The following is a 57671-nucleotide window of genomic DNA, read 5'->3' as shown; positions in this document are numbered from 1 at the left end:
CTGCAGGACAACGTCAACCGGCTGCTGAGCACGGTGGAGCCGATCCACCAGGTGCTGGAGCTCATCGAGGACATCTCGGGGCAGACCAACCTGCTGGCGCTGAACGCCGCCATCGAGGCCGCGCGGGCCGGCGACCAGGGCAGGGGCTTCGCCGTGGTCGCCCAGGAGGTGCGCCGCCTGGCCGAGCGCTCGCACAGCGCGATCCGGGACGTGCAGGAGCAGATCTCCACGCTCCGGCAGGGCGCCAACGCCGTGTACGAGGCCACCGACCAGCTGGCCCGGCAGATCGCCGACAACATCGGCCTGGCCAGGCAGGGCCAGGAGGCCCTGGAGACCATCCGCAAGTCGGTGGCGGAGAGCACCGCCCCCATGGCCGACATCGCGAAGGCGGCCGAGGAGGAGTCCAAGGCGGTGCAGCAGGCGGCCACGAGCGTGAACCAGATCGCCGGCGCCATGAACAAGGTGCAGTCGGCCACGGCGGAGCTGGCCGTGATGGTCTCGGACCTGCAGGCGGCTCTGCGCAACACCCGGTCGCTCACTGAGCAGTTCAGGATCAACCTGTCGGACATCGAGCTGCTGACCGCCGCCCGGGGTGACCACGTCCTCTGGGTCCAGCGCCTGCACGAGATGCTGCTGGAGCGCGAGGAGATCTCCGTCGAGGACCTCGGCGACCACCACAGCTGCCGCCTCGGCCGGTGGTACGACGCCAACCGCGCCAAGGGCGGCTCGATCCAGGCCTTCGTCGCCCTGGAGCGGCCGCACTCGGAACTGCACGCCGTCGCCCGGCGCGCCGTCGAGCTGTGGAACCGCGGGAAGCGCGAGGAGGCGGCCGGCGAGGTCAAGCGGGTGATCACGCTGTCGCAGGAGATCCTGGCGCTGCTCGCCGAGTGCCGGCAGGCGTGGCCGGCCGAATAGCCCGGCCCCCGCACGGGAACGAAGGCCTGCCCAGGAACGTCTTACCAGGAGCAAGAGGTCGCACGAGGAAGAGGGGATCTCCATGCGCTCACCCCGGCCGCGCCGCGCGGTTCTCCTGGCACTGGCCCTCCTGCTCCTGACCGGCTGCAGCTCGGCCGCCCCGGGCGGGTTCGCCGCTATCCCGCAGCCGGTGCCCGGGGCCACGCCTTCCGCAGGTCCGCAGCCGCTGCCCGGGGCCACGCCCCCCGGTGGCTCGCCGGTCGCGACGGAGGCACCCCCGCCCGGCACAACCCAGCCCGACCCCGGGACGCCGGTGAGGGCCCGGCTCCTGGCAGTGGGCGACCTCCTCATGCACCTGCCGCTGGTCCACTCGTCCGCCCTGCCCGACGGCGGCTGGGACTTCACGCCGCTGTTTCAGCCTGTGCGCCCCTGGATCGACGCCGCTGACATGGCCATCGCCAACCTGGAGACGACCCTCACCGGACCCGACTACCCGTGGGCAGGCTATCCCAGCTTCAACACGCCGCCGGAGCTGGCCCGCGACCTCAGGGCGGTCGGCTTCGACGTGCTGACGAACGCCAACAACCACACGCTGGACTACGTCCAGTTCGGCATCAACCAGACCAACGACGCCCTCGACCGGTACGGCGTCGCCCACACCGGTGCCTCCCGCACCCCGGAGGAGCGGGAGCAGATCCTGGTCGTCGAGCCCGTCCCGGGCCTCCGGGTCGCGGTGCTGGCCTACACGGCCACGACCAACTGGATCCCCCTGCCCGAGCCCTGGTCGGTCAACCTGGTCGACGACGAGCGGATGCCGGCAGACATCCGGCGGGCCCGGTCCCTTGAGGGCGTCGACCTCGTGGTCGTCGCGCTGCACTTCGGCGAGGAGTACGAACGGGAGCCCAACGACCAGCAGCGCTACTACGTGGACGTGGCCCTGCGGGCCGGCGCGGACATCGTGCTGGGCAGCCATCCCCACGTGATTCAGCCCATCGAGGTGCGCCAGGTCCGCGACGACTTCGGCCGGGACCTCCCCAGGGCGGTCATCTACAGCGAGGGGAACTTCATCTCCAACCAGACGGGCCTCCACCGGGAGGCCGGGCTGATGCTGCTGGTCGACGTGGTCAAGGAGGGCGGGGTCACCCGCGTCGAGCGGGTCTCCTTCATCCCCACCTGGGTTCACGGCTACACCGTTGGCGGGCAGAAACGGTACAGGGTCGTGGCGGTGGAGAAGGCCATGCGGGACTACGAGGCCGGGGCGGACCCGCTGATTGCGCCGGCCGACTACGCCCGCCTGCGGGAGGTCTGGGCGGACACCACCGTGCAGGCGGTGGGCAGCCCGGAGGTCGCGGTCTGGTCGGTGGAGCAGCCGATGGCATATGCCGAACGGCTGGGCGGCGCGCCACATACCATGGGTGCAGGCGCTGACGGTGAAGGAGGCCACCCAGTTGGTGGAGCCCAGACAGCTGTGGACGATGGCTGATGTGGAAGCGGTCCTGGCGGAGTCGCTGCGGCGTCCCGTGCTGATCTTCAAGCACTCCACCCGCTGCCCCATCTCTGCCGCCGCCTTCCGGGAATGGCAGGCATATCTCGCCAGCCCGGAGGCGCGGCAGGTGGCCAACGCATGGGTGCGGGTGATCGAGGAGCGGCCGGTGTCGCTCGCGCTGGCCAGCCGCGCGGGGGTGGCGCACCAGTCGCCCCAGGCGCTGCTGATCAGTGGCGGTCGTGCCGTCTGGCACGCCTCCCACGGTGCGATCACGGCCAGGACGCTGAGGGCGGTTGTATCGTGAACGGTAAGGGCCGGGCGGGACTCCGCGGAGTCCCGCCCGGCCCTTCGTCTGAACAACGCATTACTCCGAGGCGGGCAGCGCCTGCTCCTGGTCACCCGGCCGGGCCCGGAAGACCATCTTCAGCAGGGGAGGGGTGAGCAGGGTGGTGCCCAGGCTCACGAACACCATGCCTGTGTAGAGCTCCGGCGGCAGGAGCCCGGCGTCGAGACCGATGGTGGCCACGATCAGGCCCACCTCGCCCCGGGCCATCATCCCCACGCCCACTCCGGTGGCCTCACGCAGCGGGAAGCGGGCCAGAAGCGCGCCGGCGCCGCAGCCCACGATCTTCGTCGCGACCGCGACCAGCACCAGCACGATCACAAAGACCAGGAAGGAGCCGGCCATCCCGGCGAAGGTGGCCGAGAGCCCGACGTTGGCGAAGAAGAAGGGCACGAAGAAGGCGTAGGCGATGTGCTCCACCTCGTGCATGATCTTCTCACGCAGTTCGGTGAGGCTCAGCATCAGCCCGACCAGATAGGAGCCGATGATACCCGCAAGTCCGGTGAACTCAGCCGCCCAGGCGAAGGCCAGCGCGACGCTGATGGCGACGGTGAGCAGGGGCAGCCCACTCTCCATCCGGGCGACGCGCCGCATGACCGCAGGCAGGAGCGTGTAGCCCACGACGATCGCAACGGCGAAGAAGCCCGCCATCTTGCCGAGCAACAGCGGCAGCGGCTCGGCGCCGTGTCCGCCTCCGCCGGAAGCCCCCAGGCTGCCCAGCACCACGGAGAGGACGATGATCCCCAGCACGTCGTCCAGCACGGCCGCAGCCAGGATCGTCACGCCGGGGCGGGACCGGAGGTAGCCCAGCTCCTTCAGCGTCTGCGCGGAGATGGAGACGCTGGTGGCCACCAACAGCACGCCCGTGAAGATTGCCGTCGGGGAGTCGAAGCCCCACCCGCTCGACAGGAGCCACCCGCCGACGAAGGGGAGTGCCACCCCCAGCACGGCCACCAGGGTGGCGGCCAGGGCGTTGCGCTTGATGTCCTCGAACTGCGTCTCCAGGCCGGCGATGAACATGAGGAGCACCACACCGATCTCGGCGACCTCGCTGATGAGGGGTCCCGGATGCAGCCAGCCCAGCACCGCCGGACCGAACAGCACGCCCACGAGGAGCTGGCCCAGCACGGCCGGCTGGCCCAGCCGCTGGCTCAGCCGACCGGCGACAAGGACTGCGAGCAGAATGATGCAAGTCTCCAACAGGAAGCTCAACTGCATACCTCCTCCGATGTCCTGGTGCACAGCAAGCCCCCAAGCCCTCGCCCCGCGAGGGTCTGGGGGCTGATGCACAACCGTCAGACAGCCTGGCTCCCTGCACGCAGGGTAACGCCCGGTGCAGTACGCCCCATCCCGAATATGGTGGATAGTGTAGCAAGCCATGCTCCCCTGCGTCAACTGGTGATCGCGCTCGTGTGAGCGGAAGGCCTACTTTTTCAGGATACAGACCACGGCCTTCATGAAGAACTCGGGAGCCAGCGCCGCCAGGGGCCGCAGGAAGGAGCGCAGCGGCACCAGGCGCCAGTGGGCGACCTGGAAGGGCGACTCCGCCACGATCCGGCGGAACCGCCTGATGGTCATGTGGTTGATGTAGGTCAGCCGGTCGGAGTTGGTACGCGGGTCGCCGAGCCGCAGGCTCAGCCGCATCTCCGCGTCGGGCAGGTCCCTGACCAGCTCGCGGTAGGCCTCGATGAGCACGGGCTCGCTGAAGAAGGCGTGTACCCAGGGGATGCCGATGACGTCGGAGAGGTGGGCGCCGTAGGGGTGGTAGTAAGGAGGGAAGTTGGTGAAGAACAGGCCCCCGGGCTTCAGCACCCGGTGCGCCTCCCGCAGCACCGCCTCGGGCTCGGCCACGTGCTCCATCACGTCGTTGGCGATGATCACGTCGAAGAAGTCGCCGGGGAAGGGCAGCCGTGTGGCGTCGGCGGTGAGGAACTCGGCCCTGTCGGACAGCCCCTTCTCCTCCGCCATCGCCCGGGCCTCTTCCTCGTAGTGGGGGACGATGTCGACCCCGTAGATTTTCTTCACGCCCAGGGTGGCGTAATAGAGCGTCTTGCCGCCCGCTCCGGAGCCGATGTCCAGGACGGTCTTGCCTTTCATGATCTCCTCTGGAGACAGGAAGGGGCGGTAGTGCTCCAGCGTGAGGTGTCCGCGCTCGAACTGCCAGTCGGCATACCGCATCGTGCCCTGGTTCGCCAGGTTGAACGGGTGCACGGGCGGGCGGAAGAACCGGTTCAGGGAAAGCAGAATCCGTGTGGCCAGTCGCAAGTCTTTCGTCACTCCTCGTACGCCCTGCCGGGCAGCCTTTGTCCGAGCGGCGTCAGCGGCGTGCACCGGCACCATCCGGTGCCACGTTCGGCACTCCCTGCACCGGTATCATCTACCCTTCCGGGACTTTCTGCTCGCTCATCCGTAGTAGACCAGTCCCCGGGGCGTCGGCTCGAAGCCCAGGGCCCGCAGCGGTTCGGCCGCGGGGCTCTGCTGGACGGGCGCGTCCTCCCACTGGCGCACCTCGATCCGGCGCACGGCACGGGCGTGGGCGGGCGCCCTGAGGAGGTCCGGCAGCGCGGCCAGCGCCTCCCTCAGTGCGTCCCCCTCCAGCGGGGCCAGCGGGAGCAGCCGCCTGCCGTGCCCTTCGACGCCCAGGACCGGCCTTCCGGCGGCCACCACTACATAATTGGACGACAGACGGGCCAGGCGCGTCTCGCCGGGCCAGGGCAGAACGGATCCGTAGGGATTGGCCGGGTCTGCGGCCGGAAGGAGCAGGGGCGAGGCGGACGCCTGCTCCCTGGCCTGGCGGAGGCGCTCGACCGCGTCCGCCCGGGCGAACTGGACCCCGGACAGCCCGGCGACGAAGTAGCCCTGCCGCACCTGCCCGCGCCACTCCATGCGCCTCAGCTGCGCCAGCACCTCGCCCCACGGCACCGAGCCCTCGTCGGCCGCCACGGCCTCGCGGGTGACGACACCGTACCGTTCCAGGAGCAGTTCGGCGTACGCCGCTGCCCGCCCGGCCGGCATCCCTGCCGCGGCGGGGCCGTCCGGTCCTGCGACCATGCGCTCCGCCAGGGAGGACGTCAGCCACCAGCGGCCCGTGCCTCCCCGAAGCACGGGTGCGGAACGCCCGCGGCTGGCTGCCGTCCGCGCCGAGCGCAGCACCTCCCGCACCGGCGCGAAGGTGTCGTTGGTGACGAGGCCCATCCAGACCAGGTCCCACAGCGCCTCCAGCGCGGCGGAAGGACTCAGGCCCGCCCGGCGCGCGATGCCGCCCAGGAACTCCGCACCGGCGGACCGGCAGGCGGCGAGCACCTGCGCCTGCTCGGGGGTGAGGGCGTCGGGAGCGGGGGCGGCGAGCTGGCCGGCGAGGAGCCCTGCCTGCTCGGGGAGGTAGAAGGCCAGCCGGCCCCCGGGCGCGCCGACCCAGTGCAGCTCGCCCGAGGCCAGGAGCTGGTCCAGCCAGAGCGGCTGGTAGCCGGGAACCCGGCGGGGGAGCACCTCCCGCTCCCAGAGCTCGGCCGGCAGCGGGTAGCCCTGGAGTCGGCGCAGCACCTCCATCAGGGTCCGCAGCGGGGCGGCGTGAGGCGACGCGCCGTGCCGCGCCCGCGGGGCGAGCCCGTGCCAGGCCAGCAGGAACCGGGCGTAAGCGGCGGCGTCCACCGGCTCCACCTGGGCGCGCAGCAAGGTCAGCGTCTGCCGGCGGATCTGGCGCAGGACGCTGCGGTCGCAGTACTCCCGGCCCGCGACGCCGCGGGTGAACTCGCCGGCGGCCAGTTCGCCGCGGGCGGCCAGCACCTCGGCCGCCTCCGTGACCGCCTGGACGGAGAGCCCGTACCGCCCGGCGACCTCCTCCGGCCGGAACGGGCCGTGGGACCGGGCGTAGCGCCGGACCACCGCCGCGACGTCCGCCTCCGGCCGCAGGTAGAGCGCGGCGTCATCGGCGGCTGCCCAGCGCGCCGCGGATGGGATCGGAGGGGAGCCGGAGTCCTCCCCGGATGGAGGCAGGCGCACGGCCCGACCCTCGGCGGCGAGGCGGTCCAGCCAGGCCGGCTCCACGCCGCAGGCCGCCAGCTCCGGCCCGGTCATGTCGCCGGCGCGGCGGAGCAGGTCTTCCACGTCGTCCGGGTGGCGGGGGCGCCACCCCTCAGCCTGCCCCCGCAGGCGGGCCGTGACCACGGCGATTGCCTCGGGGTCCAGCAGGTCCCGCAGGGCGCCCGTGCCCAGGATCTCGTCCAGCAGCTCCCGGTTCAGCGTCAGCAGGGCCCCCTGGCGCTCGGCCCGGGGCGCCTCGCCCTCGTAGAAGTTCTCGGCGACGAACTGCAGCAGGATCTGGCTGGCCATCGGGGAGGGGGAGTCCGTCTCCGCCACCGCCAGCGCGATCTCGCCTGACGCCAGCTCCTCCAGCACCTGGCGGAGCCCGTCCAGGTCCAGGACGTCCCGCAGCACCTCGCGGTAGGTCTCCAGCACCAGAGGGAAGTCGGGATAGCGACGGGCGACCTGCAGCAGATCCGCCGCCTTCATCCGCTGCAGCCAGAAGGGGCGGCGCCGCCCCGGCCGGGGGCGGGGAAGCACCAGCGCCCGGCCGGCGTTCATGCGGAAGTGCGCGCCGAAGAGCGGGGTGGCGCTCACCTCGTCCAGCAGCAGCTCGACGGCCTCGTCCGGGTCGAGGCGGAGCAGGGCATCCGGGTCCACCTGTCGGTCGGCGGCGGGCAGCCGGATGTGGATGACGTCGTCGCTGGTGGTCACCTCCGCCTCCAGGCGGAGCAGCTGCCGGATGCGGGCCCTGAGCACCATGCCCCAGGCCGTGTTGACCCGCCCGCCGAAGGGGGAGAGGAGGACCAGCCGCTGGTCCCCCAGCTCGTCGGGGAAGCGCTCCAGCACCACCCGTCGGTCGGTGGGCACCGCGCCGGTATGGGCGACCTGGTCCCTGAGGTACTGGATCAGGTTCTGCGCCGCCGGCTGATCCAGGCAGCACTCCCCCTGCAGCCAGGCCGGCAGGGAGGGGTCGTCCAGCCGGGCGGCCACCTCGCCGGCGAAGGCGCCCAGCCTCCGGCCCAGCGCCAGGGGGCGCCCGGTCCCCTCGCCCTTCCAGAAGGGCATCCGGGGCATCCGCCCCGGTGCGGGGGCGGCCACTACCCGGTCGTGCTCGATGGCCCGGATCTGCCAGGTGGAGGTGCCCAGGAGGAAAACGTCGCCCACCCGGGACTCGTAGACGAACTCCTCGTCCATCTCACCCAGCTTCACGTCGCTGCCTTCCAGGTAGACGGCGTAGTAGCCACGGTCGGGGATGGTGCCGCCCGAGAGCGCCGCCAGGGCGCGGGCGCCCTCGCGCGCCCGGATGACCCCGGCCTCCCGGTCCCAGACGATGCGGGGCCTGAGCTCCCGGAACTCCTCGGACGGGTACCGGCCGGACAGCATCTCGAGCACGCCGTGCAGCTGCCGCTCCGTCAGGTCCCGGTAGCCGTAGGCGCGGCGCACCAGGGCGAGGAGGTCGTCCACCCGCCACTCGTCCACCGCCGCCATGGCCACGACCTGCTGCGCGAGCACGTCCAGGGCGCCGGTGGGCACCCGGATCTCCTCGACCTCGCCCCGCCGCATCTCCCTGACGATCCCGGCCATCTCCAGCAGGTCGCCCCGGTACTTGGGCAGCAGCCGTCCCTTCGACACCGCCCCCGGGGCGTGGCCGGCCCGGCCCACCCGCTGCAGCCCGCGGCTCACCGTGTGGGGCGACTCGATCTGGATCACCAGGTCCACGGTTCCCACGTCGATGCCCAGCTCCAGCGAGGAGGTGGCCACGAGGCAGGGCAGACGGCCGGCCTTCAGCTCCGCCTCCACCTGCTCCCGGGCCTCCCGGCTCAGCGACCCGTGGTGGACCCGCGCCACCTCCCGCCCGGCCCGCGCGTTGAGCTGGCCGGTGAGCCGCTCGGCCAGCCCCCGGCTGCCCACGAAGACGATCGTGGCCCGGTGTTCCGCCACCAGGTCGAGCACGCGCTGGTGGATGGCCGGCCAGAGCGAGCTCTCCGGCAGGACCCGCATGTCGGCTACCGGCACCTCCACCCTGAGGTCCAGGTCCCGTCGTACCCCGGCGTCCACGATGGTGACCGGCCGCCCGGTCCCGCCCAGGTAGCGGGCCACCTCGTCCAGGGGCCGCTGGGTGGCGGAGAGGCCGATGCGCACCGGCGGCCGCGGCAGCAGGGCCTCCAGCCGCTCAAGCGACAGCGAGAGGTGCGCCCCCCGCTTGTTGGTGCAGAGGGCGTGGATCTCGTCGACGATCACGTAGCGCACCGTGCGCAGCATGTCGCGGGACCGGGAGGTGAGCAGCAGGTAGAGCGACTCGGGCGTGGTGATGAGGATGTCGGGCGGGTGCCGGCGCATCTCCTCCCGCTCCCGCTGCGGCGTGTCGCCGGTGCGCACGGCGTGGGTGAGGTGCGGCAGGTGCATGCCGAGTTCCGCCGCCTTGGCCTCGATCTCCGCCAGCGGCACCTCGAGGTTGCGGTAGATGTCGTTGTTCAGGGCCTTCAGGGGGGAGATGTAGAGCACCTGGACCCCCCGCTCCCGCCGGTCGCCCTGCTGATAGAGGATGTCCAGGCACTTGAGGAAGGCCGCCAGGGTCTTGCCCGAGCCTGTGGGGGCGAGGATCAGCACGTTCTCGCCCCGGGCGATGGCCGGCCAGCCTTCCGCCTGGGGCCGGCTGGGCGCGCCGAAGCGCCCCTCGAACCAGGCCCGCACGGACGGGTGGAACGAGCGGAGCGGCATGAGGTGCACCTCCTGTCCGATGTGTTTCATGTGCGGCCGCAGTCGTTCATCTCGCCTGGTGCAGGGAACACGAGGTGGCACCAGACCGCAGTCGGGCGAATGTTTTTCCGCCATTGACTATACTCAGAATAAGGTGTATATATCTTTCTGCATACCTTAACCGTCTGGCATCGGCGCCTGCCCGCCGCAGCAGGCCTCCTGTGCCGCAACCCTGTTTCCGAAGGGGGATGCGAGATGCTGTCCAAGTTGGATCTCGTGTCCCCCCTTCCGTGAGGAAGGGACTTCATGCACCCGGGAAAAGGAGTGCTCTGCCACGCATGATCGCCGTCTGCGCTTCCGCCCGCCTGTGGCGGGGATACATCGCCCATTCCGTGAGGAGCCCTGACTTCCTCATGAGTGCATTCCTCGCATTCGCTGTGGTCGGACTCAACTTGACGCGATACGCTTCTGCGGGGTGGGTGTCGGCCGGGGAGTTCGGCAGGCACGCCTATCTCCTCACGACACTGCTGGGTCCGCTCATCGGACCGCTCTTGCTCTGGCGGCTGGCCAGGCTGGACCAGGCCCTGGACGAAGTCGTGCAGCTGCGAGCGGACCACGAGCTGGGCCCCCTGCTGGCGCGGGCGCTGAGCGGCGCCCTGGCTGCGGTGCTGGCGATCGTCCTCGGCGTGTGCGGGGCCGGCCTGGTTCAACTGATCGGACAGCCGTTCACCTGGTCAGGCTGGCTCTACGCGCTGGCGTACCTGGTGCGGAGTCTCTCCGCCATGCTGGTCTGGACCGGGCTGGCCTCCGTGGGGATCGCGGCGGCGAGGAGCCCGTGGGGCGCTTTCACCCTCCCGTTGCTCGTCTGGGTCGTGGCCTTCGCCGCCTGGCTGCCGGAAACGGTCTCCTACGCTGCCCGGATCCTGGTGCTGACCGACGCGGGCGTCGTGAGCCCGATGACCCCTTGGGGGATCGGCTTTGGGAGTGCCGTGGCCTGGGTGGGTGCCTTCCTTCTGGCCTTCCTGGGGCTCCTCGGCCTTGCCGCGACGATACAGCGGGTGCATCGCCGCACCTCCCGCGCGGGCACGGCCGTCTTCACCCTGCTCTGCTGGGGGGTTCTGCCGCTGTACCTGGCCGCCCTCGACCCCCTGCGCATGGAAATGGCGATCAAGGGCGATGTTCAGACGAGCTATCCGGTGACCCTCCGGTCGGAGCCAGACCCGGGCCCTGCGGAAGCAGGCATGGAAACGTTGACGACCGGGGCGATGGTCTTGCACCGCCCCGCCGGGAAGCCGGTGCCGGACGAACTCCTGCCCGTCTACCGCACCGTCCTGTCATGGGTCGAGCGGGCCAGCTGGGAGACGGGCATCGCAGACGTATGGGTGGTTCCCGACTTCGGCAGCGTGCCGAACGCCGCCTCCGGCGGTGTTGTTGACGGGTCCAACCTGATCATCCACGAGCGGTGGCTGCGCCGATTCCGCGTCGCTGACCGGCTCTCGATTGCGCTGCGGCTGACCGAGCCCCTGCAGGTCAACCGGCCCGCTCGGATCTACCTGGCGCTGTGGCTCGTCTCCGGCGGGCAGGAAGGCGAGATCAGGCCGCTGTTGGCCTTCCTGGAGCGCTACATGACATCCCAATCGGACTTCCTCGCCGCCGATTGGGAAACCGCGCTCTCGTGGGGCGTGTCCGATGACGAGATCAAGCGCCTTTCGGGCGAATGGGCTGCAGAGGCCACGAAGCCGGTGGAACCGGGGCGGCCAGATTCCAGCGCAGAGCTGCGCCAGAGAGACGTGATGTTCAGCATGCTGCACAGGTGGAACCCAGCGTTTCACATGCCCTATCAGTTCAGCGCCCTGGAGGCCCGCCTCGTACTCCGCCACTGGGGGACGGGCCGGGAGCAGGGGCACCAGCGGTACATTGCGGATCGGCTGGCGGAACTCGAAGAGCTGAGGGGAGCGCGGTGACATGCTTACCTACGAGCTGAAGGATGTCTCGCTGGTGCTGGGGCGCAGACGGGTGTTCACCGGCCTCGACCTCAGGTGCGACGGCCGCGTCATCGGACTGCTGGGCCCCAACGGAGCCGGCAAGACCTCGCTGATGCGCATGCTGGCGACAATCCTGCGGCCGACCCGGGGCCAGATTCTGCTTCACGGCAGGGATATCGTCCGCGAGCCGGCGTACGCCCGCCCCCGAATCGGATACGTCCCCCAGCACTTTCGCCCCCCGGGTGACCTGACAGGCCGGCAGGTGCTCCGTTACCTCGGCGCGCTGCGGAGCGTGTCCGGGTCAGACCGGATCGACCAGTGCCTGGCGCAGACGGGCCTGGTCCGGGCGGCCGACCAGGCGACGGGGGCCTACTCCGGCGGCATGCTCCGGCGGCTGGCCCTGGCCCAGGCACTTCTGACTGAGCCGGCTGTCCTGTTGATGGACGAGCCGACGGCCGGCCTGGATCCCGAGGAGCAGGACCGTTTCCGCACCCTGGTGCGCGGCCTCGCCGAGGGAGGCTGTCAGGTGCTCATCTCCACCCACTTGCTGGAGGAGGTCTCCGCGCTGGCCGACAGCGTGGTGGTGCTGTATGAGGGGCGCATTCTCTTCGCCGGCCTCGCCGCGGAGCTGCTGGCCAGAACCGGCACGCACCGCCTGCAAGATGCCTATCTGCGCCTGCTGCGCGATCCCGGGCCGCAGGGCATGGAGGCAAGGGCATGAGGGACGAGATCGGCCTGAACCTCCTGCGGGAGGCCGGCGTGCTCTTCCACGGCCGGCGCGGCCTCGCCTTGCTGGTGCCGCTGGCGGTGGTGTTGCTGCGCTTCGCCGGGTTTGACGCAACGAGTCCCGGGCATGCCGCCGCTCTGGAGCTCCTTCTGCCCCTGGCCGGGCCCGCCATCGCCGTCGTACTTCTCGGCCTGGACCGTCACGGCATGGGCGAGGTGTTGCTGGTCGGTTCCCCGGCGGGCCACCGCGTGTGGATGCACAGGCACGCCTGGGCGGGCCTGTGGCTGGCACTGACCGCGGTGCTGCCGGCGCCGTCGCTGGACCTGCTTCTGGTCCTCGGCCCCGCCGTTCTGCTCATGGGTCTGGTCCTGTCGTTGTCGCGGCGGGTCAACCTGCGCGCAGGCCTGAGCGCTGCTCTGGTCTGGTGGGGAATCTCCTGCCTGGCCATCCGTCTGGCGGACCCGATTCTGTACTTCGGTCCGTTCTCCTGGGCGATGCTGCAGCTGGTCGAGACGGGCCTGGCCCCTGAGGAGATCTGGCTGCGCAAGGGCGTACAGCTGTTGCTGGGTCTGCTTCTGGCCCTCGACTGGGCACGCCAGAATACGCGGGGCGTCCACCGGTAGGGGGTGACCACCCGCCGCCAGCCCGGCAGGGAGACTACTCCCCGGCCCCCCTCGCCTCCGGGGGCCTGACCAGCGACAGCAGGCCGCTGAGCAGCGCGAGGCCCACCGCGACCGTCAGGGTGGCGCGGAAGGCCGAGGCGAACTCCAGGTGCCGGCTCAGGTGGGCGAACAGGGTGCTGGCGATCGTGATGCCGCTGACCATCCCCACGTTGCGGGCCGCGGCCAGGAGCGCCGCAGCCACTCCCTGCCGCTCCCGGGGGGCCGAGCCCATGATGGCGCTGTTGTTGGGCGGGCTGAAGAAGCCCACGCCGAGGCCGACGACGGCCAGGTAGAGCGCTACCTGCGCGATCGGGGTCTGGGAGCCGGCGTTGGACATCAGCCAGAGCCCGGCGGCCATGACGGCCATGCTGGCCGAGGCGGGGATGCGCGTGCCGATCCGGTCGGAGAGCCAGCCGGCCAGCCCGGCCACGGAGACCATGGCGGCGGGCTGCGCCGTCATGACCGCGCCCGCGGCCATGGGCGAGAGGCCGCGGAACTGCTGCAGGTAGAACGGGATCAGGAACGTGAGGACGAAGTTGGCCGAGAACTGCAGGAAGGCCGCGGCCATCCCGCCGGTGAAGGCCGGCTCCCGGAACATCCGGAGCGGGAGCATCGGCTGGGGGGCGCGCCGCTCCTGCCAGATGAAGAGGACGAGCAGCAGGACGCCGCCGATGAGCAGCAGCCGGGTGCGGGCGTCGGCCCAGCCCCAGGTCTCGGCCTGGCTGAGCGCCAGCAGCACCGAGGCCAGGCCCGAGGCGAAGAGCAGGGCGCCGGGCACGTCGAAGGTCTGGCCGGGCCGCCGCTCCGTGGGCCGCAGCTTGGTGAAGGCCAGGGTCACCCCTGCGGCCGCGACGGGCAGGTTGATGAGGAACACCCACTGCCAGCCCCACTGGCTCGCGATGAAGCCGCCCAGGCTGGGTCCCGTGGTGAGGCCGGTGAAGGTGCAGGTGGCCAGCATGCCCAGGGCCCGGCCCCGCTCCCGGCCTGGGAACGTCGTGGTGATCAGCGCCGGCGAGAGCGCCATCATCACCGCCGCGCCGGCCCCCTGGACCAGCCGGCCGCCGATCAGGGCGGGCAGGGTGGGGGCGATGCCGCAGAGGAGCGAGCCGAGGCCGAAGATGACGAACCCGGAGCCGAAGACCCACTTGTAGCCCAGCATGTCCCCCAGCCGCCCGATGGAGAGCAGCAGCGACGAGATGGTCACCAGGTAGGCGGCGGAGACCCAGCTCACGTCGCCCATGGTCGCCTGGTACTGCGCCTGGATCTGGGGGATGATGGTCGCGATGATGCTGCCGTCCAGCGCGGACATGAAGGCGCTGGTGCCGGCCACGATGAGGACCAGCCACTTGTAGCCCTCTCTGGCTGATGCCTCTCCCCGTTGGGCTCGTGCGGTCAGTTGTTCGTTGGTCGTAAGGTTCACCCTCCCCGCATCCAATTCTGACATCATCCTGTTCGCCCTGATCGCGCAGAATTCCCGCTGTCGCGCACGAATTCGGGCTTGCCCGCGCCGGGCGCCGGGTCTAGGATGGGGGAGAAGTCTGAAAGCGAGGTGCTCGCAGTGCGCATCGCCATCATCTCCGACGTCCACGGGAACCTGGCCGCTCTGGAGGCCGTCCTGGCCGAGATTGCCGCGGAGTCGCCGGACGAGGTCGTCTGCCTGGGCGACCTGGCCTTCAAGGGACCGCAGCCGGCCGAGTGCGTCGCCCGCATCCGGGAGACAGGCATCCCCTGCATCCACGGCAACACCGACCTGGCGCTGCTCATGGCCGCCGGGCGCACGCCCGCAAGCCCGCTGCCGGCGGGGTTCCAGCTGCCCGATCCGGTGCCGCCGGGCCTCGCCTGGCCGGTGGCCCGCCTCTCGTCCGCCGACCTGGGCTACCTGGCCGGTCTCCCCTTCGACCACCGGGTGGAGGCCGACGGCGTGACGGTGCGGTTCGTCCACGCCTCCCCGCAGGACGCCTTCACCGGCATCGTGCCGACCATGGCCCCCGACAAGATCCGGCCGCTGCTCCAGGGTGAGCAGGCGGACTGGATCATCTCCGGCCACGTGCACCAGGCCTACGCCTTCCGGTTCGAGGGGCGCTGGCTCGCCAACCCCGGGGCCGTCGGCTTCTCGCTGGACGGCGACGGCCGGGCCGCCTACGCCGTGCTGGACACGGCCCGGTCGCGGTTTGAGCTCAGGCGGGTCGCGTACGACGTGGAGGCGGCCGTGGCCGCCGCCCGGGAGCGGGACTTCTGCTTTGACCCGGACCGGTACGGCGCGGCGCTGCGGGCCGGGTTCTGGCCGGCGGACCTGTAGGTCGGGCGGGCCGCAGCTCCTCGGAGTGCAGCCCGCCCTCGCTGTTGCGTCCGTCTGCCGCAAAATCTGCCCTATCCGGCCCCCGGGGCCTTTCTCCCCGTCCGACCGCCCGACCGCTCGGTCGTGCCTTCGGGGTCCTGCCCCTGACCCGGGTGCAGCCCCACGGCCGTCACCGGGAAGCCGGGGTCGGCCGGCGACGGCTCGCCCGTGGCCGCCGCCACCTCCATGCCCCGGTACGCCGCCCCGCTGGTGGTGCGGCCCGCCGTGCCCGGGCCCAGCGGATGCGACGCCCGGACCGCCCGCCGGCGCTCCTCCACCGCCTTGTCGTCTTGCATGCGATCCACCTCCCGTCCGTAGGATGCCGTTGACGCGTCCGCAGGATTCAGGGCCGGCTTTCGCCCCGCTGACGTCCGGGATGGGTGCTCCGGCTGTGTCATGGGGTTAGCGATCCTCATCCTGCTGGTCTGGCTGACAGTAGGCGCATCGTTCCAGCTGGCCGCAGTGATGGCAGACCAGCCGTGACCCACCGGTGCATCCGGGGCAGGATTCGCGGGGCGGATGGTTGAAGGCTAATCTGACCAAGCACAGCACCCTCCAGGGGGGGCGGTATGGTGGAGAAGTGGCTCCAGGAACGGCAGGCACAGGAACAGGCGCTCTACAGCCGGGCGCAGCGCACCCGCAGCCAGCAGGACATCGCCGCGTGGGAGCGGTTCGCCCGCCAGACCGCGCGCATGCGGGTGACGGCGGACCAGCTGCGCGGCGCGCTGCCGCCTGAGTACGCCGTGCAGAGCGGCATCCGGGTGCTCTTCCAGGGGCGCGAGATCTACCTTGAGCACCTCGTGGCGGGGCCCAGCGGCATCTACCTGGTGGAGTCGGTGGAGGACAATCCCCAGTGGCGCGACGACCTGGCGCGCAACCTGGCGTTCTTCAACCAGAACCTCGGCTCCAACATCCGGTACTTCTCGTGCCTCGTGGTGGCCCGTGACCTTGCGGGGACGGACCGGCTGCCACAGGGGGTCCACCTGATGGAGTCGCTCGAGGCCGCGCTCTACGTCATCCGGGAAGCGCCCGTCACCGACCCGATGCCGCCTTCCGTTGCGCAGGAGCTCTGGCACATCATCAGAGCCCTGTCGCCGCGGGTGCCGGTGCAGGCGCCGGTGAGGGCCGCATCCCGCGACCGCCGCTTCACCTGGCGGGAGTGGGTCACCATCGCCTGCGCCGCCGCTGCGGACCTCCTGCTCATGACCCAGCCCGGCATGAGCCTGGGCCACTTCATCATCGGGCTGTTCGTGATCGTCGGGCCGGCCGCGGGGCTGGCGGGCCTCACCTTGCTCCTTCCCGCGGGCGAGCCGCGGACCATCGCCTCCTGGGTTCTCATGGTCCTCGCGGTTCTGTTCCTGCTGCTCATGGTCCCCGGGCTGTTTGTGTAGCTGACGACGAAGGTGGCGAACCTGCCTTGGCCCACGTGACTGGTGAAGTGCTGGCCCGGGCGGAGGCCGAGCTGGGCAGGCCGGTCGTCCTCACCTGGCGATACCCCATCGGACCTGCGGAGATGGAGATGGTCGTCTCCTCCACCCGCGGGCAGCGGCGCCTGCACGACGTGACCCTGTTCATCTTCAACCCGGCCGGGCAGCTCGCGCTCATCCGCAAGCACAACTACCCGCCTGGCATCTGGCGCGCCCCCGGCGGGGGCGTCGCGCCCGGCGAGGAGCTGGCGGCGGGGGCCGCCCGGGAGGCTTGGGAGGAGACGGGGCTCAAGGTCCGGATCACCCGCTACCTCCTGCGGGTGCACGTCACCTTTACCTGCGGCGAGCGGGAGCAGCCCTGGACCACCCACGTGCTGCTGGCGGAGGCGGACGGCGAGCCCACCGTCCGGGACCCCAAGGAGATCTCCGCCGTGGCCTGGGGCTCGCTTACCGACCTGTGCGGCCCGATCGCCGACGCGATGCTGGCCACCCCCCGCGGCCTCTTTACCTACCGCGCCGCCCTGCACCGGACGGTCGCGAAGCTGTTAAACGTGATATAATTCCTGCCGTGTGGTTTCCTGCGCCGGGCGGCGCCTCTCCCAACCCAGCCGATACCGGACTGACATCCTTCCGAAACGGAGACGAAACGAACCACCATGGCGACCATCCTCACCCCCGCGGCGATCTTCGCGGGGACGCTATACCTCGTCATCCGCCGGCCCCGGAACCTGAACACCGGCATCTCTGCCCTGCTCGGCGCCCTGCTGGCCCTGCTGGCGGGCGCCATTACCCTTGCCGACGTGCAGTCCGTCGTCGGCATCGTCTGGGACGCCACCCTGGCCCTGGTGGCGATCATGATCATCTCGGCCCTGCTGGAGCAGGCCGGTTTCTTCCGCTGGGCTGCCCTGCACATGGCCCGGCACGCCGGCGGCAGCGGGCGCGGCGTGTTCGTGGCCGTCATCCTGCTGGCCACCGCCGTATCGGCATTCTTCACCAACGACGCGACCGTGCTGATCGTCACCCCGATCGTCCTGGAGATGGCGGAGGCGCTCGGCTTCGGCCAGCGTTCGTTCCTCCCCTTCGCCATGGCCTGCGGCTTCATCGCCGACGCCATGTCGATCCCGCTGGCCGTCTCCAACCTGACCAACATGATCGTCGCCCGCTTCTTCGACCTCTCCTTCGCCCGGTTTGCGCTGGTGATGCTGCTGCCCAGCCTCGCCTGCCTCCTGGTCACCACCGCCGTGCTGCTCTGGTACTACCGCCGGGAGATCCCGCGACGGGTGGACGTCTCCGGCCTGGCCTCGCCCGCCGCCGCGATCCGTGACCCCTTCCTCTTCCGGGTGGGCATGGCCGTCGTCTCCGGTATGGTGCTGGCCTTCCTGCTGAACCGCACCCTGTTCGAGGTGCCCACCTCGCTGGTGATGTCCGCCGGCGCCATCCTGCTGCTCATGGCGTCGTTCCGGAACCGGGTGGTGGAGCCGTGGCGGGCGATCCGGCAGGCGCCGTGGCACGTGGTCGCGTTCGCCGTCGGCATGTACCTGGTCGTCTTCGCCGTGGGCAAGGCCGGGCTGACCGACCTCACCGCCCGGGCGCTGCAGGGGCTGGCTGGCCACGGGCTGGGGATCACGATCCTCGGGACGGGCGTGCTGGTGGCCCTGCTCTCCGCTGCGATGAACAACCTGCCCGGCGTGCTGGTCGGCACGCTGGCGGTGGCCGCCACCGGCGCAACGGGGCTGCTGGGCGAGGGGATGGTGATGGCCACGGTCATCGGCGCCGACATCGGCCCGAAGCTCACGCCCATCGGCTCGCTGGCGACGCTGATGTGGCTGCACACCCTCCAGGGCCGGGGGCTGACCATCACCTGGGGCGCGTACCTCAGGAGCGCCCTGGTGATCACCCCGCCGGTGCTCCTTGCGACCCTCGCCGCCCTCTGGGCCGGGCTGCAGCTGATCATCTGAACCGCGATCCTCCTATCAGGGATCGCGGTTTTCGCATTGGTACCTGACCGCCTCACTCTGGGGTGCAGTCCGCATTCACGCGATAGTACCGAACGCCTATCTGCCCAGCCCTTCTATCCATCGCGAGGATGGGGGAGAGGTCGCGTTGACCGGAATCGGCGCGAAGGCCGACAATAAAGGCGTGGAGACGAGTCAGAGTTCGTTCCGAAATTCACGAAACTGCGGTAGTGAGGTGTCGCCATGGAACTGCGGGGTACCGTGGTGAGTTGGAAGGGCGGAGTCGCCCGGGTGAGGATCGCCGTCAGCCCCTGTGCCGCCTGCGGGCACAGCTGTGCGGCACGCTCGGCGGACGGCGGCCGGTACCTGCTGGTCCATTCAGCCACCCCTCTGGCGCCGGGGCAGGCGGTCGTCGTGGACGCGAGCCTGCCCTCGCCTGCGCGGGCGGTGGCCCTGGCGTACCTGCTTCCGCTGGCTGGATTTATGGTCGGGCTCTTCCTGGGCAACGCCGCATGCGACGGCGCCCCGCTGCCGGCACTGGGCGCTGGCCTGGCCGGTGCGGCGGTCGCCTACGGCGCGGTCGCCCTCCTGGAGCGGCCGCGGCGCGCCCGCGTCCGCCTGGTGGGCGGCCCGTACGACGCAGTCTGTCCGCAGCAGTGATACGCAGTTGAGAAGAGGGAGGCATCGCTCATGAGTTTGTGGGCCCGCTTTCGCGGGGGAGTCCACCCGGACGCCCACAAGACGACCGCACAGTGTGCGACGAAGCCGCTGCCGCGGCCTGAGCGGGTCGTGCTGCCCCTGCGGCAGCACGTCGGGGCGCCGTGTCAGCCGCTGGTGAAGAAGGGCGACGAGGTGGCCCTGGGCCAGCCCGTAGGCGATACCGACGCGCCGGTCGCAGCGCCCGTTCACGCGAGCGTCAGCGGCAAGGTGGCGGCCGTGGAGCCCAGACTGAGCCCAAGCGGCCGCATGGAGCAGGCGGTCGTCATCGAGGCAGCGCCGGAGGACACCCCCTGGGTGGGGTTGCCGGCCGGGCTCGGCTGGGACCTCGACCCCGAGCTGCTGGATCCGGCCTTCATCCGCGACCGCGTCCGCCAGGCCGGCCTGGTGGGCATGGGCGGCGCGGGATTCCCGGCCGCCGTCAAGCTCAGCCCAAAGCCCGGGTCGGAGCCGGACGTGGTGATCCTGAACGGCGCCGAGTGCGAACCGTCCATCACCTCGGACCACCGCCTGATGCTGGAGCAGCCGGAGCGGGTCGTGCTGGGCCTGCGGCTCTTCATGCGGGCCACCGGGGCGCGGCGTGGCATCATCGGCATCGAGGCCAACAAGCCCGACGCCGCTGCCAGGCTGTCCCAGCTGGTGGCCGGCGACCCGTCCATCGCGGTGGAGGTCCTGCCCGTCCGCTACCCGCAGGGCGCCGAGAAAATGCTGGTCTGGGCGCTGCTGAGGCGGGCGGTGCCGGTGGGTGCCATCCCGCTGGACATGGGCGTCGTCGTGCAGAACGTGGCCACCGCCGCCGCTGCGGCCACCGCCCTGGCGGAGGGCCGGCCGCTCACCGACCGCATCGTCACCGTCAGCGGCCGGGTGCAGAGCCCCGGCAACTGGCGGGTTCCCCTGGGCACGTCCTTCGTGGACCTGGTCCGCTCCGCCGGCGGACTGACCGGCTCCCTGGCCCGGGTCATCGCCGGCGGCCCCATGATGGGCATGGCCCAGGCGGACCTGGACGTGCCGGTCACCAAGACCACGGGCTCGGTGATCCTGCTGGGTCCGGAGGACCTGGACGAGACGCCCGCGGGCCCGTGCATCCGCTGCGGGCGCTGCGTCTCGGCCTGCCCGATGGGCCTCCTGCCGGCGCAGCTCTGCGCGGCCGCGCTCAACTCCGACTGGGCGGCTGCGGAGCGGTTCCACGTGCGGGCGTGCATGGAGTGCGGCAGCTGCAGCTACGTCTGCCCGGCCCGCCGCCCGATCGTGCAGTCCATTCGGCTCGCCAAGTTTGAACTCGGGCGCCGCGCCCGGCAGGGGAGGGGATAGGATGAGCAAGACCGAAAGCGGCGAACTCCTGGTCGCCTCAAGCCCGCACCTCTGGGCCGGCGTCTCCACCGGCCGCATCATGCGGGACGTCCTCATCGCCCTGGCACCTGCCGCCCTGGGCGCCGTCTGCTTCTTCGGCTGGCGGGCCGCCGCCGTGATCGCCCTCAGCATGGGCACCGCCGCCCTCACCGAGTGGGGCTGCGCGCGGCTGATGGGCAAGCCCTCCACCCTGGCGGACGGTTCGGCGCTGGTGACGGGGCTGCTCCTGGCCCTGACCCTGCCGCCCGCCTCGCCCTTCTGGCTGCCCGTGCTGGGCGCCGCCTTCGCCATCGCCGTGGTGAAGGTCGCCTTCGGCGGCCTCGGGCACAACTTCGTCAACCCGGCCCTGGCGGCCCGGGCCTTCCTGCTGGCCGCCTTCCCGGCGGCGATGACCACCTGGACCAGCCCCTTCGACGCCGTCACCACCGCCACGCCGCTGGCGGTGCTGCCCAACCCCTTCGCCCGCGAGGTGCTGGCCGGCGACCTGCCGTCCTACACCGACCTGCTGCTGGGCACGGTGGGCGGCTCCCTGGGCGAGACCTCGGCCGTCCTGCTGCTGCTGGGGGCGGCCTACCTGCTGGTGAAGCAGATCATCGACTGGCGGATCCCCGCCGGCTTCCTCGCCACGCTGGCGCTGTTCGCCTGGGTCTTCGGCGGCACCGGCGGGCTCTTCACCGGCGACCCGCTCTACCACCTGCTGGCCGGCGGCGCCATCCTGGGTGCCTTCTTCATGGCCACCGACTACGTCACGGCGCCGATCACGGCCCGGGGCCGCTGGATCTTCGCCGTGGGCTGTGGCCTGATCACCGCCCTGATCCGCCTCTACGGCGGCTACCCGGAGGGCGTGCTCTTCGCCATCCTGCTGATGAACGTGGTGTCGCCGCTGATCGACCGGTTCCTGGTCCCGGCGCCCTTCGGGGGGGTGAAGGGACGTGCGTGATGCACTGCGGATGGTGTTGACGCTGCTGGTGGTCTGCACGGTGGCCGGCGTGGCGCTGGCCGGGGTGAACGGGGTGACCGCCCCGATCATCGCCGAGATGGAGGAGCGGGCGCTGCAGGAGGGCCTGGCCCAGGTCCTGCCCGGCGCCGAGCGGTTCGCGGAGGTGCCGCCGGATGAACTGGCCGGCGCAGGCACCCCCGTGCAGGCGGCCTGGCGCGGGCTGAACGCCGCGGGGCAGCCCGTAGGCGTGGTCGTGAAGGCGGCACCCAGCGGCTACGGCGGCGCGATCGTGATGCTCGTCGGGGTGGAGCCCGGCGGCACGCTGCACCAGATGAAGATCCTCAGCGCCTCCGGCGAGACGCCGGGGCTCGGCTCCAAGGCGACGGAGCGGTCCTTCCTCGACCAGTTCCTGGGCCTCAGCCCCTCCATCGGGCTGGTGAAGAACCAGGCCCCCTCGGGCAACGAGATCCAGGCGGTCACCGGCGCCACGATCTCCTCTCAGGCGGTGCTCGACGGCGTGAACGCGGCCCTCGATGCCGCCCGCCACCTGCAGAACGTGAGGTGAAGGCCGTGAAGGAGTCAGCTTCGCACGCAACGTTTCTGGGGGTGCTGACGGACGGCGTCCGCCAGGCGCCGCCCTTCCGCCTGCTGCTGGGCCTCTGCCCGTCGCTGGCGGTGACCACCGCGATGGAGAACGGCTTCTGGATGGGCCTGGCCGTCATCTTCGTCCTCTCCTGCTCCGAGGTCATGATCAGCCTGCTGCGCAAGGTGATCCCGGACCGGGTGCGCATCCCGGTCTACATCGTGATCGTGGCCGCCTTCACGACCATCGTCGACATGGTCATGCATGCCTACCTGCCGGGCATGCACGCGATCCTGGGCATCTTCATCCCGCTGATCGTCGTCAACTGCGTCATCCTCGGCCGGGCGGAGGCCTTCGCCTCCAAGAACGGCCCGCTGCTCTCCGTGGCCGACGCCGTGGGCGTGGGCGCCGGTTTCACCGTGGCGCTGATGGCCATCGGGGGCGTGCGTGAGCTGCTGGGCACCGGCAACCTGAAGCTGTTCGGGATCGCGCTGCTGGGCGGCGGCCTGCCGCTGGAGGTCGTGGTGATGCTGCTGCCCGCCGGCGCCTTCTTCGTGATCGGCTTCATGATGGGCGGCCTGGCCCTGCTGCAGAACCGGGCCAAGAAGCGGGCGCAGCAGCCCGTGCAGTGCTGCACGGTTGACGGAGAGGGGGCGGCAGGGTAATGGAGTTCCTCGCCATCCTGGTCGGCGGCATCCTGATCAACAACTACATCTTCTCCCGCTTCCTGGGCCTCTGTCCCTTCTTCGGGGTGTCGAGCAAACTGGAGACGGTCTACGGCATGGGCGCCGCGGTGGTCTTCGTCATGACCCTGGCCTCGGCCATCACCTGGCCGCTGCAGCGCCTCCTGCTGGAGCCGCTGGGCCTGGGCTACCTGCAGACGGTGGCCTTCATCCTGGTCATCGCCGCGCTGGTGCAGTCCGTCGAGATGGTGATCCAGCGGGTGAGCCCGCCGCTCTACGCCGCCCTGGGCATCTACCTGCCGCTGCTCACCACCAACTGCGCGGTGCTGGGTGCGGCGCTGCTGAACATCACCTCGGGCTACGGCTTCATGGCCTCCGTGATGAACGGCTTCGCCTCCGGCATCGGCTGGACCCTGGCCACCCTGCTCTTCGCCGGCGTGCGGGAGCGGGTGGAGGGCGCGCACATCCCCGAGGCCCTGCGGGGAATGCCCATCGCCTTCGTGGCCGCCGGCCTCATGGCGCTGGCCTTCATGGGCTTCCAGGGCCTGTTCCGCGGGATCCTCTTCTAGGCGAGGTGATGGAGCGATGATGACAGCAGCGCTTGTACTCGGAGGCGCGGGCCTGGTGCTGGGCGCCGGCCTGGCCTTCGTGGCGGTGAAGATCGCGGTCCCGCCCGACGAGCGGGTGGCCGCCGTGCGCGAGCGGCTCCCCGGCGCCAACTGCGGCGCCTGCGGCTTCCCTGGCTGCGACGGGCTTGCCGCCGCCCTGGTGAAGGGCGAGGCGAAGCCGGACAGCTGCACGGCCGGCGGGCCCGCCACGGCGGCAGCGGTGGCCGAGGTGCTGGGCCTCGAGGCGGTGGCCGGCGAGCGGATGGTGGTCGCCGTCCACTGCGTGGGTACGAATCAGGCGGCCCGGCGATCCTATGAGTACCTGGGCATTGCGGACTGCCGGGCGGCGGCGATCATGCCCGGCGGGGGTCCGAGGGCCTGCTCCTACGGCTGCGTCGGCCTGGGCACCTGCGTGCGGGCCTGCCCGTTCGACGCCCTGGCGATGGACGACGAGGCCGGCCTGCCCGTCGTGGACCGGGAGAAGTGCACCAGCTGCGGCATCTGCACGCAGGAGTGCCCGAAGAACATCATGGCCCTGGTGCCTGCCTCGCAGCCCACCCTGGTCTCCTGCCGGAACCTGGACAAGGGTCCGCAGGTGCGCAAGGCCTGCTCCGCCGGCTGCATCGCCTGCGGCCTCTGCGTGCGCAGCTGCCCGCAGAAGACGATCTCGCTGGTGAACAACGTGGCCTGCATCGACCCCGCCGGCTGCGACGGCTGCGGGACGTGCGTGGAGAAGTGCCCGACGAAGTGCATCGTCTTCACGCACAACGTGCCGGTTGTCCAGGCGGTGTAGTGCCGGGAAAACGGAGGGATGCGCCGTGAAACGCAGGTCCTGGGCGCTGGTGGCCCTGCTTGCGGCCACGGCGCTTCTCCTTGCCCTGTGGTCGACCCGCCCGCAGCGCGTCGAGCGCACGGCCCTGCTCATGGACACGCCCGTCCGGGTGGTGGTGTACGCCCCCCGGAGGGAGGCGGGCGCCGCGGCTGATGCGGCTCTGGATCTGGTCGCACGCCTGGAGTCGCTCTGGCACCCGGGCCGGGCGGAGAGCGACGTCGCCCGGGTGAACGCCGCTGCCGGCGTGGCGCCGGTACACGTCGCACCGGAGACGATTCACCTGGCGCAGTTGGCCCTGCAGGTGGCGGAGGAGAGCGGCGGCGCCTTCGACCCCACCGTCGGGCCGCTGTCGGCGGCCTGGGGCTTCGGCGAGGGCGGGCGCGTCCCCAGCGATGCCGAGCGGGCCGCCGCCCAGGCGCTGGTCAACTGGCGGGATCTGCAGGTGGACGAGGCGGCCGGAACGCTCTACCTCGCCCGCCCGGGGATGACGGTGGACTTCGGGGCGGTGGCCAAGGGCTACGCCGCCCGCCTCGTGCGGGAGCAGCTGGCGGAAGCCGGCGTCCGGGCCGCACTGGTCCAGCTGGGCGGGAGCATCGCCCTGCTCGGCGAGCGGCCCGAGGGCGGTCCGTGGCAGATCGCCGTCCAGCACCCCCGCGATCCCCGGGGGTACCTGGCCACGCTGGCCCTCACGGGCGGATTCGCCGACACGGCCGGCGACTACCAGCGCTTCTTCGAGGAGGACGGCGTGCGCTACCACCACATCCTCGACCCGGCCACGGGATTCCCGGCCGCCGGGATGGCCAGCGTGACCGTGATCGCTCCCCGCGGCGAGTGGGCCGACGCCTTCGCCACCGCCGCCTTCGTGCTCGGGATGGAGGAGGGGTACCGCTTTCTCGTCGAACACGGGGTGGAGGGAATACTGGTCAGCGAGACGGGCGAGGTGCGGCTGACGCCGGGCATGGCCCATCTGGCCGAGGTGAGGGCCGGCGACTGGCCGGGGTGATTCCGGAGAGGGGCGAGGGGGGGTGACCCTGTGGCACGAGGTACCCGGAACTCGCACAGTACCCGTCAACTGGCCCGGCTTGGCCTGCTGACCGCCGTGGGGCTGGCCCTTGCCCTTCTTGAGCGGCAGCTGCCGCCCCCGGCGCCCCTGCCGGGTGTCCGCTGGGGGCTGGCCAACGCCGCCACGCTCGCCGCCCTCGCCCTGGGGGGACCGGGGGCGGGCTTCGCGGTCTGGGCCGCGCGGTTCTTCCTGGTCCAGGCGTTCAGCGGGGGCCTCTTTGGTCCCGCATTCCTCGTCGGCGGCGCCGGCGGGCTGATGGCCTGGGCCGTGATGGCTGCGCTCTCCCGGGTGCGTCCGCTCGGCGTCGCAGGCGTCAGTGCCGCCGGCGCCGTTGCCCACCACGTGGGGCAGATTGCGGCCGCGGCGCTCGTCACGGCGACTCCCGGCGTCATGTTCCTGCTGCCGCCGCTCCTGCTCCTGGGCCCGCCGGTGGGCCTCCTCACCGGCGTCCTGGTGGCGGTGCTCCTCCGCCGCCTCCGGGCCGCCGGCGCGCCCGCGGACGGTGGAGCGGTACTCGGCGGCGCGGCCACCGGCGACCCCCGGATCCTGCGCCCAGCCGATCTACTGCCGGCGGCCGGTGCCGTGGCACTGGCCCTGCTCCTGACCTTCGGACGCACGTGGTCGACCTCCGCCGCGGGCCAGCCCACACATGCGGTGGTGATGGTGGCGGGCAGCACCTGGCGCACGATCGATCTGAGTCAGGATGCTGTCTATCCCCTCGATGCGGCCGGCGGTCACCTGGTCGTGGAAGTGTCCGGAGGCGCGGTGCGGGTGAGGGAGTCCGACTGCCCCGATCAGGTCTGCGTGCTCACCGGGTGGATCTCGGCCCCCGGCGACATGCTGGTGTGCGTGCCGTACCGGGTCGTGATCCAGGTAGTCGGAAGCGGGGGCGGCGGCCCGGATGCCATTCTCCGATAGGCAGTGCTAAGGGGCCAGGGCAGGGGTGCCCTGGCTTCAGTGTGCATGGCATCTTCGAGACGGGGTTGGCAACGCCTGCTTGCGCCCACGGTTGCCCACGGACACTCCGTTAAGTATCATGATCTAAACATTCGATGTATCGAAGAAGGGAGGCGCCGCCATGGGGCGCATTCCGTTTCGTGAGGTCATCGGCGCAGAGGTGGTGGAGGCGGGCCACGGCCGGAGTGTCGTGCGCATGCCGGCCAGCGAGCACACGCTGAACAACCTGGGCATCGTGCACGGGGGTGCGCTGTGCACCCTGGCCGACGCGGCCATCGGCACAGCCCTGCGCAGCGCGCTCAAGCCGGGCGATGCCGTCGCCACGATTGAGATGAAGGTCAACTTCATCGCCCCCGGCCGGGGCGACTTGCTGGCCCGCGCCCGGACGCTCCACCTCGGGGGCACCACGGCGGTCGCGGAGGCGGAGATCGAGGACGTGCGGGGCACGCTGGTGGCCAAGGCGCTGGCCACGTTCTTCGTCAAGCACGGCGCGGTCGAGCCGCGGCCCGGGGCCCGGACGGCGATGGATCCAGACGTGGACGGACCGGAGCCGCGGGACTGAGCACGGCATGACGCGGAACCCCCGGCCGGCCCGTCCGGTCGGGGGTTACTGCGCCTACTTCAAGTACTCCTCAAACCACTCGGCGATCATCCGCAGCCGGTGCACCCGGTGCCAGGGCTTGCCCGTGCGGCTCATCCCGTGGAACTCGCCCGGGTACCGGACGAACTTCACAGGCTTCCTCTGGTACTTCAGCGCCGCGTACAGCTGCTCGCCCTGGTCGATGGGGCAGCGCATGTCGTTCTCCTGGTGCTCGATGAGCAGCGGGGTGTTGACGCGCGAGGCGTGCACGAGCGGCGACTGCTTCAGGTAGGGGCCCAGGTTCTCGACTTCCCACCAGTTCTCGGTGCCGAACTGGCGCAGGCGGTCGTAGCCCACATCCGACGTGCCCATCGCAGACCAGCGGTTGACCACCGAGCGCATCGTGACCGCCGCCTTGAAGCGGTCGGTGTGGCTGACGATCCAGTTGACCATGAAACCCCCGTAGGAGCCCCCGGCCACGCCGAGCCGGTCGCCGTCCACGAAGGGGAAGCGCGCCACGGCACCCTCGATGGCGGCCATGACGTCAGCGTAATCCTTGTTCCCCCAGTCAGCCCGGATCGCCCGGCAGAAGTCGTGGCCGTAACCCTGGGAGCCCCGGGGGTTCGAGTAGACCACGGCGTACCCCTGCGCCGCGAGCCAGTGGAACTCGAAGAAGAAGTTGGCGCCGTACATCGCCATCGGCCCGCCGTGGATCTCCAGCACGGTTGGATACCTCTTTCCCGGCTCCATCCCCACAGGCGGGAGAATCCAGGCGTCCACCGCGGGCTCGCCCTCGCCGGCCGTCACCTGGAAGCGCTCGGGCACGGTCAGCTCCAGCTGGTGGAGCAGCGCATCGTTGTGCGCGGTCAGCCGCACCTCGCTGACGCCGCCCCCGCGCAGCACCGTGCCGGCGTTGGGCACGACCGGTGCGGGATGCGGCTCGTCCAGCCGGGCCAGGTAGATGTCCCCCGGCGACTGCGGCGTGGCGAAGGCCAGGGCCGCCCGGCGGCAGTCCGGCGTGAGGGAGAAGGCCTGGATCACGCGGTCGCCGCCGGTCACGGGCACGACCGCGCCCGTGGCGGCCCCGACCCGCACCAGGTGCACCTGCCCGCCGTCCGACACGATGCCGTATATCCAGCGGGAATCCGGCGACCAGGTGAGCCGGCCCCCGGCGGGGGCGACCAGGTCGGAGGAGGCCTCGTTGACGAAGGGGCGGTCGAGGTCGCCTGCCAGCTGGCGGATGGCGCCCGTGGCCCGCTCCAGCACGTAGAGGCCGGTGGGGCAGTAGCCGGACTCGGCGGGGTCGCGGGCCAGGAACGCGATCAGCCGCCCGTCCGGGGAGGCGACCGGACCGGAGCAGGTCAGCGTCCCGTCGCCCGGAGTGAGCCGCTCGGGCTCGCCGCCGGATACCGGCAGGTACCAGATGTCGACGTGGCCGGGGTACCAGTCCCGGTCCTCACGCCGGTTGGCGGCGAAGAGCAGCCCGGCGCCGTCGGGGGTCCAGCTGACGTCCAGGTGGTCGAAGTCGCCGAAGGTCAGCTGCTTCGGCTCGCCGCCGTCCACGCCGATGGTGCAGATGTGCTTGCGCTCCTCGGTGTAGAAGCCCACGCCGTCCATCTTGTACTGCAGGCGGGTGATCACCTTGACGTCCTTGGTGAACTTCTTGTAGAGGTCCTTCTCGTCCTCATCCTTCCCTTCGGGCTGCAGGCCGGCTGAGGTCAGGTTAGCCGTGAAGGCGATGGTGCGCCCGTCTGGGCTCCAGACGGGGTTGGAGACGCCGCCCTTGACGCGGGTCAGCTGCCGGGCCTCGCCACCGTCCAGCGACAGGAGCCACAGCTGGTTGGACCCGCTGCGGTTGGAGACGAAGACCAGGTGACGGCCGTCGGGGGACCAGCGGGGCTGCGTGTCCTTCCGGCCGCCCGTGAAGCGCACCGGCTCGGCGCCCTCCCGGGCCAGCCAGATCGCGGAGGTGTACTCATTTTTCTCCTTGTCGATCTCCTGGAGCACGTACGCCACGCGGTTCCCGTCAGGGGCAATCTGGCAGTCTCCGGCCAGCTTGATGGCGAGCAGGTCCTCAACGGAGAGTCTCCGGCGGGTGGACAAGCGATCTCCCCCTCCAATAGTTCGTTCCACTAACAATTGGCCGCCCGGCAGTCGCCTTCCTGCCGGGCGGCGGGTGCGCCATGAGGGCCCTCCGCCGACGCGGTGGCGGGAGCGCCGCCTACCCTCGCACCGGCGAGGGGAAGCGCCGGGCCATCAACAGCGCGATAGTGCAGGCGACCAGCGGGTAGGCGCTCATGAAGAACCGGAAGGCGTGGTGCGGCATGGGCCCGGGCTGGTCGCCGCTCACGTAGCCGAACAGGAGGGGGAGGAGCCCCCAGGCCAGCCCCTGCAGCGCCCCGGAGATGCGGGTGACGAAGCCGTTGACCGCGTAGTAGACGCCTTCCCGCCGCCTGCCGGTGCGCTCGGCGTCCTGGTCGATCACCCAGGCCAGGATCACCTCGGTCGTCACCAGCACGCCGCTCATTCCCGCCCCGAAGACGGCGCCGGCCGCCAGTCCCGTCCACAGGTCCCGCCCGAGCGCCAGCAGGGCCGAGGCGACCACCAGCGTGGCCAGGGCGGTCACCCACGCCCGCTTGCCGCCCCGGGTTCGGCAGAACCAGGACCAGAGGGCGACGGTGGGGATGGCCGTCAGGAAGACCATCCCAAAGAGCACGGTGGTCATGGCGGCGTCGAGACCGAGCGTGTACTTGGCGTAGAAGGTCATGCCGGCGCCCAGGAGGCCGAAGGTGAACTGGGTCATCGTCGCCGAGAGGGCGTAGATCCAGAATGCCCGGTCGGTGAGGGTCTGCCGGAAGGCCTCGGTCAGGCCCAGCGGTTCCGCCTCGCTGGCCGCGGGGTCCTCGGGGCAGCCGGTCACCGACGCCGGCACCAGGACGGCGGCCAGCGCCGCAAACAGGAGGGCCATCCCTGCCGGTCCCAGGAGCCCCATGACCATCGGCGTGAGGGCGATCCCCACGATCATGGCCAGCAGCTGGAAGCCGTGCTTGACGGCGGCGGCGCGGGACCGCTCCCGGTGCTCCCGGAACAGCTCGGGATACAGGGAGGAGAAGTTGGTCCACATCACGGTGGCGAAGGTCTCCTGCAGCACCAGCGCCGCCAGGAACCAGGCGAAGAGCCGGGCGCCGGCCTGGAAGGCGGCGGGAACCCAGAAGCCCATGATGAAGGTGAGCAGGAACAGCGGCAGGCCGGCCATCAGCCAGGGACGGCGGCGGCCCCAACGGGTTCTGGTGCGATCCGAGAGGTAGCCGAAGAGAGGATCGTTCAGGGCGTTCCACACGGAGTTGATCGTGCGGGCCAGCCCGGCCATCCCCAGTGCCAGACCGAGCCCGTCCACGTAGTGGAAGACGATGTGGTTCTCGAACGCCATCACGGGAATCGAGATGCCGAGCATCCCCAGCCCGTACAGCCACGCGGTTCTGCCGGATCGGGAAGGCCCCGGGGACAGCGGCCCGCCCTCGCCCGGCATCACATGACCCTCCTCAGGGCGTCCCGCACGTCGCGGTAGGTGATCAGGACAAACTCAGCCAGCACCCGCCGCACGTCGGGATCCTGCAGGGCCTCCAGGTCGGCCTGGCGCCCCTCCCAGTCGGCCAGGGCGCGCCCCTCGTCGGTGGGCACGGCGGCGTGGTGGATGAGGTGATAGACGCCCGGGCCCAGGCGGCTCAGCGTGTCGCAGTACCACGCCTTGCGCTCGGCCGGCGGAATGTGGTAGCCGTCCACGATGCGCAGCCGCGGCAGCGGGGAGCGCTCACAGAGCGCGACCAGGTCCTGCCGGAACGGCTCCGGCAGCATTTCGTAGCTCGCCTCGTCCGGCAGCAGCGCGGGGAGCCGGTGCTCGACGGCCAGGCTGTGGTAGGCCGCGGCGAGGTCGGGGCGCAGGACGGCGCCCATGTGCGTGTCCAGGTGCGTCACGTCGATGCCCAGGGCAAGGGCCGCCTCCAGTTGTGCCCGCATCTCGGCAGCGGCCTCCCCGGGGTCCAGCTGCCGCCAGGCGGCCTCCAGCGTGGCGGGTAGGTACCCCGCCGCGTCGCGCAGCGACGCGCCCCCGGTGAGCGGCCGCAGCCGGGGAGCGGGCCACTCGCTGGTCAGGGTGACGTGCACGCCCAGGTCGCCCTGCCGGGGGCGCGGCGCCCACGGCCCCGGCACCATCACCGATCCGGTGGGCAGGCCGAGCCGTTCGTACGCCTGCTCCTGGGCATGGGTGAGGCCCAGGTCGTCGTGGTGGATGATGATGGCCCGCTTGCCTTCCAGCCCTAACGATCGCCACAGTTCGTTCACCGGTCATCCAGCCTCCTCCAGGGTTGTTTCCTATTTCGTTCTCGACACCACCCGCGACCGCCTGCCGCCGTGCCGAAACTGGGCGAAAGTTGTGCGAGAACGGCGCCGGTGATCGAAACCATTGTCGAACGTGAAACGGGACATCCCCATGCCCACGTCAGTCACGGTGAAAGGCTGGTTCCGGCAGGTGCCCGGCAACTGCACGGCGTAAACCTTCGTCAAACAGGGGATACGACCCACGCGAAGGGAGACGCCTCAATGTCGCAGACCGATAGGGCAGCCCCGCCAGCGGACCGGTCGGCCGCCATAGACCGCCTGATGCGGGAGTACGGCACGAAGGTACTCCACCTGGCCTACTATTACCTGAAAGACCGGCACCTCGCCGAGGACGTGGCCCAGGAGGTCTTCATCAAGGCCTACCGCAACTGGGATTCGTTCCGTGGCGAGAGCTCGGCCTATACCTGGCTGTATCGCATCACGGTCAACCTCTGCCGCGACAAGGCGCGCAGCGCCTGGTGGCGGCGGCTGTTGCCCACCGACGATCCGCGCGCCGCTGGCACGGAAGTCGAGCCGGACGCGACGGGTACAGATCCCGAAGAGGCGGCCGTTCTCAGTGACGAGCGGGATCGGCTGATGGCGTACGTCATGCAGCTTTCCGAGCCGTATCGGGAAGTGGTAATACTCTACTACTACCACGATCTCACCACGGTGGAGATTGCCGAGGTGACGGGGCAGAACGAGAACACCATCAAAACGCGCCTGTTCCGTGCACGGGCCATGCTGAAACAGATGCTGCAGAAAGGGGGTGTGGCCCGGTGAGCGACCTCGACAGGGAACTGCGCCAGGCGATCAAGGCCGGTGTGGACCGGTCGCTCGAGGGCTGGACCTTCACGCCCGCCATGCGCCAGGCTGTGCTGGAGCGCATCGCGGCCGAGAAGGAGCCCGCGGCCACTCCTGACCCGCCCCGCCGGCAGTCGCTGAGGCCCGTCTACTGGGTCACCGCCGCGGCCGCGGCGCTGATCCTCGCCGTGAACCTGCTCCCCGACCGCCCGGGCGACCTCTCCGGCGGGTCCGCCCCGGAGGCGGCCTCCACCGCCATCACCGACCGGTCGGGATCGAGCGAACTCCGGATCATGGCGGCGCCCGGGGCGGGTGGAGAGCTCAACCTGCAGACAGCGGATGCGCAGAGCAAGTCGGGTGAGACCGCGCCGCCCGAGGCGCCCGGCGCGTTCACCGCCACCATGGCCCCGGTGGAGCCGGTGAAGCTGGTTCTCAGTCTTGACGAGCTGAAGACGAAGTCCGGGTCGGATGACCCCGCGCGCGGCGACACCGGCGGGACCGCAGGTGCACCCCCCGTCATGACCATGTCCGTCCAGCCGACGATGGTCGACCTCACCCCGCTGCAGGACGGGAAGGTCGCCGTGCTCAACTCCATGGCCCTGCAGGTGGTGGACCAGGCCGGCAACGTCCTGGCCGAGGAGCCGGTGGCGCCGGAGCCCACGGCGCTCGCCGACGGCCCGGCCGGGGAGCCTGCGGTCGTGAGCGGCAACGTCGTGTCCCGCTTCAGGGCGGACGGTCAGCCCGCCGGTTCGCTCGAGCTGGACAAGGCGCCTGCCCGGGTGGCCGTGGCCGCCGACCGGGTGGCCGTGGCGGACGCCAGCGGGGTGAAGGTCTACGCGGGCGATGTGCAGGTGCACGTGCTCGACGGGCTGCAGGCTGAGGCCATCGCCCTCGCCGAGGATGGATCCCTGGCGGTGCTCACGGGTATGCCGCGACCCCGACTGCAGGTCTACTCGTCCAGCCTCGCCCTGATGATGGAACAGGACGTGGAGGCTGACGGCTCCGCCCTCGCCTTCCTCGCGGGCGGGAGCCGGGTGGCGGCCGGGCGGCAGGTGTACGACCGTTCGGGTGCCCATGTCTGGAGCTTCCCCTTCGCCCCGGATGAGATCGTGGGCACAGGCAGCGGCGCCGTGCTGGCGTGGAACCCGCAGACGGCCGCCCTGGTCCGTGCTGAGACCGGCGAGACCCTGTGGCTGGCGGAAGCCGCCGGCGGGACGATTCTGCGGGCCACGGCCGCTTTGGACAACGACCTGGCAGCGGTGGTGGTCGGCGACGACGGCAGTGCCGGAGTCTGGGTGATCGACGCCGCCGGCACCTGGCGTCACGCAGAGCCGCTGGATGCGATCCCCGTGGACGTGGCGGTCACCGGTGACCACCTGCACATCCTGTTGACCGGCGGGCTCGAGGTGCGCTCGCTGCGCGACGAGAGCGACCCCTGAGCCAGTGAGGCCCCCCGAGCGACGAGGGCGCCCGTGCAGGCGTCCCGGCGGGCTGCCTGGCCGGGTGCGGCCACCCGACGGGACGGGGGCTTGCCAAGGGATGTGCGTGTGGGGGAGAATAGGTGTGTGTGATCATCTATTCCCCGGTGAATGGGAGGGTCTCCGGTGAACTTCTGGGTATGGATCATTGGATGGGCAGCCGCCTCGGCGGTGGTCTACCTGGCCCTGTCGATCAACGGTAAGACGGAGTCGGCCGGCGCCGGCCACGACGACCACGGGCACGGCCACGGACACCACTAGAAGCGCAGGAAAGCCCGCCGTGACGGACAAGCCACGGCGGGTTTGCGCACCGCCCACCAGGTATGTAGGGGGCATACGTGCATGGAAGTGATCAAGATCACGCCGCGGGGGTATTGCCACGGCGTAGTGGGCGCCATTCAGCTGGTCCGCAGGGTGGCCCGGGACCCCAGCGTTCCCCGGCCGATCTACGTGTTGGGGCAGATCGTGCACAACCACCACGTGGTGGAGGAGATGGAGTCCCTCGGGGTCATCACCCTGGACGGGCCGAACCGGCTCAGCCTGCTGGAGCAGGTGAACGAGGGCACCGTCATCTTCACCGCCCACGGCGTGTCGCCCGCGGTGAAGATCCGCGCGCGGGAGAAGGGGCTGCACGTGGTGGACGCCACCTGCCCCGACGTGACGAAAACCCATGAACTCATCGCTGAACTGGTGCGCCGGGGGTACGAGGTCATCTACATCGGCAAGAAGGGGCATCCTGAGCCGGAGGGGGCGGTGGGGGTGGCGCCGGATCACGTCCACCTGGTGGAGCGGGAGGAGGACCTGGACGCCCTCTCGTTTGCCCCGGACCAGCCGCTGGCCGTCACCAACCAGACGACGCTCTCGCAGTGGGACACGCAGGCGCTGATGGCAAAGGTGAAGGAGCGCTGGCCGCAGACGGAGGTCTACAACGAGATCTGCCTGGCCACCCAGCAGCGCCAGGAGGCCGTGGCCCAGATGGCGCCGCAGGCGGACCTGGTGCTGGTGGTGGGCGACCGCCGCTCCAACAACTCCAACCGCCTGGTTCAGGTGGCCCGGGAGCTGGCCGCCCGGGAGGCTCACCTGGTGGACAGCGTGGACGAGATCGACCCGGCGTGGCTGAAGGGGAAGCGGAAGGTCGCCGTCACCTCGGGCGCCTCCACCCCGACGCAGGTCACGCGTGCCGTGATTCAGTTTCTGGAGCAGTACAACCTCGAGGTGGAGGAGCGCTGAGGCCGCATGCGCAGCGAAGCTGAGCTCCGCGCACTCGTCAGCCTGCTTGGGGACGAACACGAAGGCGTCGCCCGCGCGGCCTGGGATGCGCTGCTCACGGCGGGCCCAGCCGCCGTGCCCTTCCTGGAGGCCGCCTTCGACGCCCCGGAACACCGCCTGCGTGGGCGGGTGCGCTCCCTGCTGGAGGAGCTGCGCATCGCGGCCGTCGAGGAGCGCTGGGTGCGCTTCGTCAGCCAGGAGGACGATTCGCTGGACCTGGAGCAGGGCTGCCTGCTGCTGGCCGCCCTGGGTGGCAGCGAGGGGCGGGAGCGGAAGGTGGCCTCGTTCCTGGACGCCGTCGCCGCCAGCGTGCGGGCGCAGGTGCCGCTCGTGGGCGGGCTCCAGGCGATGGGCGACGTGCTGTTCGAGAACCTGCGCTTCCGGGGCGGCGACCCCTGGACCCTGGAGCACCACCTCCTGCCCAGCGTGCTGGAGCGGCGGCGGGGCATTCCCATCGCCCTGGCTGCCGTCTACATCCTCGTCGGCCGGCGGGCGGGCCTGCCGGTGTACGGCGTCGCCATGCCCGATCACTTCCTGGCGCTCTACGAGCAGGCGGACCAGCCCGCGTACATCGACTGCTACAACCGGGGCCGGATCTACCGGCACGAGACCCTGAAACAACTGCTGCACCGGCGGGGGATGTTCACCGTCAACCAGGCGCTGGCCCCGTGCAGCACCCGGCTGATGCTCTACCGCATGCTCAACAACCTCGAGCGGGTGTACACCAAGGTCGGCCAGGAGCGGCTGGCCGAGCGGGTGCGGCGCTGGCGGGAGCTCCTGGTCGTCAGGGGCGACGGTGCCCCCCGGGGGTGAGAAAGGGCCCGGATAACGCAACTCGGGGAGGGGTCCGAACCCCTCCCCGTTTCGCGTCACTGTTTCACAGAACCCGCCGTCAGGCCGCGTACGAAGTAGCGCTGCAGCAAGAAGAAGACCGTAAGCGGGAGAATCATCGAGATGAATGCTCCGGCCGTGAGCAGGTGCCAGTCCTGTCCGAAGGAGCCCATCAGGCCCAGCAGCCGCTGGGTCAACACCTGCGTGCCGGCATCGGCGCTGAGGAAGACCAGGGCCACCAGCAGGTCGTTCCACGTCCAGAGGAACTGGAAGACGGCGAAGGAGGCCAGCGCAGGCGTCGAGAGCGGCAGGATGAGCCGCGTGAAGATGGTGAAGTGGGTCGCCCCGTCGATGAAGGCGGATTCGAAGATGTCGCGGGGGATCGTGCTGACGTAGTTGTACAGCAGGTAGACCGCCAGCGGCAGTCCGAACCCGGTGTGGGCGAGCCAGACGCCCAGGTAGGTGCCGTTGAGGCCCACCTTGATGTAGTCGCGCAGGACCGGGATCAGCGAGACCTGAAGCGGTACGCTCATCAGCCCGACGATCAGGATGAACAGCCACCTCCGGCCGGGGAAGCGGATCCAGGCGAAGCCGTAGGCGGCGGCCGCCGCGATCAGGATCGGGATGATCGTCGAGGGAACCGCGACGGCGATGGTGTTCACCAGGGCGGAGAGCAGGTTGACGTTCGCGTACTTCCGGCCGCCGGTCTCGATGCCGAGCGCAATGCGGTAGTTGTCCAGCGTGAACTCCGCCTCGCCGGGGTTGGTGAGGACCGTCCACCAGCCCGACGTGCTCACCGCGTCGGCCGGCCGGACCGAGCTGATGAGCAGGCCGATGGTCGGCGTGATCCAGATGAACGTCAGGAAGATCAGGATGGCGTAGACCACGATGACGCCCGGCTTCACATGGCTTTTCTGTCCCGTTCGGCTGAGGGACCTCGTCGGCGCAGCGCTGCTCATCAGAACGCCTCCGTCCGTTTGCTGAAGTCGCGCAGGTTGTAGAGCATGATCGGCAGGACCACCAGGAGCAGTACGATGGCCACAGCCGACGCGCGGCCGAAGTTGAACTGCCGGAACATCTGGGTGTACTGCACGTTGGCGATGACCTGCGTGCCGTAGTTACCGCCGGTCATGGACTGGACCACGTCGAAGATCTTCAGCGTGCCGAGGACGATGGTGGTGCCGACGGTGAGCACCGTGCCCTTGATGGTCGGCAGGGTGATGTGGAAGAAGACCTGCACCTCGTTGGCCCCGTCGATGCGCCCGGCCTCCAGGATGTCGGCCGGAACGTTCTTGATCGCCGCCGAGAAGACCACCATGGCGAAGCCGGTCTGCAGCCACACGAAGATGAACACCAGGAACAGGTTGTTCCAGGGCTGCCTGAGCAGCCAGGGCGTCGGGTCGCCCCCCATTGCCGTCACCAGCGCGTTGAGCAGGCCGATCTGCGGTGCGCCGGCCGGGCGGAACTCGTAGACGAACTTCCAGATCACCGAGGCGCCGACCATCGAGATCGCCATGGGCATGAAGATGATCGCCTTGACGATCTTCTCGAAGACCGGATGCGTGCGGTCGGCCATCACGGCGACGATCAGGCCGAGGATCAGGCTGAAGCTGGTGCCGAAGGTGAGCCAGAAGAAGAAGTTGTTGCGGAACGAGATCAGCATCTCACGGCTGGAGAACGCGTACACGTAGTTGGCCAGCCCGACGAACTGCTGGCCGTTGGCGTCGTAGAAGCTGGCAATGAGCGTGCGGAGGGTCGGCAGGGCGAGATACCCCACGACGACCGCGACCGCGGGGCCCACGAACAGGATCGGGATGAGGCGCCGCTTCCACGTGGCCGGAAACTGCTCCACCAGGTAGGACGCCAGGGTGAACAGCAGCATCACGCCGCCGACGCCCCATGCGATGGCCAGGAGCGCCAGCAGCCACTGGGGCAGGGTGGCGTCACGCAGGAAGTAGAAGGTCTCCAGCAGGAAGGCGCCCGACACCGCGAGGGCAGCGGCGATGAGAACGCCCCGCCAGAGCGGGGTGTCCAGCCGCGCCAGCAGGCTGGACCGGGAATGGGGCTCAGGTGCGCGTCGCATCATGCTCCTCCTCCACGCGCGGGCAGGCGTGGCATCGCACGGCCCGGGGCGGGTCGGGCGGGTACACGGCGTGCACCCGCCCGATCTCCGCATGCATCCCGCTGGTTACTGAAGCGCGGCGTCGATCTCCTGGAGAGCGGTATCCAGATCGGAGGCGCCGCTCACCCAGTTGGTGATGCCGACCCAGAACGCCCGGTTGAGCTCGGCCGGCATGGCGTCGGAGCCGTCGAAGCGGCCGGCCTTGGCGTTGATGATGGTCTCGGCCATGGTGCGCTCGAGCTCGGTCTTGTAGACGTTCAGATCCTGGCCCTTGTGCGGGAACAGGGAGCTGCCCATCGCGGCCCACTTCTTGGTGGCGTCGACGGTGGTCAGCCACTCCATGAACTTCTTGACCTCCGGCCGGTCGTGGCCCTTGAAGACGACGAAGATGTCGCCGCCGACGGCGAGGCCGGGCTCAACGGCGGGGTCGATGGGCGGCATGATGAACACGCCGACGTTCTCATCGAGGTTCGCCTGGACGTCCTCCTGGAAGAAGCTCGTCACGAAGCTGCCCTGGAAGTGCAGCCAGCACTGCGCCGGGTTGGTGAACAGGCCCTTGGCCGCCTCGGCCACGTCGGTCAGGGCGATGGAATCCTGGCCGCCGTAAACGTTGCCCGGGGTCATCCAGATGTCGCCCAGGAGCTCGAAGGCCCGCTTGACCTCGGGCGAGTTGAACTTCAGCTCGCCGGCCACCCAGCGGTCGTAGTTCTCGGTGGAGGTGGTGCGCAGCATGATGGACTCGATCCAGTCGGTGCCCTTCCAGCCCGTGGCGTCGCCCGCCGCGATGCCGTCGCAGAACGGGGCGATGCCGGTGCCCCGCATCTTCTCCACCAGGGCCATCAGCTCGTCCCAGGTCTTGGGAACCTCGTAGCCGGCCGCCTCGAACGCGGGCTTGTTGTACCAGATCCAGCCCTTGGCGTTCACGCGGTGGAAGATGCCGTACGGGGTGCCGCCAAAGGTGCCGAGCTCCTTCCACATCGGCTCGTAGTTCTGGTCGACGTTGGCGAGGATCTCAGGCCACAGGGGGACCAGGTAGCCCAGCTCGGCCATGCGCTGGGCGCCGCCCGGCTGCGGGAACATGGCGATGTCGGGGGGGTCGCCGCCCTGCGCCTTGACCTCGATCAGCGTGGCGAAGTCGTTGGCGCCGGTGTAGACCACGTCGATGTCGGGGTTGGCGGCCTCGAAGTCGGCGATGACCTCGTTGAACATGGTCTCCTCAGTGCCGACGACGGCGCCCAGGATGGTGACCGTCTTCTTCTCCGAACCCGTCTGCTGGGGCTGCGAGGTCGAAGGCGTCTGGGTCTGGGAGCCGGTTCCGGCATCGGGGGTCTGGGTCTGGGATCCGCCCTTGCTGCCGCAAGCGGCGAGGAGCATGGAAGCGATCAGCAGGACCGAGACGAGCCAGTGCTTGCGTCGCATCAAATCCGCCCTCCTCATGTGAATGGGATCCGACTAAATGCAGGGCCAGGATCGGGGCGCACTGCGCTCCCGTTCACCTCCCTCGCGTGCCGGCCCCGGCCTGTACCTGAAACCTGCTAACGGCGCGGTGTCGCGGTGGAACCGCGGACGATCAACTCCGGCGTGAGCCAGCGGGTGGTGGGGGGCTCCTCGCCCGCCACCAGCCGGGTGGCCAGGTGGAGAGCCTCACGGCCGATCAGGCCGATCGGCTGTCCGATGGTGGTGAGCGGCGGCCGCCAGAATCCGGCGATGGCCTGCCCGTCGAAGCCGACGACCGAGAGTTCGTGGGGCACCGAGATGCCCAGGTCGGCTGCCGCAGCCAGCACCCCGAGCGCGATCATGTCCGAGCAGCACAGGATCGCCGTAGGGGCCTCGGGCTGCCGCAGCAGCGAGATGGCCGCCTGATACCCGTGCTGCTGCTTCCACCGGACCTCCAGCTGCCACTCGGCAGGCGGCAGGCAGCCCGCCTCCGCGAGCTCGGCGCGCCAGCCGCGCCAGCGCGGGCCTGCGGCTACCTGGTCCGTCTCCGGGCCGCCCAGCAGGGCGATCTTGCGGTGGCCCAGCGAGAGCAGGTGCCGGGCGCCCATGCGGGCGCCGATCTCGGAGTCGACCAGGATGCCCGGCCACTCGCCGTCCGGGTCGAAGGTCGCCGCCAGGACGACGGGCCGCCCCAGCTTGCGGAAGGCATCCCGGTGCGCGTCGCCCAGGGTTCCCGAGGTGTAGATCACCGCGTCCAGGCGGTGCTCGCGGCACAGGTCGAGCGCCGCGAGGTCCTGCTCCTCGGAGAAGTCGGTGTGCAGCATCACGATCTGGATGCCCAGGCGGGCGGCCTCGCGGGTCATCCCGGTGGCCAGCTCGCCGAAGAACGGGTTGGCCACGTCAGGTACGATCACGCCGTAGAGGCCCGTGCGGCCGTGCACGAGGCTGCGGGCCGCCATGTTGGGCCGCCAGCCCAGCTGCGCCATCGCCTCCTCCACCCGCTCTCGGGTGGCGGGGGAGACGGGCGCCGAGCCGGAGATCACGCGCGACACGGTGGCCACGGAGACCCCGGCCAGGTTGGCCACGTCGCGGATCGTCGGGCCAGGCACGGGCACCACCTCAGTTCTCAAACTCCCAGTCGAAGAAGGACCAGCCTTGCGCCCGTTCGAGGACCAGGCGGGCGATTTCCTCGTGGCTGAAGGCCTGCGGGAAGTTGCCCCACTGGCTGCCGTTCCGCCCGTCGAAGTGCTCCGCCATCAGACCCAGGCTGGTGGCTGCCCTGAGGCAGGCGTTCAGCCACTGGTCGCAGCGGTCGACCTCGCCGGCCATCAGGTGGTAGCGGGCCAGCCAGAGCGTGGGCAGGTAGAAGGGAACCGCCGCCTGCTCCCACCGGCAGACGCCGCCGTAGAGCAGCAGGCCGCCGTCGTCTGCAGGCCGGTACATCCGCTCCACGGTGGACCGGATGCGGGGGTCGTCGGCGGGCAGGAGCCCGTAGAAGACCAGCGCCAGGACCGAGATGTCCATCGGGGCGAACGCCTCGGGGGTGGCGCCCCAGTGGCGCACGTACGACTGCCGGTCGGGGTCCCAGCCCCGCTCGATGGTGACGGCTGCGATCCGGCGGGCGCCCTCGGTCCAGCGCTCCGCCTCGGCGTCGCGGCCCAGCGCACGTGCGATGCGGGCCGCCGCCGCGAGCGCCGCGCGGCACATGACCTTGCCGTGCACCCAGTGGCCGACGTACTCGCGGGCCTCCCAGATGCCCGACTCCTGCCGTTCCCAGTTGGCCAGGATCCACTCGGCGGCACGGCGGACGCCGTCCCAGTGCCGGACCAGCGCCTCCCGGTCCCCGGTGCACTTGTAGTGGAACCAGAGCCCGTGCAGGACGTTTCCTTCGTTGTCCAGCTGCAGCTGGCCCGAGGCGGCGTTGCCCAGCCGGACCGGCACCTCTCCGCCCGGACCCGCCAGGTCGTCGATGAGCCGCTCCTTCGGATCCTGGCCGTCCACCGTGTAGAGGGGCTGCTGCCAGTGCCCGTCGGGGCCCTGGAGGCTGAAGCAGAAGTCGTAGAAGCGGCGGGCCTCACGGTGCAGGCCGGCGGCGTCCAACGTCATGGCGGTGTAGTAACCGTCACGCAGCCAGAGGTAGCGGTAGTCCCACTGGTGATCGCCGCCCGGGATCGCCGGGAACGACGCGGTGGGCGCCGCGATGATCGCGCCGGTGGGCTCGTAGGTCATCAGGCGGAGCACCACGAGGCTGCGCCAGTAGGCCTCTGCCCAGGCGGCCGGCACGCCTTCCGGGCTGCGGGCCGGCCTCAGCCACTCCTGCCATGCGGCCAGCTCGGCTTCGACCGAGGCGGCGCGCAGGTCGCCCAGCGCGGCCTCGGCTTCCTCGGCCGACCTGCCCCAGGCCAGGTAGACCCGGGCCTCGCCCGACGCCTCCTCGAGGTCCTCGCCCCGGATCAGCAGGCAGCCGTCCGGCGTGCGGAACAGCCCCTCCTCCCGGGTCACGGGCAGGTGCGCAGACTGCACCGGGTCGCCCACCACGCGGATGGCTGCCCGGCGGCCGGAGGCGTCCAGCGCGATCCGGCGGACCATGCCGTGCTTGCCCCACGGCATGAAGTCGGTGACCACCAGGCGCACCCCGTCGCCAGCCAGCTCCGTCTGCAGCACCGCCGAGTGTCCGAGGTAGTGCTGGCCCGCCGGGGTCAGGGCCACCGGCCGGCCGTCCACCTCCAGCTGGATGCCCAGGCTGCCCCCGCGGCGGGGATCCAGGGCGGCGGCGAAGAGCGGCTGGCTGTCGAAGCGGGGAATGCAGAGCCAGGAAATGGAGAGATCTGGTTCGACCAGTGCTGCGGTGTGGCCGTTGCCAACCAGGCCAGCATGAAAGCGCATGCGGTCTGTCTCCTCAACTTGTGATCAGGGCAAGCGGACCGACAGCGCCCCGGCGCGCGGTGGCGCGCCTCCGGCGCATGCCGGCGTTGATGAAATGAGATGTAACCGGTTACACCATTATCCTAGTCAGACCGTGATCGGCTGTCAACGGAATCCTACACGATCGCGCTTATGCCTTGTAATTTGCGGTCAACAAGGGTTAAGTCGGGGCGATCTGAACACAGCATTGTCTGAAACCGTTTATCACAATGTGGGGGGCCAATGTGGCTACGGCCCCCGCGGAGGGGGCTCCAAGTATCTGCAGGGCGTCGCGCGGCGTCCTAACGCTGCGGTTCAGGACGTAACACGCGCCGCCCGGGAAAGGATTCGGGCGGCCGACAAGGGAAAAATAGCCATGAGGGGGCGCACGCCCGTGCTGAAGAACCGGTTTCGCCAGCTGATTGGACTGTTGGTCGTGGGTCTGTTCGCAGTTGCGGTCGTCCAGTTCCTGCGGCAGACGGCCGGCAGCCCGCACTTGGGCTCCGCCGTGGCGTCGGGATTTGGGCTGCTGTTCTTCCTGGCCGCTGTGCTCGCGGTGGCCTGGTGGGCGGCCCGACGCGCTCGCGCCCGCGGCGAGTAGAAGGAGGGTGTCGATGGGTTATCACATTGCCCCCACCCGGGTCGCGCACCTGGCCAACGGGCTGCGCGTGCTCGTGCGCGAACTGCGGCATGCGCCCGTGGTCACCGCCATGGTCTGGTACGGGGTCGGCAGCCGCGACGAGGCGCCGGGACGGACGGGGATCTCCCACTTCCTGGAGCACATGATGTTCAAGGGCACGCCCCGCTTCCCCTACGGGGTGCTGGAGGAGGGGGTGAAGCGGCGCGGCGGCATGTGGAACGCCTTCACGTCCTACGACTACACGGCCTACTACGAGGTCCTGCCCGCACAGCACCTGGCCTGGGCGCTCGAGGTGGAGGCCGACCGGATGACGGGCATGACCTTCGACCCCGACCTCACCGTGCGCGAGCGGGGCATCATCGTCAGCGAGCGGGAGGGCAGCGAGAACCACCCGTCGGTCTGGCTGCAGGAGGCGTTCATGGCGGCAGCCTACCAGGTCTCCCCCTACGGGCACCCGATCATCGGCAGCAAGGCCGACATCCGGGCGACCACCGCCGAGGCGCTGACTGCGCACTACCGCCGCTACTACCACCCCAACAACGCGACGGTCGTGATCGTGGGCGACGTGGCGCCGGAGCAGGCCTTCGCGCTCGCTGAGCGGCACTTCGGCGCGATTCCCGCCGGCGCCCCGGTGCTGCCGCCGGATGCCGGCGAGCCGGAGCAGACCGAGGAGCGGCGCGTGACCGTGCGCCGCCCGGGCCCGCACCCCATGCTCCTGACCGGCTACAAGATCCCCGCGGCGGACCACCCCGACCAGCCCGCCCTCATGCTGCTGAGCGCACTGCTTTCCGGCGCCCCCTCGTTCGGGGGGGCGGGCGGCACGATGGGCCGCTCCAGCCGGCTGTACCGCAAGCTCGTGGAGCCTGGCCTCGCCGTGGCGGCGAGCGCCTATCCGCGGGCGCTGCAGTACACCGGCCTCTTCACCCTGTCGGCCACGCCCGCGCCGGGCGTCTCGCCGGAGGACCTGGAGGCGGCGCTCTTCGCCGAGGTCGAGGCCCTGCGGGATGAGCAGGCCGGCGAGCAGGAGTTCGCACGGGCGCAGAAGCAGGTGCGGGCCGGCTACCTGTACTCGATGGAGTCCGCGCTGAGCCAGGCGGTGATGCTGGGCAGCACCGCCCTGACCCAGAGCGTGGCGCGGTTCGACCGGGCGCTGGAGGAGCTGGAGGCGGTCACCCCGGCCGACGTGCAGCGGGTGGCCCGGACCTACCTGGAGCCCCGCCGCCGCACCGTCGCCTGGTTCATCCCGCAGGAGGCGGCTCCTGCCGTTGTCGGTGGGGCGGGGACGCCAGGAGCGTCCGGCAGCGGGGCGACCGGCACCGGGTCTGCGGCGCCGGGGGCGCCCGGCGCCGCCGCAGCGGATGCCGGTGCACCCGCCGCAGGTGCGGCCGGCACCTCCGGCAGCGGCGCGGCCGGGACCACGCCCGACTACCAGAAGCCCGCCGACTGGTCCGTGGACCGGCCGGCGGCGGGGCAGGCCCAGCCGATCCTATCCCCCGACCGGGTGGTGCGGCGGACGCTCTCCTGCGGCGCCACGCTCCTGCTCTTCCCGGCCGCCTCCGTGCCCAGCGTCTTCGTGCGGGTGCAGATGGAGGCGGGCGCCGTGTGGGAGACGGCGGCGCAGGCCGGCCTGGCGCAGATGGTCGCGGCGCTGCTCACCCGGGGCAGCGAGTCCTTCACAGCGGCGGAACTGGCCCTGAGCACCGACGCCCTGGGGATGTCGATCCGGGTGGACGTGGGCCGCGAGACCGCCGTGGCCTCGCTGAAATGCCTGCCGGAGGACCTGGACCGGGGCCTCTCGCTCCTGGCCGAGGTGGTCCGGCGGCCCACCTTCCCCGCCGACGAGTTCGAGCGGGTGCGCACACAGATGCTGGTCGCCGTCCGGCGGGCGGAGGACGACACGCGCGCCGTGGCCGCCCGGCGGCTGATGGAGCGGATCTACCCCGAGGGGCATCCCTACCGGCACGCCGTCAGCGGCACCGAGGCGTCGCTGCGGGCGCTGGCGGCCGACGACCTGGCCGCGTTCCACCGGGCCCGCTACGGCCCGCGGGGAGCCGTGATCTCCGTGGTGGGCGACATCGACCCCGACCGGGCCACGGCGGCCCTGGAGGCGGTGCTGGACGGTTGGAGCGGCGGCTCGGAGCGGCCCGCCATCCCGGCGGCGCCGGCGCCCCGCGGCGGCCGCAGCCACGTGACGCTGGCGGGGAAGACGCAGACCGACATCGCCCTGGGCTGGCCGCTGGTGGACCGCAGCCACCCCGACTACCTGGCGCTGGAGGTACTGGCGACCCTGTTCGGCGGCAACGGCACGCCCGCGAGCAGCCGCCTGTTCCGGGACGTGCGGGAGCGCTACGGCCTCTCCTACTACCAGTACGCGCTGTTCGGCGGCACCAGCGGCCCCGGAGCCTGGACGGCCCACCTCGGCGTCAACCCCGCCCGGCTGGACTTCGCCGTGGAGGCGGTGCTGTCCGAGCTGCGCCGCCTGGCCGCCGAGCCGGTCCCCTCCGGTGAGCTGGAGGCGCTGCAGGACTTCCTGGCCGGCTACCCTGCCGTACAGCATGAGGCGCCTGAGCGGATCGCGGCCCGGCTGGCCGAGATCGAGCGCTTCAACCTCGGCCTGGACTGGCTGGAGCGCTACCCCCGCGCCGTGGCCGCCCTCACGGGGGAGGAGCTGCGGGCGGTGGCGGAGCGCCACCTGGTGCCCGAGCGGCTTACCATCGTCACGGCCGGCCCGGAGCGGGCCGAGGCAGAACCCGCGGCGGGCCCTGAATCGTCCTAAAAAAGGAATAGCCAGGGGCCCGGGCCCCTGATCAAAGGAGCGTTTCACATGAGTCCACTGATTCCGATTGTGATCGAGCAGACGAGCAGGGGCGAGCGTTCGTACGACATCTATTCCCGCCTGCTCAAGGACCGGATCGTCTTCCTGGGCACCGGCATCGACGATCAGGTGGCCAACGCGGTCACGGCGCAGCTGCTCTTCCTCGAGAGCGACGACCCCGACAAGGAGATCAACATGTACATCAACTCCCCCGGGGGCGTCACCAGCGCCGGGCTGGCCATCTACGACACCATGCAGCACATCAAGCCGAAGGTGAACACCTACGCGATCGGCATGGCAGCCTCGATGGGCGCCGTCCTGCTGGCCGGCGGCACCGGAACCCGCTACGCCCTGCCCCATGCCCGGGTGCTCATCCACCAGCCGTGGGTGAGGGGCGGCATCGGCGGCCAGGTGACCGACATCGAGATCACCGCCAAGGAGCTGCTGCACACCAAGGAGAAGCTGGCCGAGATCATCGCCAGGCACTCCGGCCAGCCGCTGGAGAAGGTGAAGGCGGACTCGGAGCGCGACCACTGGATGTCGGCGCAGGAGGCCAAGGAGTACGGCATCGTGGACGTGGTGCTCGAGCCGCGGCCGCGTAACAAGGCCTAGGCGCAGTGGAGCCGGGCGAACAGCACGGTGAAACGGGGCGAACAGTACGGTGAAACGGGGCGAACAGTACGGTGGAGCTGGGCGCGCCGGGACATGGAAATGGGGGAGGGGGGCCGCATCGACGGCCCCCCTTCGGCTGTTGGCCAGACGCCGGTGACCACTCACGGACGCGCCCGGACTGGCTGGCGCCTTGTTGGCCGAGGTATACTGGGAGATTTTCCCCGTATTTTTCACGAGATGCAGGGAGATCTTCCCCATATTCCGGTTATGTCAACGTGATCGCGGCCAACACTAGGTCGAATGCTGCTGTATCCTGTCGAAAACGCTTTCCCATGGGCCCGACCAGCTGGCTCGAGGCTCCGAAGGCCCCCGCGAGCGGCGCGATATAGGGAGAATTTCCCTGCATTCGGTGAAAACTGCGGGGAGATTCTCCCTATATTTTACGGAGTCCATGTTCGCTTGGTCTCGGTCAAGGCTGAGCAGCGCGCACGCCGCTGAGGTTCAGCGGGCGCGAGTGGGCGTGTCCGGGCTCGTGCGGCCCGCCCGCCGCCCCACATCCTCAGGGGCAGCCGCGGCCCCCTTGGCGTCATGTGCGGTCCCAGGCCCCAAACTGGTCGCCGATCACCGGCACTACGCCATGAAGTGGTCCCAGAGGATCCTGACGGCCCGGCCCACCGCCAGCAGCCCCTCGTTGTCCTCCACGGGCCGCTCGTCCTTGCAGGCCTTCGTCATCACGGCGTAGACGAAGCCCCGGTCCCCTTTCCAGACGGCGCCGACCTCGTGGCGGCAGCCCGTGATCATGCCGAACTTGGCGGCGATGACGGGGCCGTCGGGCGACCGGTCGTACTGCGCGCCGCCGGGGAGGTAGCGGGCGGCGAAGGGGCACTGCACCCGCTTCATCACGGCCAGCATGGCGTCGCAGGAGGCCGGGGTGAGCACCTCGTGCCGCACGATCATGTCCATCAGCCGGCCCAGCTGCGCCGGCACCGCCGAGTTCACAGGGTGCCCGGGCAGGGCCCGGAAGAACTTGAACCGCAGCCGGAGCCCGGGAAGGCCCAGGTCGTCCATCGCACGGTTGACGGACTCGATGCCCACCGCGTCGATGCACATGTTCGACGCGGTGTTGTCGCTGATGGTCATCATCAGCGTAGCCAGGTCGCGCAGGGGGAGCTGGATCCCAGGCGTGAGGTCGCGCAGCACCCCGCAGCCGGGCACCTTCTCCTCGTCCCTGAGCGCACGCATCTCCTTCAGGTCCAGCCGCCCCTCACCGGCCTGGCGCATCATCTCGTAGAAGATCGCCAGCTTGATGGTCGAGGCGCTGGGGAAGGCCTCCTCCGCCGCTCCGGACTGGATAACCTCGCCGGTCTGCACGGACCGGGCCCAGACGCCGATTGTGCCCGAGAAGCTCTCGGCCAGCCGGGCCAGTTCGCCGGTCGGGTTCGCCATCGATCGCCACCTCCCGAAAGCAATCCGCGCACCGAGTTCGCCGTCCGCATCTGGAAATCCTTGAGACTCCGGCGGCCGACGATGAGGAACAGGCAGCGCGCGTGCGCTGCCTCAGACTGTATGCAGGATCTCCAGGCCAAGGTCACGATGCCCCTGGGGAAGCCCCCGAACTACCCTGCGCAGCACTCCCATCGCCTTCTCGCGGGGGCTGACGATGGGATCGTTGACACCTGAAGTGTCACTTTTCCGCAGCCCATGGCCGAATCTCCGTGCGGATTCTTGCTACTTCACGTCTGAACCACCCTGCGGCGCGGTGCCAGCGCTTCCTCGGAAGCCTGACCACGAGACCGTTGACACCTGAAGTGTCACTTTTCCGCAGCCCATGGCCGAATCCCCGTGCGGATTCTTGCTACTTCACGTCTGAACCACCCTGCGCCACAGTGCCAGCGCTTCCTCGGAAGGCTGACGACGGGATCGTTGACACCTGAAGTGTCACTTTTCCGCAGCCCATGGCCGAATCCCCGTGCGGATTCTTGCTACTTCACGTCTGAACCACCCTGCGGCGCAGTGCCAGGGCTTCCTCGGGAAGCTGATCACGGGATCGTTGACACCTGAAGTGTCACTTTTCCGCAGCCCATGGCTGCATGCCGGTGCGGATTCTTGCTACTTCACGTCTAAACCACCCTGCGGCGCAGTGCCAGGGCTTCCTCGGGAAGCTGATCACGGGATCGTTGACACCTGAAGTGTCACTTTTCCGCAGCCCATGGCCGAATCCCCGTGAGGATTCTTGCTACTTCACGTCTGAACCACCCTGCGCCACAGTGCCAGCGCTTCCTCAGGAAGCTGATCACGGGATCGTTGACACCTGAAGTGTCACTTTTCGGCAGCCCATGGCCGAATCCCCGTGCGGATTCTTGCTACTTCACGTCTGAACCACCCTGCCGCGCAGTGCCAGCGCTTCCACGGGAGGCTGACCACGAGACCGTTGACACCTGAAGTGTCACGTCTCCGCAGCCGTAGGCAGCACGTGCGCAGGGTCTCATGCGTGCTCGTTGACCGGCCTGATCGCGATCGCCGCCGGCTCCACGATGCAGTGCTCCTCGCACAGCCCGCATCCGGTGCAGACCGCCGGATCCACCGCGGGGCGGTGGGCGCCCTCGAGGATGAGCGCGGTGCCCTGCAGCGGGCAGGCGACGAAGCAGGTGCGGCAGACGGCGCCCATGTGGGCGATGCAGCGCTCGGTGTCGACCTCGGCAACGCCCATCCGCACCGGCGCACCCGGCTCCAGCGTCAGAGCCCCGGTGGGGCAGACCGCCACGCAGGCAGGTCCGTCCTCCTTGCAGAGGTCGCAGGCGACACGGCGCGGCACGATGTAGGGCGTTCCCATCCCGAGGCCGCCCGCGAGCCCGGCGAGGCGGATCGCCGCCCGGGGGCAGGCCTGGGCGCACTGGCCGCAGCGGAGGCAGAGCCCCACGAAGGCCGCCTCCGGCAAGGCGCCCGGGGGCCTGAGGAGCCGGCGCTCCTCGGGCGCGGTCAGCATCGGGCGGGCGACGCTCAGGCCGGCCACCGCCACGGCGCCTCCCATCAGCCCGATGGCCTGCCGCCGGCTGAACTGCGGGTGGAGCACGGGCCGCTCGGCCGGCGCCACCCGCCAGGCGGGGGTGAACCGGAGGGCGCCCTGGGGGCAGGCGTCGATGCAGTCGCCGCAGTTGGCGCAGGTCCAGGGGTTGGCCTCCGCCCTGCCCCGGCCGGCCACCGTCTCCAGCAGCGTCTCGCGCCCGTCCCAGGGGCAGGCCTGCACGCAGGCGCCGCACCTGTCGCAGGCGGAGCGGTCGTGGCCCACCCGCAGCGGGGCGAACCGGCCGAGCAGCGAGTAGAGGGCACCCGCCGGGCAGAGCGACCGACACCAGCCGCGGCGCAGCACGAAGAGGTCGAAGGCGACCACGGCCGCGACGATCAGCAGCTGCAGCCCGAACCCGAACAGGAGCGAGCGCATCAGATTCGCCTGGGGTGAGACCCACTCAAAGAGGGCCTGCCCGGTGAGGGCCGTCAGCAACAGCACGCCGATGGCGATGGCCCAGCGGGTCCAGCGGGGCAACGCAGCGAGCCGCGCGGGCCGCCCCGCCAATGGGAGCCGGTCCGACGCCTGCCGGGGGAGCGGCCCTCCCGGGTGCAGACGGTCGGTGGCTGGCCGGGCGAGCGGCCCCGCCGGCCGGAGACGGCCCTCGCCTCGGCGGGCAGCCCGCCTTGCGGACAGGAACCGCTCCGCCGCGCGGTCGGCCAGCTCCAGGAGGCTGCCCAGCGGGCAGACCCAGGCGCAGAAGGCGCGCCCCAGGAGCAGGTAGACCAGCGCCACCAGCCCGAGGCCCAGGAGCGCCGCACCGGCGAGCCGCAGCCCGCCGGCGACGGCCGCCTGGGCCGCCCCGTAGGGGTCGGTGAGGGGGATGCCGGCCAGGCGGGAGGCGACGTAAGTGCCCCGGAACCAGGGGAAGCCGGCCAGGGGCGCCAGGAACAGGGCCCAGAAGAGGGCCTGGGTGGCGAGGCGCAGCGCCCGCCACCCAATTCGCTTTCGCAAGCCCCGCATGTTCTACACCTTTTCGATCCGCACGGCGCAGATCTTGTACTCCATCTGCTTGGAGGTGGCGTCCACGGCGTCGTTGGTGAGGAAGTTGGTCAGCCGCTCGGGGTCGTCGTCGTGCATCAGCAGCATGGCCATGCCCCGCTGCGGCACGCCGCGTCCCTTGACGCGCGCCTTCGTGACGATGCTGCCCCGCCGCGTGGTCAGCCTCACGAGGTCGCCCGTGGCGATGCCCATCGCCGCGGCGTCCTCCTCGTGCAGCTCGCAGTAGAACTCGCCGGCGCCCTTCATGATCTCGGGCACCCGCTTGGTCATCGTGATCGTGTGCCAGTGCTCCAGGATGCGGCCGGTGGAGAGGTAGAAGGGGTACTCGGCGTCGGGCATCTCCGCCGGATCCTGGTGCGGCCGGGCGTAGATCACCGCCTTGCCGTCGGGCTTGCCGTAGAACCGGATGCCCTCGCCCGCCGGCACATAGGGGTCATACCCCTCGGCGTAGCGGATGGCGCAGCCGTTCGGCGTCTTGTCCGTGATCGGCCAGCGCAGGCCGCGCTCCTGCTTGTAGCGCTCGTAGGGGGCGAAGTCGTAGCCGGTACCCTGGGCCAGCTTGCGGTACTCCTCCCAGATCACCTCGTTGGAGGTGTAGTGGGCGAAGTACTCCCCGTAGCCCATGCGCCGGGCGATCTCCAGCAGGATCCAGAGGTCGGGCTTCGACTCGCCCTTCGGCTCCACGGCCTTGGCCAGGTGCTGCGTGCGCCGCTCGGTGTTGCCGTACATGCCCTCCTTCTCGCACCACAGGGCGGAGGGCAGCACCACGTCCGCCAGCTCGGTGGTCCGGTTGTGGAAGGCGTCGAGGCAGACCAGGAAGGTCTTCTGGAGGGAGTCCCGCACGGAGTTCAGGTTGGGCAACGAGTGGCCGGGGTTGGTGCAGCAGATCATCAGCGCCTTGATCTTGCCCTCGCCGGCCGCCTTGAAGAGGGCGATGGTGTGCAGGCCCGCGTTCGGCGACATCTTCGTGTGGTCCACGCCCCAGACGGCCGCGACCTGCTTGCGGTGCTCCTCGTTGGTCACCGAGCGGCCGCAGGGAAGGAGGTGCGACAGGGCGCCCACCTCGCGCACGGAGCCGCATGCGGAGGGCTGGCCGGTGAGGGAGAAGGGGCTGTTGCCGGGCTGGCAGATCTTGCCCGTGAGCAGGTGGAGGTTGTAGATGGCGTTGTTCAGCCAGGTGCCGACGGTGCGCTGGTTGATGCCCATGCACCACATCGACATCGTCTTGCGCCCCCGGGCGCCGATCAGCCGGGCGGCCGCGCGGATCTGCTCCGGATCGAGCCCGGTGATGCCAGCCACCTTCTCCGGGGTGTAGTCCTGCAGGAAGGCTGCGTACTGCTCGAAGCTGATTTCCTCGTCGCCCTGCATGAACTTGGTGTGCCTGGCGATGAAGTCGGGGTCGTGCAGGTTCTCGGCCACGATCACCTGGGCGAGGGCGTTGAGCAGGGCCAGGTCGGTGCCCGGCTTGAACGGCAGGAAGATGTCGGCGATGTCGGCCACCCGGTGCTTGCGCGGGTCGGCGAGGATCACCTTCACGTCCTGGCCGGTCTGCTTGCGGGTGGTGACCCGGTTGTAGACGATGGGGTGCGCCTCGGCCGTGTTGGAGCCGATGATGAAGAAGGTGTCGGCGTGCTCGATGTCGTCCAGCGAGCCCATGGGCTCGTCCTTGCCGAAGGTGGAGGCGAAGCCCGCCACGGCGGAGGCCATGCAGGTGCGGGGGTTGCCCTCGATGTTGTTGGTGCCGATGCAGCCCTTGAAGAGCTTGTTGGCGACGTAGCTCTCCTCGACGAGGGTCTGCCCGGAGCCGTAGAAGCCGACCGAGTCGGGGCCATACTGGTCTATAGCTTCCCGGAACTTGCTGGCCACCAGGTCGAGGGCCTCGTCCCACGAGGCCTCCACCAGCTTGCCGTCCTTGCGGATGAGCGGCCTGAGGATGCGGCCTTCCTCGGTCTGCATGATCCGGTGCAGGTAGTAGCCCTTCACGCAGAGCAGGCCCTTGTTGACGGGATTCTCGGTGTCGCCCTTGACGCCGACCACCTTGCCGTCCCTGGTCCCGACCATCACGCCGCAGCCCACGCCGCAGTACCGGCAGACCGTCTTGTGCCACGTGGCGCCCTCCAGGGCGGGATCCTGCTTGGGGGCCACCGGTGCCGGGGTGCCGCACCCGGCGGCGGCCAGTGCGGCGGCAAGCGCCGATGCCTTTACGAATGCACGGCGGGAGAGTTCCATCTCTCATCCTCCTCAAGTGCGTGAATGTACGTCGGCATGGCCGAGTAGACGCCCGGAAGGGCCTTCAGGTGGTCGAGCACCAGGATCGACGCCTCCAGGCTCGGGGCTTCCAGCACGCAAGCCAGATGGCCGCCCCCCTCGACCGGGGTCACGTCGGAGACGCCCGGCATCTGCGCCAGCTGCGCCGCCACGCTCTCCACCCGGTCGGGGTGGCACTGCAGGACGAGGCCGCTGATCACCATGACCGGCTCTCCCGGTTGCCGTGGGGGTCGTCGTAGTGGCAGTTGAGGCAGCTGCGGTTCTCCGGCACGCTGACGTGCTCCGTGTTGACGTGGCAGGCGATGCAGTTGTCCAACAGGATCTGCTCGTCCTCGGGCTTGAGCTGGATGTCGGCCTCGCCGGTGACGGTGGCCCACACGTGCTTGAAGCCCTTCTCGTACTTCTTGGGCAGGCCGGCCGCCCCGTGGGGCAGGTGGCACTCGGAGCAGGAGACGGAGGCGTGCAGCGACTCGGCGTGGGTGTCCCGGAACTCCGCCATGCTGTGACAGGTGGCGCAGGCGGCGGGCTCCAGGCCCGATGCGGTGAGGGCGGCAGGCCCGGCCAGGAGCGCAATGACGACCACTGCGGCGATGGTGATGATGATCCACCAGCGCTTCGTCAAGGATATCCCTCCCGAATGCTTGGCTTTGGTACCAGCCTATCAGGCGGCGATTATGGGAGGCTTACACGGATATTGCAGAAACCTTGGGCCGGGTGCGGAAAAGTACAAGAAAAGGCGACCCGCGGGGTCTACGGGCCGCCCGTTTACTGCAACCTAATATCTACTCCCTTTGTTCATATCTCTTCGTCATTTCCCGCCGTCCAAGGAGTAGACGAAAAGTGAGGGCGCGCAGGAGGGTTCGGGCAGAGCAGGGGCGAATCACTCCTTTCGGTCCATTGCCCTGTGATCGATCGGGCCGAGGATCTAGGTGCGCCGAGGTATCCGCCCGACGGGGAAGATGACATGAAAGGATGAAACAACGTGACGCACAGGGCAGAGATGACCTGGTCCGGCACGGGATATGTGTTCGATGCGGTGACCGGCGGAGGGGTGCGGCTGACCATCGGGAGCGATGAGAACGGCAGCCCGGCCGGTCCGAGGGCCAAGGAGCTCGTCTGTCTCGGCCTGGGTGCGTGCAGCGGCTCCAATCTGGTCACGCTGATGAAGAAGATGCGGCAGAACGTGGAGCGCATCGACATCAGTGTGGAGGCCGAGCAGGCCGAGACCGACCCGATGGTCTTCACCCGGGTGGTCACCCGATACAGGCTCTACGGCAAGGGCATCGACCCGGACAAGGTGAAGAAGGCCCTCGATTACATTGAAGAGAAGTACTGCGGCGTCTTGCACATGGTGAACAAGACCGCCAGTACCGAGTACGCTTTCGAGATTGTGGAGGTCTAGGTCTAGATGCGGCTGCTGTCGTACCTGCACAGCCAGACCAGCCTCTTCACGAAGGTGCTGGTGGCCAACGCTGCAATCGTGGTGATCGGGTCCATCACCACCGTGCTGATCGCCACGCACTTCTGGAACGGCCAGGGGCACGCCCCCGTGTGGGAGTTCGGCCTGATCGGCGCGGGCCTCGCCGTCTCCCTGGGCGTCAACTACGCCCTCCTCCGGGTGGCGTTCCAGCCGCTCTTCACCCTGCACGCCACGCTGGACAAGGTGCGCCGGGGCGACTTCTCCGCCCGGGTGCCGGAGGTGGCGGGAGATCCCGACATCGCCCGGCTGACCGAGATGGCGAACCTGATGCTCGACCGGCTGGCGGAGCACCGGCAGGCCGTGGCGGCGCAGATCCTGCGGGCGCAGGAGGAGGAGCGCAAGCGCATCGCCCGCGAGCTGCACGACGAGACCGCGCAGTCGCTCACCTCCATCGTCGTCAACCTGGTGGCCGTGGAGCAGCTGGCCGGCAGCAGCGGCATCGACGAGCAGCTGCGGGAGCGGCTGCGCATGACCAAGGAGGTCGCGCAGCGCACGCTGGACGAAACCCGGAGGCTGATGATGGACCTGCGGCCCTCGGTGCTCGACGACCTCGGCCTGGTGCCCGCCCTGCGCTGGTTCATCAGCCAGCGGGTCCTGCCGGCGGGGCTGAAGGCCGACTTCGAGGTCAGCGGGCTGTCCGAGCGGCTGCCGGAGGAGCTGGAGACGGCGCTGTTCCGCATCCTTCAGGAGGCGATCAACAACGTCGTCAAGCATGCCCGGGCCCGGAGCGTCACCGTGCGGCTCTCCCGCGCGGACGGGCACATCGAGGGCGTGGTGACGGACGACGGGCAGGGGTTCCACGTCGTTCATATGGTAGGTAAACCCATGCGCGACCGGGGTCTCGGCCTGTTCGGCATGCAGGAGCGGGCGGCCCTGGTCGGCGGCAAGGTCGAGGTGGAGTCCGCCCCGGGGCGCGGAACCACCGTGCGGGTGACGGTTCCCGATCGCAGAGGGGGGTGAGGCGAAGGATGAATCCCATTCGCGTGCTGCTGGTGGACGACCACGCCATTCTCCGTGAGGGGATCCGGTATCTGCTCTCCGCCAGCGGAGAGGTGCAGGTGATCGGCGAGGCTCAGGACGGCGTGGAGGCGCTGGAGATGGTCGAGAAGCTGAAGCCGGACGCCGTTCTGATGGACATCGCCATGCCCCGGATGAACGGCATCGAGGCGACCAAGGAGCTGAAGAAGCGCCACCCCGACCTGCCGGTGCTGATCCTGTCGATGTACGACAGTGAGGAGTACGTCCTGCCGATCCTGCGGGCGGGCGCCGCCGGTTACGTGCTGAAGCGGGCCGCGGCGCAGGAGCTGGTCTCGGCCCTGAAGGCGGTGACCTCCGGACAGGTGATCCTCCACCCCGACGTTGCCAAGACCGTGATGGAGAACCTCCAGGGGCAGGGGGGAGGAACCCCCTCTCCGTCTGCGGAGACGCGGTCCGCCGGTGCGGCCCACGCGCAGCTGGAGCAGCTGACGGAGCGGGAGCGGGAGGTGCTCACCCTCATCGCCCACGGCCTGACGAACCAGCAGATCGCCGAAAAGCTGTTCATCTCCATCAAGACGGTGCAGGCGCATCGGGCGAACCTCATGGAGAAGCTTGACCTCCACGACGCGGTGGAGCTGACGAAGTTCGCCATCAAGACCGGTCTGCTCTCGCTGGACGAGATCTGAGCCCATATGCGTGCGGCGCAAGTTCCGGCTGCCGGCCCCTCTCGGGGAGCCGCAGCGGCACTTGCGCCGCAGTCTGCGTCAGCGCAGGAGGCCGGGAGCAGCGCTGCGGGCCGGATGCGGCCGCCCGGGGCGAACGTCGTAGACCAGCCCCTCGTAGAGCACGGTCAGGTTGCCCAGCGATACGGCGCGCATGCCCGGCACATACTCCAGATCGTCCATGTCGAACCCCGGTTCCACGTGAATCGTGATGGTGCGGCCGTTGAGCAGCTTGAGGTGCAGCTCCGTGTACACGTCTCCGCCTCCTCCTCGGCAGCGCCAGATGTTCGGGGATAGAGTGCCTGTCGATCGCTGAACCGGCGACCTGCCAGGGCGACATGAACGTCTGGAGGTAGTATTTCCGCTCCGGGTTATGCGACCGCGTGTATCGTACTTACAGGGCGGGCAAGACTAGGCTATAATGGTATTTGATTTAGCCGAATTGATCCTTAGGTGCCCGGTGCACTAGGGTGCATGATGGGTTGTCCGTTATGCAATGTCGTGGTAGATTGCTAAGTGGAGAGGAGGGCACCCTAGCGATGAGAGTCATGATCGTAGATGATCACCTCATGCTTCGGAAGGGCGTGCTAAGTATCCTTTCGAACAGTGATCTTGAGGTCGTCGGCGAAGCATCGAATGGTCAGGAAGCCCTGGAGCTGGTGCCGAAACTCAAGCCTGATCTGGTCCTCATGGACATCAACATGCCGGTGCTGGACGGCGTTGAGGCCACCAGGAAGCTGAAGGCCCAGTATCCCGACCTGAAGGTCGTCATCCTGACCGTCTCCGAGATCGACAAGGATCTGTTCGAGGCGATCAAGGCCGGTGCCGACGGTTATCTGCTGAAGAACCTCGGCCCTGAGGAGCTGGTCTCCTCTCTGCGCTCCGCCGTCTCGGGCGAGGCGCCGATCTCGTCGGTCATGGCGGCGAAGATGCTGAAGGAGTTCCGCCAGCCGCGCACCACCACCGCCGGCAAGGAGGAGGGGCAGCAGCTCTCCCCGCGTGAGATCGAGGTTCTGCGCCTGGCCTCCACCGGCCTCACGTACAAGGAGATTGCGGCGAAGCTCTACGTCGCCGAGTCCACCGTCAAGAACCACATGCGCCACATCCTCGAGAAGCTCCACCTGCGCAACCGGTCCGAGGCGGTCGGGTACGCCATCCGGGAGGGGCTGGCCGGCGATCCCTAAGCGACAAGTACGGCAGAGCCACCTGTGAAAGCAGGTGGTTCTTTTCGCAGGCTTCAGTCTATATTAGAATCGGTGAAAAGGAAGGATTTCGGTCTAGGGGCGCAGCGGGCTAAGATTCCAGTAGAAGAGTTCGGCTGCACCCCGCCGCGGACAGGCTCCGGGGGGCAGCGCTCAGGAGGGGATGGGGCGTGAAGAAGATCCTGCTTGCAACGGACGGCAGCGACAACTCCCTGCACGCGGCCCGCATGGCCGGCGAGCTCGGCGCCGCGTTGAAGGATGTACAGGTGATCGTCCTCTACGTCGCGCACGTGCCGCGCGCATATTACGCCGTCGACGAGTTCGGCAACAAGGTGACGCCGGAGGTGCCTATGGACGTCATGATCCGGCGGACCGGCGAGCCCATCCTCCGCAAGACCATCTCCGCCCTCGGCCTGCCCGAGGAGCAGGTGGTCACCGAGGTGCAGGTGGGGGAGCCTGCCGAGGAGATCGTCGACTACGCACGGCTGGAGCAGGTCGACCTGATCGTGATGGGCAGCCGTGGCCTGAGCCCGATCAAGGAACTGCTGGTGGGCAGCGTCTCCGACAAGGTGCTGCACACCGCCCCGTGCCCGGTGCTGATCGTGCGGTAGCGATGGGACGGGGGCCCGCGCCTCCGATTCGACATACCCGGTGCGAGAGAGGCAGACCCGCGGCGTCTGCCTCTCTCGCGGTGCGCCCAGCATGGGCGCTGACTTGTTGGTGAAAGTCCAATACGGGCGAGGTGGCACCAGCCCGTTAGCCAAAGGCAAGGGCTGCCCAGTAATG

General features: G+C 69.9%; 52 protein-coding genes (1 of these 52 running past the window's edge). 33 read left to right on the top strand and 19 right to left on the bottom strand.

Annotated features, from left to right (window positions below; translation table 11 throughout):
- From J2Z79_RS10865 to ytxJ, 3 genes are all read left to right on the top strand, one after another.
- Positions 1-915: the 3' portion of a methyl-accepting chemotaxis protein gene (locus tag J2Z79_RS10865; RefSeq protein ID WP_209466908.1), read on the top strand. Its footprint begins 498 nt before the window's first position; the window shows 915 of its 1413 coding nt (coding positions 499-1413); its start codon lies beyond the left edge, outside the window; its stop codon occupies positions 913-915.
- Between the two features lie 82 nt (positions 916-997).
- Positions 998-2398: a CapA family protein gene (locus J2Z79_RS10860; protein WP_209466907.1), complete on the top strand. Its 1401-nt coding sequence runs from the start codon at positions 998-1000 to the stop codon at positions 2396-2398.
- A complete protein-coding gene (gene ytxJ, locus J2Z79_RS10855; RefSeq protein ID WP_342589469.1) occupies positions 2367-2705 on the top strand; it encodes a bacillithiol system redox-active protein YtxJ in 339 nt (112 codons plus the stop codon). The genes J2Z79_RS10860 and ytxJ overlap by 32 nt, the downstream gene beginning before the upstream one ends.
- A 60-nt stretch (positions 2706-2765) precedes the next feature.
- Here ytxJ and J2Z79_RS10850 read toward each other — a convergent pair whose 3' ends face one another.
- The 3 genes from J2Z79_RS10850 to J2Z79_RS10840 all read right to left on the bottom strand — a co-directional run bounded on the left by J2Z79_RS10850 (position 2766) and on the right by J2Z79_RS10840 (position 9491).
- Entirely contained in the window at positions 2766-3956 is a 1191-nt protein-coding gene (locus J2Z79_RS10850) for a cation:proton antiporter (RefSeq protein WP_209466906.1), read from the bottom strand.
- Between the two features lie 213 nt (positions 3957-4169).
- On the bottom strand, positions 4170-5009 hold the full coding sequence (locus J2Z79_RS10845; protein ID WP_209466905.1) for a class I SAM-dependent methyltransferase: 840 nt from the start codon (positions 5007-5009) through the stop codon (positions 4170-4172).
- Positions 5010-5147: 138 nt separating this feature from the next.
- Positions 5148-9491 (bottom strand): DEAD/DEAH box helicase, encoded by a 4344-nt coding sequence (locus J2Z79_RS10840; RefSeq protein ID WP_209466904.1) that lies wholly within the window; start codon positions 9489-9491, stop codon positions 5148-5150.
- A 458-nt stretch (positions 9492-9949) separates the two neighbouring features.
- Here J2Z79_RS10840 and J2Z79_RS10835 point away from each other — a divergent pair, with 458 nt between their 5' ends.
- Genes J2Z79_RS10835 through J2Z79_RS10825 form a run of 3 tightly spaced genes read left to right on the top strand, consistent with a single transcriptional unit; the run spans position 9950 to position 12805 of the window.
- Positions 9950-11434, top strand: a complete 1485-nt coding sequence (locus tag J2Z79_RS10835) for a hypothetical protein (protein ID WP_209466903.1) — start codon at positions 9950-9952, stop codon at positions 11432-11434.
- A 1-nt stretch (position 11435) separates the two neighbouring features.
- Positions 11436-12176: an ABC transporter ATP-binding protein gene (locus tag J2Z79_RS10830; protein ID WP_209466902.1), complete on the top strand. Its 741-nt coding sequence runs from the start codon at positions 11436-11438 to the stop codon at positions 12174-12176.
- On the top strand, positions 12173-12805 hold the full coding sequence (locus J2Z79_RS10825; RefSeq protein WP_209466901.1) for a hypothetical protein: 633 nt from the start codon (positions 12173-12175) through the stop codon (positions 12803-12805). Before J2Z79_RS10830 ends, J2Z79_RS10825 begins: the two co-directional genes overlap by 4 nt.
- 34 nt (positions 12806-12839) lie before the next feature.
- Here the strand turns inward: J2Z79_RS10825 and J2Z79_RS10820 are convergent, their stop codons facing one another.
- Positions 12840-14264, bottom strand: a complete 1425-nt coding sequence (locus J2Z79_RS10820) for an MFS transporter (protein ID WP_209466900.1) — start codon at positions 14262-14264, stop codon at positions 12840-12842.
- Positions 14265-14393: 129 nt separating this feature from the next.
- On the opposite strand from J2Z79_RS10820, the gene J2Z79_RS10815 reads away from it, so the two are divergent.
- A complete protein-coding gene (locus J2Z79_RS10815; RefSeq protein WP_209466899.1) occupies positions 14394-15143 on the top strand; it encodes a metallophosphoesterase family protein in 750 nt (249 codons plus the stop codon).
- Between the two features lie 71 nt (positions 15144-15214).
- Here the strand turns inward: J2Z79_RS10815 and J2Z79_RS10810 are convergent, their stop codons facing one another.
- Positions 15215-15478: a hypothetical protein gene (locus tag J2Z79_RS10810; RefSeq protein WP_209466898.1), complete on the bottom strand. Its 264-nt coding sequence runs from the start codon at positions 15476-15478 to the stop codon at positions 15215-15217.
- A 276-nt stretch (positions 15479-15754) separates the two neighbouring features.
- On the opposite strand from J2Z79_RS10810, the gene J2Z79_RS10805 reads away from it, so the two are divergent.
- The 13 genes from J2Z79_RS10805 (at position 15755) to J2Z79_RS10745 (ending at position 26859) form a co-directional block, all read left to right on the top strand.
- Positions 15755-16573, top strand: a complete 819-nt coding sequence (locus tag J2Z79_RS10805; protein WP_209466897.1) for a hypothetical protein — start codon at positions 15755-15757, stop codon at positions 16571-16573.
- 35 nt (positions 16574-16608) lie between these two features.
- On the top strand, positions 16609-17169 hold the full coding sequence (locus J2Z79_RS10800; protein WP_342589468.1) for an NUDIX hydrolase: 561 nt from the start codon (positions 16609-16611) through the stop codon (positions 17167-17169).
- Positions 17170-17265: 96 nt separating this feature from the next.
- A complete protein-coding gene (gene arsB, locus J2Z79_RS10795) occupies positions 17266-18567 on the top strand; it encodes an arsenical efflux pump membrane protein ArsB (RefSeq protein ID WP_209466895.1) in 1302 nt (433 codons plus the stop codon).
- Between the two features lie 240 nt (positions 18568-18807).
- The gene (locus J2Z79_RS10790) at positions 18808-19224 is read left to right on the top strand and encodes a SoxR reducing system RseC family protein (protein ID WP_209466894.1); all 417 of its coding nucleotides are present in this window, start codon (positions 18808-18810) and stop codon (positions 19222-19224) included.
- 30 nt (positions 19225-19254) lie between these two features.
- Complete coding sequence (rsxC, locus tag J2Z79_RS10785) at positions 19255-20592, top strand: electron transport complex subunit RsxC (protein WP_209466893.1); 1338 nt, start codon at positions 19255-19257, stop codon at positions 20590-20592.
- A 1-nt stretch (position 20593) separates the two neighbouring features.
- Positions 20594-21571, top strand: coding sequence for an RnfABCDGE type electron transport complex subunit D (locus J2Z79_RS10780; protein WP_209466892.1), 978 nt, complete (start codon positions 20594-20596; stop codon positions 21569-21571).
- A complete protein-coding gene (locus J2Z79_RS10775; RefSeq protein ID WP_209466891.1) occupies positions 21564-22136 on the top strand; it encodes an RnfABCDGE type electron transport complex subunit G in 573 nt (190 codons plus the stop codon). Before J2Z79_RS10780 ends, J2Z79_RS10775 begins: the two co-directional genes overlap by 8 nt.
- Before the next feature lie 5 nt (positions 22137-22141).
- Positions 22142-22819: an electron transport complex subunit RsxE gene (rsxE, locus tag J2Z79_RS10770; protein WP_209466890.1), complete on the top strand. Its 678-nt coding sequence runs from the start codon at positions 22142-22144 to the stop codon at positions 22817-22819.
- Complete coding sequence (gene rsxA / locus J2Z79_RS10765; protein WP_209466889.1) at positions 22819-23406, top strand: electron transport complex subunit RsxA; 588 nt, start codon at positions 22819-22821, stop codon at positions 23404-23406. Before rsxE ends, rsxA begins: the two co-directional genes overlap by 1 nt.
- Positions 23407-23422: 16 nt before the next feature.
- Complete coding sequence (locus J2Z79_RS10760) at positions 23423-24238, top strand: RnfABCDGE type electron transport complex subunit B (RefSeq protein ID WP_209466888.1); 816 nt, start codon at positions 23423-23425, stop codon at positions 24236-24238.
- Positions 24239-24263: 25 nt separating this feature from the next.
- Positions 24264-25280, top strand: coding sequence for an FAD:protein FMN transferase (locus J2Z79_RS10755; protein ID WP_209466887.1), 1017 nt, complete (start codon positions 24264-24266; stop codon positions 25278-25280).
- Between the two features lie 30 nt (positions 25281-25310).
- The gene (locus J2Z79_RS10750) at positions 25311-26258 is read left to right on the top strand and encodes a Gx transporter family protein (RefSeq protein ID WP_209466886.1); all 948 of its coding nucleotides are present in this window, start codon (positions 25311-25313) and stop codon (positions 26256-26258) included.
- 160 nt (positions 26259-26418) lie between these two features.
- Positions 26419-26859: a PaaI family thioesterase gene (locus J2Z79_RS10745; RefSeq protein ID WP_209466885.1), complete on the top strand. Its 441-nt coding sequence runs from the start codon at positions 26419-26421 to the stop codon at positions 26857-26859.
- Positions 26860-26913: 54 nt separating this feature from the next.
- Here the strand turns inward: J2Z79_RS10745 and J2Z79_RS10740 are convergent, their stop codons facing one another.
- From J2Z79_RS10740 to J2Z79_RS10730, 3 genes are all read right to left on the bottom strand, one after another.
- The gene (locus tag J2Z79_RS10740) at positions 26914-28980 is read right to left on the bottom strand and encodes a S9 family peptidase (RefSeq protein ID WP_209466884.1); all 2067 of its coding nucleotides are present in this window, start codon (positions 28978-28980) and stop codon (positions 26914-26916) included.
- A 118-nt stretch (positions 28981-29098) separates the two neighbouring features.
- Positions 29099-30406: an MFS transporter gene (locus J2Z79_RS10735; RefSeq protein ID WP_209466883.1), complete on the bottom strand. Its 1308-nt coding sequence runs from the start codon at positions 30404-30406 to the stop codon at positions 29099-29101.
- Entirely contained in the window at positions 30406-31218 is an 813-nt protein-coding gene (locus J2Z79_RS10730) for a carbohydrate deacetylase (RefSeq protein ID WP_342589466.1), read from the bottom strand. The genes J2Z79_RS10735 and J2Z79_RS10730 overlap by 1 nt, the downstream gene beginning before the upstream one ends.
- 108 nt (positions 31219-31326) lie before the next feature.
- Here J2Z79_RS10730 and J2Z79_RS10725 point away from each other — a divergent pair, with 108 nt between their 5' ends.
- From J2Z79_RS10725 to J2Z79_RS10710, 5 genes are all read left to right on the top strand, one after another.
- Complete coding sequence (locus J2Z79_RS10725; protein WP_209466882.1) at positions 31327-32037, top strand: sigma-70 family RNA polymerase sigma factor; 711 nt, start codon at positions 31327-31329, stop codon at positions 32035-32037.
- Positions 32034-33497, top strand: a complete 1464-nt coding sequence (locus J2Z79_RS10720) for a hypothetical protein (protein WP_209466881.1) — start codon at positions 32034-32036, stop codon at positions 33495-33497. The genes J2Z79_RS10725 and J2Z79_RS10720 overlap by 4 nt, the downstream gene beginning before the upstream one ends.
- A 165-nt stretch (positions 33498-33662) precedes the next feature.
- Positions 33663-33797, top strand: coding sequence for a hypothetical protein (locus tag J2Z79_RS18915; RefSeq protein ID WP_280953683.1), 135 nt, complete (start codon positions 33663-33665; stop codon positions 33795-33797).
- 81 nt (positions 33798-33878) lie between these two features.
- Positions 33879-34766 (top strand): 4-hydroxy-3-methylbut-2-enyl diphosphate reductase, encoded by an 888-nt coding sequence (locus tag J2Z79_RS10715; protein WP_209466880.1) that lies wholly within the window; start codon positions 33879-33881, stop codon positions 34764-34766.
- A gap of 6 nt (positions 34767-34772) precedes the next feature.
- Positions 34773-35618: a transglutaminase-like domain-containing protein gene (locus J2Z79_RS10710; protein ID WP_209466879.1), complete on the top strand. Its 846-nt coding sequence runs from the start codon at positions 34773-34775 to the stop codon at positions 35616-35618.
- Positions 35619-35674: 56 nt separating this feature from the next.
- Here J2Z79_RS10710 and J2Z79_RS10705 read toward each other — a convergent pair whose 3' ends face one another.
- The 5 genes from J2Z79_RS10705 to J2Z79_RS10685 all read right to left on the bottom strand — a co-directional run bounded on the left by J2Z79_RS10705 (position 35675) and on the right by J2Z79_RS10685 (position 42081).
- Positions 35675-36595: a carbohydrate ABC transporter permease gene (locus tag J2Z79_RS10705; RefSeq protein ID WP_209466878.1), complete on the bottom strand. Its 921-nt coding sequence runs from the start codon at positions 36593-36595 to the stop codon at positions 35675-35677.
- Positions 36595-37719, bottom strand: a complete 1125-nt coding sequence (locus tag J2Z79_RS10700) for a carbohydrate ABC transporter permease (RefSeq protein WP_209466877.1) — start codon at positions 37717-37719, stop codon at positions 36595-36597. Before J2Z79_RS10700 ends, J2Z79_RS10705 begins: the two co-directional genes overlap by 1 nt.
- Before the next feature lie 105 nt (positions 37720-37824).
- The gene (locus J2Z79_RS10695; protein WP_209466876.1) at positions 37825-39177 is read right to left on the bottom strand and encodes an ABC transporter substrate-binding protein; all 1353 of its coding nucleotides are present in this window, start codon (positions 39175-39177) and stop codon (positions 37825-37827) included.
- Between the two features lie 116 nt (positions 39178-39293).
- Positions 39294-40313 carry a LacI family DNA-binding transcriptional regulator gene (locus J2Z79_RS10690; protein WP_209466875.1) on the bottom strand — a complete coding sequence of 340 codons (1020 nt, stop codon included), beginning with the start codon at positions 40311-40313 and terminating at the stop codon, positions 39294-39296.
- Between the two features lies 1 nt (position 40314).
- Complete coding sequence (locus J2Z79_RS10685) at positions 40315-42081, bottom strand: glycoside hydrolase family 15 protein (RefSeq protein WP_209466874.1); 1767 nt, start codon at positions 42079-42081, stop codon at positions 40315-40317.
- A gap of 412 nt (positions 42082-42493) precedes the next feature.
- On the opposite strand from J2Z79_RS10685, the gene J2Z79_RS10680 reads away from it, so the two are divergent.
- Genes J2Z79_RS10680 through J2Z79_RS10670 form a run of 3 tightly spaced genes read left to right on the top strand, consistent with a single transcriptional unit; the run spans position 42494 to position 46166 of the window.
- Positions 42494-42700: a hypothetical protein gene (locus J2Z79_RS10680; RefSeq protein ID WP_209466873.1), complete on the top strand. Its 207-nt coding sequence runs from the start codon at positions 42494-42496 to the stop codon at positions 42698-42700.
- A 13-nt stretch (positions 42701-42713) separates the two neighbouring features.
- A complete protein-coding gene (locus J2Z79_RS10675; RefSeq protein WP_209466872.1) occupies positions 42714-45515 on the top strand; it encodes a M16 family metallopeptidase in 2802 nt (933 codons plus the stop codon).
- A gap of 48 nt (positions 45516-45563) precedes the next feature.
- On the top strand, positions 45564-46166 hold the full coding sequence (locus J2Z79_RS10670; protein ID WP_209466871.1) for an ATP-dependent Clp protease proteolytic subunit: 603 nt from the start codon (positions 45564-45566) through the stop codon (positions 46164-46166).
- 630 nt (positions 46167-46796) lie between these two features.
- Here the strand turns inward: J2Z79_RS10670 and J2Z79_RS10665 are convergent.
- The 5 genes from J2Z79_RS10665 to J2Z79_RS10645 all read right to left on the bottom strand — a co-directional run bounded on the left by J2Z79_RS10665 (position 46797) and on the right by J2Z79_RS10645 (position 53125).
- Entirely contained in the window at positions 46797-47612 is an 816-nt protein-coding gene (locus tag J2Z79_RS10665; RefSeq protein ID WP_209466870.1) for a serine hydrolase, read from the bottom strand.
- 1039 nt (positions 47613-48651) lie between these two features.
- Entirely contained in the window at positions 48652-50196 is a 1545-nt protein-coding gene (locus J2Z79_RS10660; protein ID WP_209466869.1) for a 4Fe-4S dicluster domain-containing protein, read from the bottom strand.
- Between the two features lie 3 nt (positions 50197-50199).
- A complete protein-coding gene (locus J2Z79_RS10655) occupies positions 50200-52464 on the bottom strand; it encodes a molybdopterin oxidoreductase family protein (RefSeq protein WP_209466868.1) in 2265 nt (754 codons plus the stop codon).
- Positions 52437-52706 carry a chaperone NapD gene (locus tag J2Z79_RS10650; RefSeq protein ID WP_209466867.1) on the bottom strand — a complete coding sequence of 90 codons (270 nt, stop codon included), beginning with the start codon at positions 52704-52706 and terminating at the stop codon, positions 52437-52439. Before J2Z79_RS10650 ends, J2Z79_RS10655 begins: the two co-directional genes overlap by 28 nt.
- Positions 52700-53125 (bottom strand): NapC/NirT family cytochrome c, encoded by a 426-nt coding sequence (locus tag J2Z79_RS10645; RefSeq protein ID WP_209466866.1) that lies wholly within the window; start codon positions 53123-53125, stop codon positions 52700-52702. The genes J2Z79_RS10650 and J2Z79_RS10645 overlap by 7 nt, the downstream gene beginning before the upstream one ends.
- Before the next feature lie 360 nt (positions 53126-53485).
- On the opposite strand from J2Z79_RS10645, the gene J2Z79_RS10640 reads away from it, so the two are divergent.
- The 3 genes from J2Z79_RS10640 to J2Z79_RS10630 are packed head-to-tail and all read left to right on the top strand — an operon-like array spanning position 53486 to position 55647.
- The gene (locus J2Z79_RS10640) at positions 53486-53905 is read left to right on the top strand and encodes an OsmC family protein (RefSeq protein ID WP_209466865.1); all 420 of its coding nucleotides are present in this window, start codon (positions 53486-53488) and stop codon (positions 53903-53905) included.
- Positions 53906-53911: 6 nt separating this feature from the next.
- Positions 53912-54943, top strand: coding sequence for a HAMP domain-containing sensor histidine kinase (locus J2Z79_RS10635; RefSeq protein ID WP_209466864.1), 1032 nt, complete (start codon positions 53912-53914; stop codon positions 54941-54943).
- Positions 54944-54951: 8 nt separating this feature from the next.
- Positions 54952-55647 carry a response regulator gene (locus J2Z79_RS10630; protein WP_209466863.1) on the top strand — a complete coding sequence of 232 codons (696 nt, stop codon included), beginning with the start codon at positions 54952-54954 and terminating at the stop codon, positions 55645-55647.
- Positions 55648-55725: 78 nt separating this feature from the next.
- Here the strand turns inward: J2Z79_RS10630 and J2Z79_RS10625 are convergent, their stop codons facing one another.
- Positions 55726-55938 (bottom strand): hypothetical protein, encoded by a 213-nt coding sequence (locus tag J2Z79_RS10625; RefSeq protein WP_209466862.1) that lies wholly within the window; start codon positions 55936-55938, stop codon positions 55726-55728.
- A 236-nt stretch (positions 55939-56174) separates the two neighbouring features.
- Between J2Z79_RS10625 and J2Z79_RS10620 the strand changes: the two genes are divergently transcribed.
- Complete coding sequence (locus J2Z79_RS10620) at positions 56175-56867, top strand: response regulator (protein WP_245302606.1); 693 nt, start codon at positions 56175-56177, stop codon at positions 56865-56867.
- A gap of 188 nt (positions 56868-57055) precedes the next feature.
- Positions 57056-57496 (top strand): universal stress protein, encoded by a 441-nt coding sequence (locus J2Z79_RS10615; protein WP_209466860.1) that lies wholly within the window; start codon positions 57056-57058, stop codon positions 57494-57496.
- The last annotated feature ends 175 nt before the right edge of the window (positions 57497-57671 follow it).

Source organism: Symbiobacterium terraclitae (assembly GCF_017874315.1).
GTDB lineage: Bacteria > Bacillota > Sulfobacillia > Symbiobacteriales > Symbiobacteriaceae > Symbiobacterium > Symbiobacterium terraclitae.
The sequence above is the reverse complement of the archived record's forward strand: the minus strand, read 5'-3'. Positions and strand labels throughout refer to the sequence as shown.

Bases quoted from the DNA above. Each gene is read 5' to 3' on its own strand.
- J2Z79_RS10810 (WP_209466898.1), bottom strand. From the start codon at position 15,478: ATGCAAGACGACAAGGCGGTGGAGGAGCGCCGGCGGGCGGTCCGGGCG.
- J2Z79_RS10635 (WP_209466864.1), top strand. From the start codon at position 53,912: ATGCGGCTGCTGTCGTACCTGCACAGCCAGACCAGCCTCTTCACGAAG.
- J2Z79_RS10655 (WP_209466868.1), bottom strand. From the start codon at position 52,464: ATGGAACTCTCCCGCCGTGCATTCGTAAAGGCATCGGCGCTTGCCGCC.
- J2Z79_RS10830 (WP_209466902.1), top strand. From the start codon at position 11,436: ATGCTTACCTACGAGCTGAAGGATGTCTCGCTGGTGCTGGGGCGCAGA.
- J2Z79_RS10700 (WP_209466877.1), bottom strand. From the start codon at position 37,719: ATGCGACGCGCACCTGAGCCCCATTCCCGGTCCAGCCTGCTGGCGCGG.
- rsxA (WP_209466889.1), top strand. From the start codon at position 22,819: ATGGAGTTCCTCGCCATCCTGGTCGGCGGCATCCTGATCAACAACTAC.
- J2Z79_RS10630 (WP_209466863.1), top strand. From the start codon at position 54,952: ATGAATCCCATTCGCGTGCTGCTGGTGGACGACCACGCCATTCTCCGT.
- arsB (WP_209466895.1), top strand. From the start codon at position 17,266: ATGGCGACCATCCTCACCCCCGCGGCGATCTTCGCGGGGACGCTATAC.
- J2Z79_RS10745 (WP_209466885.1), top strand. From the start codon at position 26,419: ATGGGGCGCATTCCGTTTCGTGAGGTCATCGGCGCAGAGGTGGTGGAG.
- J2Z79_RS10790 (WP_209466894.1), top strand. From the start codon at position 18,808: ATGGAACTGCGGGGTACCGTGGTGAGTTGGAAGGGCGGAGTCGCCCGG.
- J2Z79_RS10670 (WP_209466871.1), top strand. From the start codon at position 45,564: ATGAGTCCACTGATTCCGATTGTGATCGAGCAGACGAGCAGGGGCGAG.
- J2Z79_RS10780 (WP_209466892.1), top strand. From the start codon at position 20,594: ATGAGCAAGACCGAAAGCGGCGAACTCCTGGTCGCCTCAAGCCCGCAC.
- J2Z79_RS10860 (WP_209466907.1), top strand. From the start codon at position 998: ATGCGCTCACCCCGGCCGCGCCGCGCGGTTCTCCTGGCACTGGCCCTC.
- rsxC (WP_209466893.1), top strand. From the start codon at position 19,255: ATGAGTTTGTGGGCCCGCTTTCGCGGGGGAGTCCACCCGGACGCCCAC.
- J2Z79_RS10825 (WP_209466901.1), top strand. From the start codon at position 12,173: ATGAGGGACGAGATCGGCCTGAACCTCCTGCGGGAGGCCGGCGTGCTC.
- J2Z79_RS10695 (WP_209466876.1), bottom strand. From the start codon at position 39,177: ATGCGACGCAAGCACTGGCTCGTCTCGGTCCTGCTGATCGCTTCCATG.
- J2Z79_RS10665 (WP_209466870.1), bottom strand. From the start codon at position 47,612: ATGGCGAACCCGACCGGCGAACTGGCCCGGCTGGCCGAGAGCTTCTCG.
- J2Z79_RS10685 (WP_209466874.1), bottom strand. From the start codon at position 42,081: ATGCGCTTTCATGCTGGCCTGGTTGGCAACGGCCACACCGCAGCACTG.
- J2Z79_RS10715 (WP_209466880.1), top strand. From the start codon at position 33,879: ATGGAAGTGATCAAGATCACGCCGCGGGGGTATTGCCACGGCGTAGTG.
- J2Z79_RS10710 (WP_209466879.1), top strand. From the start codon at position 34,773: ATGCGCAGCGAAGCTGAGCTCCGCGCACTCGTCAGCCTGCTTGGGGAC.
- J2Z79_RS10620 (WP_245302606.1), top strand. From the start codon at position 56,175: ATGCAATGTCGTGGTAGATTGCTAAGTGGAGAGGAGGGCACCCTAGCG.
- J2Z79_RS10675 (WP_209466872.1), top strand. From the start codon at position 42,714: ATGGGTTATCACATTGCCCCCACCCGGGTCGCGCACCTGGCCAACGGG.
- J2Z79_RS10660 (WP_209466869.1), bottom strand. From the start codon at position 50,196: ATGCGGGGCTTGCGAAAGCGAATTGGGTGGCGGGCGCTGCGCCTCGCC.
- J2Z79_RS10840 (WP_209466904.1), bottom strand. From the start codon at position 9,491: ATGCCGCTCCGCTCGTTCCACCCGTCCGTGCGGGCCTGGTTCGAGGGG.
- J2Z79_RS10705 (WP_209466878.1), bottom strand. From the start codon at position 36,595: ATGAGCAGCGCTGCGCCGACGAGGTCCCTCAGCCGAACGGGACAGAAA.
- J2Z79_RS10760 (WP_209466888.1), top strand. From the start codon at position 23,423: ATGATGACAGCAGCGCTTGTACTCGGAGGCGCGGGCCTGGTGCTGGGC.
- J2Z79_RS10735 (WP_209466883.1), bottom strand. From the start codon at position 30,406: ATGCCGGGCGAGGGCGGGCCGCTGTCCCCGGGGCCTTCCCGATCCGGC.
- J2Z79_RS10650 (WP_209466867.1), bottom strand. From the start codon at position 52,706: ATGGTGATCAGCGGCCTCGTCCTGCAGTGCCACCCCGACCGGGTGGAG.